The 55,401-nt window shown below is 70.8% G+C and carries 56 protein-coding genes and 1 tRNA gene (2 of these 57 running past the window's edge); 31 read left to right on the top strand and 26 right to left on the bottom strand.

The features are described from left to right. The 4 genes from EIY87_RS18295 to EIY87_RS18310 form a co-directional block, all read right to left on the bottom strand. Positions 1–445, bottom strand: partial view of an FtsW/RodA/SpoVE family cell cycle protein gene (locus EIY87_RS18295; RefSeq protein ID WP_125309463.1) — the start only. Its footprint begins 1,043 nt before the window's first position; 445 of the gene's 1,488 nt are visible here — the first part of the coding sequence; its start codon is at positions 443–445; its stop codon lies off the left edge, out of view. Continuing rightward, on the bottom strand, positions 445–1,842 hold the full coding sequence (locus tag EIY87_RS18300) for a PP2C family protein-serine/threonine phosphatase (protein ID WP_125309465.1): 1,398 nt from the start codon (positions 1,840–1,842) through the stop codon (positions 445–447). The genes EIY87_RS18295 and EIY87_RS18300 overlap by 1 nt, the downstream gene beginning before the upstream one ends. Next, positions 1,839–2,300, bottom strand: coding sequence for an FHA domain-containing protein FhaB/FipA (locus EIY87_RS18305; RefSeq protein WP_003079002.1), 462 nt, complete (start codon positions 2,298–2,300; stop codon positions 1,839–1,841). The genes EIY87_RS18300 and EIY87_RS18305 overlap by 4 nt, the downstream gene beginning before the upstream one ends. 100 nt (positions 2,301–2,400) lie before the next feature. Then, the gene (locus tag EIY87_RS18310) at positions 2,401–3,618 is read right to left on the bottom strand and encodes an FhaA domain-containing protein (RefSeq protein ID WP_125309467.1); all 1,218 of its coding nucleotides are present in this window, start codon (positions 3,616–3,618) and stop codon (positions 2,401–2,403) included. Positions 3,619–3,748: 130 nt separating this feature from the next. On the opposite strand from EIY87_RS18310, the gene EIY87_RS18315 reads away from it, so the two are divergent. After that, a tRNA-Leu gene (locus tag EIY87_RS18315) sits at positions 3,749–3,831 on the top strand. 154 nt (positions 3,832–3,985) lie between these two features. On the opposite strand, the gene EIY87_RS18320 is transcribed toward EIY87_RS18315, so the two are convergent. From EIY87_RS18320 to EIY87_RS18335, 4 genes are all read right to left on the bottom strand, one after another. Continuing rightward, positions 3,986–4,717 carry a S1 family peptidase gene (locus tag EIY87_RS18320; RefSeq protein ID WP_125309469.1) on the bottom strand — a complete coding sequence of 244 codons (732 nt, stop codon included), beginning with the start codon at positions 4,715–4,717 and terminating at the stop codon, positions 3,986–3,988. A 107-nt stretch (positions 4,718–4,824) separates the two neighbouring features. After that, complete coding sequence (locus tag EIY87_RS18325) at positions 4,825–5,544, bottom strand: S1 family peptidase (RefSeq protein WP_125309949.1); 720 nt, start codon at positions 5,542–5,544, stop codon at positions 4,825–4,827. A gap of 49 nt (positions 5,545–5,593) precedes the next feature. Further along, positions 5,594–6,346, bottom strand: coding sequence for a S1 family peptidase (locus EIY87_RS18330; protein ID WP_125309471.1), 753 nt, complete (start codon positions 6,344–6,346; stop codon positions 5,594–5,596). Positions 6,347–6,403: 57 nt separating this feature from the next. Then, on the bottom strand, positions 6,404–6,778 hold the full coding sequence (locus EIY87_RS18335) for an FKBP-type peptidyl-prolyl cis-trans isomerase (RefSeq protein WP_125309473.1): 375 nt from the start codon (positions 6,776–6,778) through the stop codon (positions 6,404–6,406). Positions 6,779–6,918: 140 nt separating this feature from the next. Between EIY87_RS18335 and EIY87_RS18340 the strand changes: the two genes are divergently transcribed. The 4 genes from EIY87_RS18340 to EIY87_RS18355 all read left to right on the top strand — a co-directional run bounded on the left by EIY87_RS18340 (position 6,919) and on the right by EIY87_RS18355 (position 12,621). After that, positions 6,919–10,137, top strand: coding sequence for a penicillin acylase family protein (locus EIY87_RS18340; protein ID WP_191984145.1), 3,219 nt, complete (start codon positions 6,919–6,921; stop codon positions 10,135–10,137). 67 nt (positions 10,138–10,204) lie between these two features. Beyond that, the gene (locus EIY87_RS18345) at positions 10,205–11,245 is read left to right on the top strand and encodes a trans-sulfuration enzyme family protein (protein ID WP_125309475.1); all 1,041 of its coding nucleotides are present in this window, start codon (positions 10,205–10,207) and stop codon (positions 11,243–11,245) included. A gap of 60 nt (positions 11,246–11,305) precedes the next feature. Continuing rightward, the gene (locus EIY87_RS18350; RefSeq protein ID WP_225439923.1) at positions 11,306–12,043 is read left to right on the top strand and encodes a hypothetical protein; all 738 of its coding nucleotides are present in this window, start codon (positions 11,306–11,308) and stop codon (positions 12,041–12,043) included. Beyond that, positions 12,040–12,621 carry a class F sortase gene (locus EIY87_RS18355; RefSeq protein ID WP_125309477.1) on the top strand — a complete coding sequence of 194 codons (582 nt, stop codon included), beginning with the start codon at positions 12,040–12,042 and terminating at the stop codon, positions 12,619–12,621. Before EIY87_RS18350 ends, EIY87_RS18355 begins: the two co-directional genes overlap by 4 nt. On the opposite strand, the gene EIY87_RS18360 is transcribed toward EIY87_RS18355, so the two are convergent. Together EIY87_RS18360 and EIY87_RS18365 are read right to left on the bottom strand one after the other, a co-directional pair. Then, positions 12,607–13,647 carry a patatin-like phospholipase family protein gene (locus EIY87_RS18360; RefSeq protein ID WP_125309479.1) on the bottom strand — a complete coding sequence of 347 codons (1,041 nt, stop codon included), beginning with the start codon at positions 13,645–13,647 and terminating at the stop codon, positions 12,607–12,609. The two genes, EIY87_RS18355 and EIY87_RS18360, sit on opposite strands and share 15 nt — an antisense overlap. Before the next feature lie 10 nt (positions 13,648–13,657). Continuing rightward, complete coding sequence (locus EIY87_RS18365) at positions 13,658–14,404, bottom strand: FadR/GntR family transcriptional regulator (RefSeq protein ID WP_125309481.1); 747 nt, start codon at positions 14,402–14,404, stop codon at positions 13,658–13,660. A gap of 67 nt (positions 14,405–14,471) precedes the next feature. Here EIY87_RS18365 and EIY87_RS18370 point away from each other — a divergent pair, with 67 nt between their 5' ends. From EIY87_RS18370 to EIY87_RS18405, 8 genes are read left to right on the top strand one after another with little or no spacing between them, the layout of a single operon-like run. Continuing rightward, positions 14,472–15,962, top strand: coding sequence for an ABC transporter substrate-binding protein (locus tag EIY87_RS18370; RefSeq protein ID WP_191984146.1), 1,491 nt, complete (start codon positions 14,472–14,474; stop codon positions 15,960–15,962). Continuing rightward, complete coding sequence (locus EIY87_RS18375) at positions 15,959–16,903, top strand: ABC transporter permease (RefSeq protein WP_125309483.1); 945 nt, start codon at positions 15,959–15,961, stop codon at positions 16,901–16,903. The genes EIY87_RS18370 and EIY87_RS18375 overlap by 4 nt, the downstream gene beginning before the upstream one ends. After that, positions 16,903–17,709 carry an ABC transporter permease gene (locus tag EIY87_RS18380; RefSeq protein ID WP_191984147.1) on the top strand — a complete coding sequence of 269 codons (807 nt, stop codon included), beginning with the start codon at positions 16,903–16,905 and terminating at the stop codon, positions 17,707–17,709. Before EIY87_RS18375 ends, EIY87_RS18380 begins: the two co-directional genes overlap by 1 nt. After that, the gene (locus EIY87_RS18385) at positions 17,706–18,437 is read left to right on the top strand and encodes an ABC transporter ATP-binding protein (protein ID WP_125309486.1); all 732 of its coding nucleotides are present in this window, start codon (positions 17,706–17,708) and stop codon (positions 18,435–18,437) included. The genes EIY87_RS18380 and EIY87_RS18385 overlap by 4 nt, the downstream gene beginning before the upstream one ends. Further along, complete coding sequence (locus EIY87_RS18390) at positions 18,434–19,207, top strand: ABC transporter ATP-binding protein (protein WP_125309488.1); 774 nt, start codon at positions 18,434–18,436, stop codon at positions 19,205–19,207. Before EIY87_RS18385 ends, EIY87_RS18390 begins: the two co-directional genes overlap by 4 nt. Beyond that, positions 19,200–20,612, top strand: a complete 1,413-nt coding sequence (locus tag EIY87_RS18395) for an aldehyde dehydrogenase family protein (protein ID WP_125309491.1) — start codon at positions 19,200–19,202, stop codon at positions 20,610–20,612. Before EIY87_RS18390 ends, EIY87_RS18395 begins: the two co-directional genes overlap by 8 nt. After that, positions 20,609–21,364, top strand: a complete 756-nt coding sequence (locus EIY87_RS18400; protein WP_125309494.1) for an SDR family NAD(P)-dependent oxidoreductase — start codon at positions 20,609–20,611, stop codon at positions 21,362–21,364. Before EIY87_RS18395 ends, EIY87_RS18400 begins: the two co-directional genes overlap by 4 nt. A gap of 9 nt (positions 21,365–21,373) precedes the next feature. Then, positions 21,374–22,756 carry an amidase gene (locus EIY87_RS18405; protein ID WP_125309496.1) on the top strand — a complete coding sequence of 461 codons (1,383 nt, stop codon included), beginning with the start codon at positions 21,374–21,376 and terminating at the stop codon, positions 22,754–22,756. Between the two features lie 152 nt (positions 22,757–22,908). On the opposite strand, the gene EIY87_RS18410 is transcribed toward EIY87_RS18405, so the two are convergent. Together EIY87_RS18410 and EIY87_RS18415 are read right to left on the bottom strand one after the other, a co-directional pair. Then, positions 22,909–23,766, bottom strand: a complete 858-nt coding sequence (locus tag EIY87_RS18410; protein WP_125309498.1) for an HpcH/HpaI aldolase/citrate lyase family protein — start codon at positions 23,764–23,766, stop codon at positions 22,909–22,911. Then, positions 23,763–24,833, bottom strand: a complete 1,071-nt coding sequence (locus tag EIY87_RS18415) for an HpcH/HpaI aldolase/citrate lyase family protein (RefSeq protein WP_125309501.1) — start codon at positions 24,831–24,833, stop codon at positions 23,763–23,765. The genes EIY87_RS18410 and EIY87_RS18415 overlap by 4 nt, the downstream gene beginning before the upstream one ends. Before the next feature lie 421 nt (positions 24,834–25,254). Here EIY87_RS18415 and EIY87_RS18420 point away from each other — a divergent pair, with 421 nt between their 5' ends. From EIY87_RS18420 to EIY87_RS18430, 3 genes are read left to right on the top strand one after another with little or no spacing between them, the layout of a single operon-like run. Beyond that, on the top strand, positions 25,255–25,905 hold the full coding sequence (locus tag EIY87_RS18420; RefSeq protein ID WP_125309503.1) for a hypothetical protein: 651 nt from the start codon (positions 25,255–25,257) through the stop codon (positions 25,903–25,905). A gap of 10 nt (positions 25,906–25,915) precedes the next feature. Next, entirely contained in the window at positions 25,916–26,566 is a 651-nt protein-coding gene (locus EIY87_RS18425; RefSeq protein ID WP_125309505.1) for an SDR family oxidoreductase, read from the top strand. Next, entirely contained in the window at positions 26,563–27,513 is a 951-nt protein-coding gene (locus EIY87_RS18430) for a ribose-phosphate diphosphokinase (protein WP_125309508.1), read from the top strand. Before EIY87_RS18425 ends, EIY87_RS18430 begins: the two co-directional genes overlap by 4 nt. On the opposite strand, the gene EIY87_RS18435 is transcribed toward EIY87_RS18430, so the two are convergent. Next, on the bottom strand, positions 27,510–28,805 hold the full coding sequence (locus EIY87_RS18435; protein WP_125309510.1) for a D-arabinono-1,4-lactone oxidase: 1,296 nt from the start codon (positions 28,803–28,805) through the stop codon (positions 27,510–27,512). The two genes, EIY87_RS18430 and EIY87_RS18435, sit on opposite strands and share 4 nt — an antisense overlap. 85 nt (positions 28,806–28,890) lie before the next feature. Between EIY87_RS18435 and EIY87_RS18440 the strand changes: the two genes are divergently transcribed. Further along, positions 28,891–30,075 (top strand): amino acid deaminase/aldolase, encoded by a 1,185-nt coding sequence (locus tag EIY87_RS18440; RefSeq protein ID WP_125309512.1) that lies wholly within the window; start codon positions 28,891–28,893, stop codon positions 30,073–30,075. A 297-nt stretch (positions 30,076–30,372) separates the two neighbouring features. Here the strand turns inward: EIY87_RS18440 and EIY87_RS18445 are convergent, their stop codons facing one another. Further along, positions 30,373–31,020: a TetR/AcrR family transcriptional regulator gene (locus EIY87_RS18445; protein WP_125309514.1), complete on the bottom strand. Its 648-nt coding sequence runs from the start codon at positions 31,018–31,020 to the stop codon at positions 30,373–30,375. A gap of 130 nt (positions 31,021–31,150) precedes the next feature. Here EIY87_RS18445 and EIY87_RS18450 point away from each other — a divergent pair, with 130 nt between their 5' ends. Then, entirely contained in the window at positions 31,151–32,467 is a 1,317-nt protein-coding gene (locus tag EIY87_RS18450; RefSeq protein WP_125309517.1) for a GH1 family beta-glucosidase, read from the top strand. Next, on the top strand, positions 32,460–33,719 hold the full coding sequence (locus EIY87_RS18455) for an MFS transporter (RefSeq protein WP_125309519.1): 1,260 nt from the start codon (positions 32,460–32,462) through the stop codon (positions 33,717–33,719). Before EIY87_RS18450 ends, EIY87_RS18455 begins: the two co-directional genes overlap by 8 nt. 426 nt (positions 33,720–34,145) lie before the next feature. Here EIY87_RS18455 and EIY87_RS18460 read toward each other — a convergent pair whose 3' ends face one another. Both EIY87_RS18460 and EIY87_RS18465 read right to left on the bottom strand, forming a co-directional pair. Further along, entirely contained in the window at positions 34,146–34,559 is a 414-nt protein-coding gene (locus EIY87_RS18460) for a hypothetical protein (RefSeq protein ID WP_125309522.1), read from the bottom strand. Between the two features lie 12 nt (positions 34,560–34,571). Then, on the bottom strand, positions 34,572–34,916 hold the full coding sequence (locus tag EIY87_RS18465; protein ID WP_003069007.1) for a hypothetical protein: 345 nt from the start codon (positions 34,914–34,916) through the stop codon (positions 34,572–34,574). 318 nt (positions 34,917–35,234) lie between these two features. On the opposite strand from EIY87_RS18465, the gene EIY87_RS18470 reads away from it, so the two are divergent. Further along, positions 35,235–36,620, top strand: a complete 1,386-nt coding sequence (locus tag EIY87_RS18470; RefSeq protein ID WP_125309525.1) for a helix-turn-helix transcriptional regulator — start codon at positions 35,235–35,237, stop codon at positions 36,618–36,620. 31 nt (positions 36,621–36,651) lie between these two features. After that, entirely contained in the window at positions 36,652–37,539 is an 888-nt protein-coding gene (locus tag EIY87_RS18475; protein WP_125309527.1) for a phosphotransferase family protein, read from the top strand. Between the two features lie 211 nt (positions 37,540–37,750). On the opposite strand, the gene EIY87_RS18480 is transcribed toward EIY87_RS18475, so the two are convergent. The 4 genes from EIY87_RS18480 to EIY87_RS18495 all read right to left on the bottom strand — a co-directional run bounded on the left by EIY87_RS18480 (position 37,751) and on the right by EIY87_RS18495 (position 40,656). Next, positions 37,751–38,779, bottom strand: a complete 1,029-nt coding sequence (locus EIY87_RS18480; protein WP_125309530.1) for a copper resistance D family protein — start codon at positions 38,777–38,779, stop codon at positions 37,751–37,753. Next, a complete protein-coding gene (locus EIY87_RS18485) occupies positions 38,779–39,330 on the bottom strand; it encodes a copper resistance CopC family protein (RefSeq protein ID WP_191984148.1) in 552 nt (183 codons plus the stop codon). Before EIY87_RS18485 ends, EIY87_RS18480 begins: the two co-directional genes overlap by 1 nt. Further along, positions 39,331–40,089, bottom strand: a complete 759-nt coding sequence (locus tag EIY87_RS18490) for a YcnI family copper-binding membrane protein (RefSeq protein WP_125309533.1) — start codon at positions 40,087–40,089, stop codon at positions 39,331–39,333. Positions 40,090–40,161: 72 nt separating this feature from the next. Next, positions 40,162–40,656: a hypothetical protein gene (locus EIY87_RS18495; protein ID WP_125309958.1), complete on the bottom strand. Its 495-nt coding sequence runs from the start codon at positions 40,654–40,656 to the stop codon at positions 40,162–40,164. Positions 40,657–40,960: 304 nt separating this feature from the next. Here EIY87_RS18495 and EIY87_RS18500 point away from each other — a divergent pair, with 304 nt between their 5' ends. The 4 genes from EIY87_RS18500 to EIY87_RS18515 are packed head-to-tail and all read left to right on the top strand — an operon-like array spanning position 40,961 to position 44,508. Then, a complete protein-coding gene (locus tag EIY87_RS18500) occupies positions 40,961–41,608 on the top strand; it encodes an ABC transporter permease (protein WP_125309535.1) in 648 nt (215 codons plus the stop codon). Beyond that, positions 41,601–42,767, top strand: coding sequence for an ABC transporter ATP-binding protein (locus EIY87_RS18505; protein ID WP_125309537.1), 1,167 nt, complete (start codon positions 41,601–41,603; stop codon positions 42,765–42,767). The genes EIY87_RS18500 and EIY87_RS18505 overlap by 8 nt, the downstream gene beginning before the upstream one ends. Continuing rightward, a complete protein-coding gene (locus tag EIY87_RS18510; RefSeq protein ID WP_125309539.1) occupies positions 42,764–43,543 on the top strand; it encodes an ABC transporter permease in 780 nt (259 codons plus the stop codon). The genes EIY87_RS18505 and EIY87_RS18510 overlap by 4 nt, the downstream gene beginning before the upstream one ends. Continuing rightward, positions 43,540–44,508, top strand: coding sequence for a glycine betaine ABC transporter substrate-binding protein (locus EIY87_RS18515; protein ID WP_125309541.1), 969 nt, complete (start codon positions 43,540–43,542; stop codon positions 44,506–44,508). The genes EIY87_RS18510 and EIY87_RS18515 overlap by 4 nt, the downstream gene beginning before the upstream one ends. 72 nt (positions 44,509–44,580) lie before the next feature. Here EIY87_RS18515 and EIY87_RS18520 read toward each other — a convergent pair whose 3' ends face one another. After that, positions 44,581–45,042, bottom strand: a complete 462-nt coding sequence (locus EIY87_RS18520; RefSeq protein ID WP_125309543.1) for a DUF6474 family protein — start codon at positions 45,040–45,042, stop codon at positions 44,581–44,583. A 91-nt stretch (positions 45,043–45,133) separates the two neighbouring features. Between EIY87_RS18520 and EIY87_RS18525 the strand changes: the two genes are divergently transcribed. The 3 genes from EIY87_RS18525 (at position 45,134) to EIY87_RS18535 (ending at position 48,277) form a co-directional block, all read left to right on the top strand. Further along, on the top strand, positions 45,134–46,774 hold the full coding sequence (locus EIY87_RS18525; RefSeq protein ID WP_191984149.1) for a TM0106 family RecB-like putative nuclease: 1,641 nt from the start codon (positions 45,134–45,136) through the stop codon (positions 46,772–46,774). 84 nt (positions 46,775–46,858) lie between these two features. Next, complete coding sequence (locus EIY87_RS18530) at positions 46,859–47,488, top strand: PadR family transcriptional regulator (protein WP_125309547.1); 630 nt, start codon at positions 46,859–46,861, stop codon at positions 47,486–47,488. A gap of 132 nt (positions 47,489–47,620) precedes the next feature. Next, a complete protein-coding gene (locus tag EIY87_RS18535) occupies positions 47,621–48,277 on the top strand; it encodes a class I SAM-dependent methyltransferase (RefSeq protein ID WP_125309549.1) in 657 nt (218 codons plus the stop codon). 61 nt (positions 48,278–48,338) lie between these two features. Here the strand turns inward: EIY87_RS18535 and EIY87_RS18540 are convergent, their stop codons facing one another. Beyond that, complete coding sequence (locus EIY87_RS18540) at positions 48,339–49,097, bottom strand: SDR family NAD(P)-dependent oxidoreductase (RefSeq protein WP_125309551.1); 759 nt, start codon at positions 49,095–49,097, stop codon at positions 48,339–48,341. Between the two features lie 143 nt (positions 49,098–49,240). On the opposite strand from EIY87_RS18540, the gene EIY87_RS18545 reads away from it, so the two are divergent. From EIY87_RS18545 to EIY87_RS18555, 3 genes are all read left to right on the top strand, one after another. After that, entirely contained in the window at positions 49,241–50,545 is a 1,305-nt protein-coding gene (locus EIY87_RS18545) for a UDP-glucose dehydrogenase family protein (RefSeq protein ID WP_125309553.1), read from the top strand. Between the two features lie 133 nt (positions 50,546–50,678). After that, positions 50,679–51,071, top strand: a complete 393-nt coding sequence (locus EIY87_RS18550; RefSeq protein ID WP_318531893.1) for a VOC family protein — start codon at positions 50,679–50,681, stop codon at positions 51,069–51,071. Between the two features lie 28 nt (positions 51,072–51,099). Then, positions 51,100–52,866: a gamma-glutamyltransferase family protein gene (locus EIY87_RS18555; protein WP_125309557.1), complete on the top strand. Its 1,767-nt coding sequence runs from the start codon at positions 51,100–51,102 to the stop codon at positions 52,864–52,866. Here EIY87_RS18555 and EIY87_RS18560 read toward each other — a convergent pair. The 4 genes from EIY87_RS18560 to EIY87_RS18575 form a co-directional block, all read right to left on the bottom strand. Further along, entirely contained in the window at positions 52,863–53,135 is a 273-nt protein-coding gene (locus EIY87_RS18560; RefSeq protein WP_225439924.1) for a hypothetical protein, read from the bottom strand. The genes EIY87_RS18555 and EIY87_RS18560 overlap by 4 nt on opposite strands. Positions 53,136–53,268: 133 nt before the next feature. Beyond that, entirely contained in the window at positions 53,269–54,156 is an 888-nt protein-coding gene (locus tag EIY87_RS18565) for a VOC family protein (protein WP_125309559.1), read from the bottom strand. Then, positions 54,149–54,673 (bottom strand): RNA polymerase sigma factor, encoded by a 525-nt coding sequence (locus EIY87_RS18570; protein WP_086858133.1) that lies wholly within the window; start codon positions 54,671–54,673, stop codon positions 54,149–54,151. Before EIY87_RS18570 ends, EIY87_RS18565 begins: the two co-directional genes overlap by 8 nt. Before the next feature lie 53 nt (positions 54,674–54,726). Then, on the bottom strand, positions 54,727–55,401 hold the final stretch of the coding sequence (locus EIY87_RS18575) for an MFS transporter (protein ID WP_125309561.1). The gene runs 750 nt beyond the window's last position; the window shows 675 of its 1,425 coding nt (coding positions 751–1,425); the start codon falls outside the window, past its right edge; its stop codon occupies positions 54,727–54,729.

A 55,401-nucleotide genomic window follows, 5' to 3' on the forward strand; every position in this document is an offset into this window, starting at 1 on the left:
TGACCACGATCAGCACGACGACGAAGAACACCAGCGAGATCACCGTGAACAGGACCTGCGCGGTGACGGCGGGCGTGTAGTCCTTGCCGTTCTGCACGGCGCGTTCGGCCAGCGCCAGGTCGATCCGGTGGATCATCACCAGGCCGATGCCGTTCAGCAGCGCGACGCAGGGGAGCAGCACCGGGTCCGCGTACGGCGCCCACTTGCGGACGGCGAGGTGCGCCCCGGTCAGCACGCCGAGGTAGGCGAGGCCGAGCCAGAGGATCGACGTCGTGAGTTCCTGCTCCTGGTTCGCTTCCACCAGCACGAGGGCGATCGTGACGATGAACGTCGCGAACCCCAGCAGGACGAGTTCGGTGTTGCGGCGGGTCGGGACTTCGCGGGGCGGGTTCGTCTGGAACTGGGCGGCGAGCGGTTCGGCGGAACGCGCGACGGGCTGGCCCATCAGTTACCGCCTCCCGTCGTCGGTGCCGTCGAACTCGGCGTCGAGCAGTCCCTCCCCGCTGGCTGGTTCGCCGACGATGGAGCAGTGGAACCGGCCGGGGCCGACGGGATCGTCGTCGGCGTGACCGGGTTGGTCGGCGTCGGCGAGGTCTGACCGCCCGTCGGCGCGCAGTTGTTCAGGCGCTTGTGCAGCTGCAGGAAGTCGTCGATGTACTTCCGGGCGTCGTCGAGGCTGTCCTTCTTGACGCCGTTCTGCACGGCGAGCCGTGCGTCCTCCTGGAGCTGGGTGACGCGCAGCTTGTCCGTGCACACCTGGTTGGGCGGGCAGGAGCCCTGCTCGTAGGTGTGCAGGTCGATGCCGAGGATGCTGCCGGGGACGCCGCGGTAGATGACGACTTCCTCGTCCGCACCTTCGCCGACATAGTACTGACTCAGCACGAAGTACCGGGTGGCGATGGCGGCCGCGGCGAGCACCACGAGGACCACCAGCGCCCCGGCCAGCCAGCGGAACCGCTTCCGCCGCTTGGCCTTCGGGTCTTCGGTCGGCTGCGGCAGTTCCGGGCGCTGCTGCGGTGGCGGCTGGGTCAGGGCCCTGGCCCGCGCCGCGGGCGAATCGCCCTGGTGCAGCTCGTCGCTGCCGTCCCCGGCGGCGCCGCCCACGATGGGCGCGTCCTCGCCGAAGTCGACGTCGACCACGTCGGCGATGATCACCGTGACGTTGTCGGTGCCGCCGCCCTTGAGCGCCAGCTCGATCATCCGGTCCGCGCACTGCTGCGGGTCCGGGATCTGCACGGCCTCGGTCAGCGTCTCGTCGCTGACCATGCCGGACAGGCCGTCCGAGCAGATCAGGTACCGGTCGCCGGCGCGGGCCTCGCGCACGGTCAGGCTCGGCTCCACCTCGTGCCCGGTCAGCGCCTTGAGCAGCAGCGACCGCTGCGGGTGCACCGCCGCCTCTTCCGGCGTGATGCGGCCCTGCTCGAGGAGCTCGTTGACGAAGCTGTCGTCCCGCGTGATCTGCGCGAACTGGCCGCCGCGCAGCAGGTACGCGCGCGAGTCGCCGACGTGCACCAAGCCCAGGCGCGAGCCCGCGAACAGCACCGCGGTGAGCGTCGTGCCCATGCCGTCGAGATCGGGGTCCTGCGAGACGAGCTCGGCGATGGCGGCGTTGCCGTTGGCCACCGCCTCCCGCAGCTGGGCGAGGAGGTCGTCGCGCGGTTCGTCGTCGTCGAGCGGGGCGAGCGAGGCGATGACGACCTTGCTGGCCACCTCACCCGCCGCGTGGCCACCCATACCGTCGGCGAGCGCGAGCAGGCGAGGGCCGGCGTACACGGAGTCCTGGTTGCTCGAACGCACCAGGCCCCGGTCGCTGCGGGCTGCGTAGCGGAGGACGAGAGTCATGGGCGAAGCTCGATCACCGTCTTGCCGATCCGGATGGGGACTCCGAGCGGGACCCGGAGGGGTGCAGTGACCTTAGCCCGGTCGAGGTAGGTCCCGTTCGTCGAGCCCAGATCTTCCACGTACCAGTCCTCACCGCGCTGGGCGATCCGGGCGTGCCGGGTCGACGCGTAGTCGTCGTCGAGCACCAGCGTGGAGTCGTCGGCCCGGCCGATCAGGATCGGCCGGCCGTCCAGCGCGATGCGTGTCCCCGCCAGTGCGCCGTGGGTGACCAGCAGCTGCTGCGGGGACTTGCTGTTGCGCGGCTTCTTCTCTTTCTTGCGCCCGAACGTCGGCACCTGGACGCGCATGCCCGATGCCGCGTAGAGGTCCGAACGGACGACTCTGAGCGCGGCGAACACGAAGAGCCAGAGCAGCACGAGGAAGCCCACCCTGGTGAGTTGTACGACCAGCTCTGGCACTTGGTGTGTCCGCTCCCGACTCGTCCGTGCAGCCGCGACGCGGGTACGCCGCGGTCCCCCCGCACGTCAATTCTGCGGGAACAGTATTCCGTGCCCCGAGTCAGCCCTGTGTACGGAACACGAGGGACGAATGCCCCACCCGGATGACGTCGCCGTCGGCGAGCTGCCAGGTCTGGACCGGGGTCCCGTTCACGGTCGTGCCGTTGGTCGAACCGATGTCGGCGAGCGTCGCGCTCTGGCCGTCCCAGGTGATCTCCAGGTGCCGGCGCGAAACACCGGTGTCCGGGAGGCGGAAGTCCGCGTCCTGGCCGCGGCCCACGACGTTCCCGCCCTGCTTCAGCGAGTACGTGCGGTTCGAGCCGTCGTCGAGCTGCAGGCTCGCGGCGAGCTGGCGCCCGGCCGCGGGCGGGGCGTACCCACCCTGCTGCTGGCCGTACGGGTCACCGGCCGGCTGGCCGTACGCCTGCTGCTGGCCGTACTGGTCGTAGCCCGCCTGCTGCTGGCCGCCGTACTGGTCGTACCCGGCCTGCTGCTGGCCGCCGTACTGGTCGTAGCCACCCTGCTGGTAGCCGCCCTGGTCGTAGCCACCCTGCTGGGGCTGGGCGTAGCCGCCCTGGTCGTAACCGCCCTGCTGGTAGCCACCTTGGTCGTAGCCGCCCTGCTGGGGCTGGGCGTAGCCGCCCTGGTCGTAACCGCCCTGCTGGTAGCCGCCCTGGTCGTAGCCACCCTGCTGGTAGCCACCTTGGTCGTAACCACCCTGCTGCTGGCCGTAACCCTGGTCGTACCCGGGCTGCTGGCCACCCTGCTGTCCGTAGCCGTACTGGCCCTGCTGGCCGTACGGGTCACCCTGGTCGTATTGGCCGTAGCCGGGGGGCTGGCTCATTGCTGGGTCTCCTGCGTTGCTGGGTCGTGCCGACCGCGGTGAACCGGCGCCTGAGGGGCGGGCGTCGGGATCGACGGACGAACGGGTCTTGAACTGTCCAGTATGCAGCGCCTCGTTGCGCTCGAGTGATACGACGACGTCACCATAGGTGTCCAGGCCTTCGGCGGCGAGGTGTTCCGCCACCGCCTTGGCCAGCACCTGGGTGACCCGCTGCTCGTCACCGGCCATGCGCTCGTGGTCAGCCGTCCCCAAGGACACGATGTAGTGATTCGGGGCGAGCTGCCGACCGCCTGCCAGCTCACGAACGTTCTCCTCACTCTCCCGTTCCAGGGCGATCGCCACTTCCTGCGTGACGACGTTGCCACCGAACATGCGCGCGAAAGTGTTCCCCACCAGGTTCTCGAGTCGCCTGTCGAATCTCTCGGCGCGGCCCACCGGGGAAAACCTCCTCACGCTCGTGCTTCCGCATCGATCCTATCCGGGTGAGCGAGCCTCTACACGGCCCCCGGTGAAACCCGTTCAAACGACCTGCTAGTCTTCTCCTCGCTGCCGCAAGGAAGCACTCGGGCGAGTGGCGGAATGGCAGACGCGCACGGTTCAGGTCCGTGTGTCCGAAAGGACGTGAGGGTTCAACTCCCTCCTCGCCCACGCTGTTCAAGGGGCCGGCCGCTAGCGCGACCGGCCCCTTTTCCCGTTGGCCTGGTCTTTCCCGGGGGCCGAGCCCCCGGACCCCCACGGTGCCGTGGGCACCTTTCGTGGTCCGTGGGGTATGTCACGGGGGTTGTGTTCGCCCTGGGCGAAGTTACGCCGTGTGGGTGGTGATCCAGTCCGCGATCACGTCCGCCCGGCTCGTCGTTTCGATCCCCGCGTGCGGGCAGCCGGGTCCGGTCGCCTCCACCGCGACCAGCTTGCCGTCCGCGAAGTACGGGGCTCCCGAGTCGTACGTGCACGCGCTCGTCGTGATCTCCGGGGCCGCGCCGCGGACGCCCAGCGTCGTCGGGTCGACCTTCGCCACCGCGACCGTGCCCTGCTGCAGGCGCTGGGCCGGGACCGGGTTCGTGCCCGTCAGGCTGCCCCAGCCGGCCAGGGTGAGCTGCCGGCCGACCTTCGGGACCGTGCGGTTCACCGCCAGCGGGGGCACCGTCGTCACCGGGGTGTCCAGGCGGATCAGGGCGACGTCGTTCTCCTTGGCCTGGAGGACCTCGGTCGCCTTGCGGGCCACGCCCGATTCGGTGGCTTCGTCGACCAGTCCGAGCGTCACCGTCGTCGGGTACGGGACCTTGCCCGAGACGCGGTTGCGGTGGGCGTCGTGGAAGCAGTGCCCGGTCGTCAGCACCCAGCCGGGCGCGACCAGGGCGCCGGTGCAATAACTCGAGTACGTCGAGCCGTCCGGGCGCGGGATCTTCGTCATCGAGAGCTTCGCGACGAACCCGAACTGACCCGGTGGGACGTCGGAGCCGTGGGCGACGGCCCAGGCCGTCGGCGCGGAGGTGATGGTCAGGACGGCGGCGGCGAGCAGGGCGCGCAGGCGCATTCTTCCCCTTCGTCGAGCGGGTGGTCGACGTTCGAGGCTATTGGCGCCGCGGCGTGCTGGGAATTCCCTGGCCGGGCGTCACTCGGGGGTGACGCCCGGCCGGCCGGTCACCCGGTGTGCGAAGCGATCCAGTCCGCGACGACGTCCGCGCGCGAAGTGGTCTCGAGCTGGTTGTGCGGGCAGTCCGGCCCGGTCGACTCGACGGACACGAGCTGCCCGCCGGACCCGCCGGCGACGAAGTAGGGCGCGCCCGAGTCGTAGACGCAGGCACTGGTGGTCGTCGTCGGCGCGACGCCCTGCACACCGAGTGTCGAGGCGGCGACCTGGCCGACCTTCACCGTCCCCTGCTGCAGCTTCGTCGACGGCGCCGGGTTTGTGGCGGTGAGGCTGCCCCAGCCGGCGAGCGTCAGCAGCTGCCCGACCGACGGCGTGACGCGGTTGACGGTGAGCGGCGTGATGCCGGTGACGTCCGCGTCCAGGGTCGCGATCGCGATGTCGTTGGCGCTCGCCTGGTAGACCGTGACGACGTTGCGCGTCACGCCCGGCGTGCTCTGGTTGACCGTGCCGAGCAGCACCGACGTCGGATAGGGGACCGGCCCGGAGACGCGGTTGCGGTTGGCGTCGTGGAAGCAGTGGCCCGCGGTGATGATCCACTTCTTGGCGATCAGCGCGCCGGAACACGCGCTGTTGTACTTCGTGCCGTCGGGCCGCGGGATGTTCGTCATGGTGAGCTTCGCGGCGAACTGGTACGTCCCGGCCGGGACGTCGGAGCCGTTGGCCACGGCCGCCGCCTGTCCCGCGGTGGCGAGACCGGCGGTCGAAGGCAGGTGATCACTTTCGAGGGTAGTGACGCCACACCGCGCCGAAATACGCTGTTCAGCCCAAGTGCGAGGCGATCCAGTCCGCGACGACGTCCACGCGAGCGGTCGACTCGGCCTGGTCGTGCGGGCAGTCGGGGCCGTCGCTCTCCACCGAGACGATGCGGCCACCCTTGCCGGCCGGGACGAAGTACGGCGCGCCCGAGTCGTAGGTGCACGCGCTCGTCGTCGACGTCGGGGCGACACCCTTGACGCCGGCGTACTGCGGGTCGACGGTGGCGACCTTCATTAAGCCCTGCTGGAGCTTCGTGCCCGGCGTCGGGTCGACGGCGGTGAGGCTGCCCCAGCCCGCCAGCACGACCTTCTGGTCCACCACCGGCGCCTTGCGGCTGAGCGTCAGCGGTTCGATGCCGTAGACGGCCTTGTCGAGTTCCGCGATCGCGATGTCGTTGCTCGGCGACTGGTACACCGTCACGACGTTGCGGGTGATGCCCGGCTGGTCCACGGTCGTGGTGCCCAGCAGCACGGACGTCGGGTACGGCACCGGGCCGGAGACCGGGTTGCGGGCCGCGTCGTGGAAGCAGTGGCCGGCGGTGATGATCCACTTCTTGGCGATCAGCGACCCCGAGCAGGCGCTGTTGTACTTGGTGCCGTCGGGCTTCGGGATGTCCGTCATGGTCAGTTTCGCGGCGAACTTGAACGTCCCCGGCGGGACGTCGGCGCCGTTGGCCACGGCCGAAGCCGGCGTGGCGGTGACGACCGCCGCGGTGAGCGCGAAGAAGGCTGCGGAAAGGAGCGCGCGGGTGCGCATCGGATCCCCCCAGTGCGGGTCGGCGGTGGCGGGCTCTTCCCGCCACCGCCGGACAACCTAGTTCACGCCGACCAGGTCGACGACGAAGATCAGGGTTTCGCCGGGCTTGATCACGCCGCCCGCGCCGCGGTCGCCGTAGGCCAGGTGCGGCGGGATGACGAGCTTGCGGCGGCCACCGATCTTCATGCCCGCGACGCCCTTGTCCCAGCCGGAGATGACCTGGCCGGCGCCGAGGCCGAAGCGCAGCGGCTCGCCGCGGTCCCACGAAGCGTCGAACTGCTCGCCCGACGAGTGCGAGACGCCGACGTAGTGCACGGTGACGGTCTTGCCCGGCGTGGCTTCGGCGCCGTCACCGACCGTGATGTCGGTGATCTCGAGGTCGGCCGGCGCGGGGCCGTCCGGGCGGTCGATTTGGGGCTTTTCCAAGGTCATGGGCCTCACCGTACCCACGCGTGAGGGGCTGCGCCGATCGGCCTACGCCCAAGGAGGGAAAAACGCGAAAACTCTTCACACTTGTCCTACTGCTCGGTAGCGTGCGCTTCGTCACTCTTCTGAGCTGAGGGGAGCCCGGCATGCGACGAGGCATCCGAGCCTTGACCTTCACGGCGTTGGGGGCCCTCGTGGCCGGGCTGACCCAAGTCGCCGTCACCGCGCCGGCCGCGCAGGCGGCCGGGTCGCCCGACGACTACTGCGGCGGGCAGTGCAGCGACATCCTGCCGCCCGGCGAGAACGGCAACGCCACCCTCGCGGACATCCTCGCGCACAAGGTGTTCGGCACCCGCCCGGCGCACGCCTCCGACCAGCTCGGGAAGTACGCCTCGCTGGCCAACGGCTACAAGACGCTGACCACGAGCGCGATCAACCAGTACTTCAACGACTCGTCGTTCGGCGTCGCCGCCGACCAGGTCGCGAGCACGACCAAGCCGCGCTCGGACGTGACGATCGTGCGGGACAAGGCACTCGGCGTCCCGCACATCACCGGCACCACGCGCTCGGGCACCGAGTTCGGCGCGGGGTACGCCGCCGCGCAGGACCGGCTGTGGCTGATGGACGTCCTGCGCCACGCCGCGCGCGGGCAGGTCACCCCGTTCGCCGGCGGCGCGGAAGCCAACCGCGAGCTGGAGCAGCAGTTCTTCGCGAACGCGCCGTACACCGAAGCCGAGCTGCAGCAGCAGATCGACCGCGTCGCGAACAGCGGCCCGCGCGGCGCGCAGGGGCTCGCCGACGCGCAGGCCTACGTCGACGGGATCAACAAGTACATCAGCGACTCCTACAACGGCCGGTACTTCCCGGGCGAGTACGTGCTGACCGGGCACGTCGACTCGATCACCAACGCCGGGTCGATCGACCCGTTCAAGCTGACCGACCTGGTCGCGCTCGCCTCACTGGTCGGCGCCGAGTTCGGCGCGGGCGGCGGCGGTGAGGTGCAGAACGCCATCGCGAAGCTGGCGATGCAGGAGAAGTACGGCGTCGTGCAGGGCGAGAAGGTGTGGCAGAGCCTGCGCTCGGAGGACGACCCCGAAGCCGTCAAGACGCTGCACGACGGCCAGACCTTCCCGTACGGCAAGACGCCGGCCAACGCGGTCGGGCGGGCCATGCCGGACAAGGGGTCGGTGACCGGGCAGCAGCTGGTGTTCGACCAGACCGGTTCGGCTTCGACCGCGACACCGTCCACTGTGGACGTCGCCGCGCCCGCCGACCAGGAGCCCGCCCGCGGGATGTTCGAGGACGGCGTGCTGCCGGGGAACATGCTGAGCGAGAAGCACGGTATGTCCAACGCGCTGCTCGTTTCCGGCGCGAAGACCGCCAGCGGCCACCCGGTCGCCGTGTTCGGCCCGCAGACCGGGTACTTCGCCCCGCAGCTGCTGCTGTTGCAGGAACTGCAGGGCCCGGGCATCAGCTCGCGCGGCGCCGCCTTCGCCGGCCTGAGCATGTACACGCTGCTGGGCCGCGGCCAGGACTACTCGTGGAGCGCGACGACCTCGGCGCAGGACATCATCGACACCTACGCGCTGACGCTGTGCGACCCGAGCGGCAAGGCGCCGACGAAGGACTCGAACTACTACACCTGGCAGGGCCAGTGCATCCCGATGGACACCGTCGAGGTGAAGAACGCCTGGAAGCCGACCGTGGCCGACGGGACCGCGGCGGGTTCGTACACCCTGCGCAGCTACCGGACGAAGTACGGGCCGGTGCAGAGCCGGGCGACCGTCGGCGGCAAGCCGGTGGCGTACGCGGCGCTGCGCTCGTCCTACTTCCACGAGGTCGACTCGCTGATCGGCTTCCAGGAGCTGAACGACCCGGGCTTCGTGAAGTCCGCGGCGGACTTCCAGAAGGCCGCGGCCGACATCAACTACACGTTCAACTGGTTCTACGCCGACTCCAAGGACATCGCCTACTTCAACTCGGGCAGCAACCCCTCGCGGCAGTCCGATGTGGACCCGAACATGCCGGTGTGGGGCGACCAGGGCCACGACTGGAACGGCTGGAACCCGGCGGGCAACGTCGCGACCTACACGCCGGCGTCGCAGCACCCGCAGTCGATCAACCAGGACTACTACGTCAGCTGGAACAACGCACAGGCCAACGGTTACGCGGCCGCCGGCGCGGACAAGTCCGCCGTGCACCGCGTCGACCTGCTCGACTCGCGCGTCAAGCAGCTGATCTCCAGCGGCACCAAGGTCACCCGGGTCAACCTGACCCAGGCGATGGCGGACGCCGCGCTCGCTGACCTGCGTGCCGAGCGCGTCCTGCCGCTGCTGCTGCAGGTGCTCGACAAGACGCCGACCACCGGCGCGGCCGCGGACGCCGAGGCGAAGCTCAAGACGTGGCTCGCGAACGGCCACCTGCGCAAGGAGACTTCGCCGGGCAGCAAGGCGTACGCGGACGCCGACGCGATCCGCATCTTCGACGCCTGGTGGCCGCTGCTCGTCCAGGCCGAGTTCAAGCCGGGCATGGGCGACGACGCCTACAACGCGATGACGAGTGTGCTGGGCATCAACGAAAGCCCGTCCGGCTGGCAGAACGGCAACGGGCAGCACACCGGCCAGCCGCACAAGGGCTCGTCGTTCCAGTTCGGCTGGTGGGGTTACGTCAGCAAGGACCTCCGGCAGGTGCTCGGCCAGCCGGTGGCCGGCCCGCTCGGCCAGACGTTCTGCGGTGGCGGCAACGTCACGACGTGCCGCCAGGCGCTCGTCGACTCGCTGACCACGGCCGCCGGCCAGGCCGCGAACACCGTCTACCCCGGTGACGCGACCTGCTCCGCGGGCGACCAGTGGTGCGCCGACACGATCGTGCACAACCCGCTGGGCGGCATCACGCAGGACAAGATCAGCTGGCAGAACCGCCCGACGTTCCAGCAGGTCGTCGAGTACGCCGCGCACCGGGGCGACAACATCGCCAACCTCGCGCCGGGGAAGACGGTCAGCGCCACCAGCGCCGAGACCGGCTTCTACAACTCGCCGGCGTCGAACGCGATCGACGGCGACGCCTCGACCCGCTGGGCCAGCGACTGGAGCGACGACCAGGCGATCACCGTCGACCTGGGCTCGGTCCAGCAGGTCAGCCGGGTGCTGCTGAGCTGGGAGAAGGCGTACGGCAAGAGCTACAAGATCCAGACTTCGCCGGATGCGGTGAACTGGACGGACGCGGCCGTGGTCACCGACGGCGACGGCGGGCAGGACAACGTCTCGTTCGCCCCGACATCAGCGCGGTTCGTGAAGATGCAGGGCGTCCAGCGCGGCACGAAGTACGGCTACTCGCTGTACGAGTTCGAGGTGTACGCCCACTGAGACCAGGCCGGGCCGTTCGCGGACGCGCGGGCGGCCCGGCCTACCCACCGCGGGTTACCGTGATCGCATGGACGACTGGACGCCCCGCACCAAGGCCATCGCGGCCGGCCGCCCGCACGGCCCCGGCGAGCCGCTCAACACCCCGCTCGTCGCCACCAGCACGTACCAGGCCGGTGGCGATTTCGTGTACGCGCGCGGGGACGGCACGCCGACCTGGCTGGCGCTCGAAGAAGCCGTCGGCGCACTGGAAGGCGGGTACGCGACGGCGTTCGCGTCCGGGGTCGCCACCCTCTCCGCGGTGCTGGACCTGCTGCCGGTCGGGTCGCGGGTCGTCGTGCCGACGTTCAGCTACGCCGTGACGCGCGGGGTGCTCGCCCACGCGCAGAAGCTCGGCAAGCTCGCCGTCACCGAACTCGAGCCGACCGACACCGACGCCTGGGTCGCCGAGGCCGCCACCGCGGACCTGGTCTGGCTCGAGTCGCCGACCAACCCCACGCTCGACGTGATGGCGATCGAGACCATCGCCGCCGCCGCGCGCGGGCGGGTCGTCGTCGACAACACCTTCGCGACGCCGTTGCAGCAGCGGCCCCTCGAGCTGGGCGCGGACGTCGTCGTGCACAGCGCGACCAAGGCCATCGGCGGGCACAGCGACCTGCTGCTCGGCATCACCGTGGCCAAGGACCCGGCGGTCGCCGAGGAGCTGAAGGGTGCGCGGACCCGCGTCGGGTCGACGCCGGGCGCGCTGGAGGCGTGGCTCGCCCTGCGCGGGCTGCGGACCATGCCGGTGCGGCTGGCCGAGCAGTCGAAGACCGCCGCGCTGCTCGCCGGACGCCTGGCCGGGCACCCCGCGGTCCACCGGGTGCGTTACCCGGGCTTCGGGATGATGGTCGCGTTCGAGCTGGCCGACGCCGAGACGGCCGACGCGTTCTGCGCCGCGGTCCGGCTGATCCGGTCGGCGACCAGCCTCGGCGGCGTCGAAAGCCTGGTCGAACGGCGGGCGTGGCTCGCCGGCGAGGAGCGCGTGCCGCCGGGGCTCATCAGGTTCAGCGTCGGTTTGGAGGATCCCGAGGACCTTTGGCAGGACCTGCGCTTCGCCCTCCCGGAGTAACGCGGACGGGTGGGCCCTCGATAGTCCGGCATCGCAGGTCCTCGCCGTTGGGAGTCCACCGTGGGTAGAACGCTGAGCCGGGTCGCGGGTATCGCCGCGGCGGGCGCGCTGATCACCGCCGCCACCGCACCGGCCGCACTGGCCCAGACGGACACCACGACGCCGGAGACGACCTCGACGACGTCCGAGGCGACGACCACCACGGCGCCCAGCACCAGCGAGACCACCACGACCACGGCACCGTCGACGACGGCGACCACCGCAACCACCACGACGCCGTCGCTCACGGACTCGGTGAAGACCGACGAGCCCGACCCGACCAGCACGACGACGACGGCGAGCGAGCCGCCGAAGGACACCTACCAGGACAACGTCGGGCACGGGTTCGTCGGCCTGGGCGGCGAAGGCGTCCTGGTCATCGCCTGCGCGGCCGGCGCGCCGGGGAACGTCGCGACCCAGTACCTGAGCGTCACCGGTGGTCCGGACCAGGACGAGTCCGACGGCCGCTACTGGAACTACTCGGTCCGCGTGGTCGACGCCCCGGCCGGCACCACGACGGCGAAGTTCAGCTGGACCTGCGCCGGTGTCGAGGGCACCGGCGTGGTCGAGTTCGAGCAGGAAGAACCGCCGGTCACGACCACCAGCACCGCGCCGTCGAGCACCGCGCCGGTCACGACGGCGACGTCCGCGACCTCGGCGCCGACATCGGCCGCGCCGGGCAACAGCGCGCCGAAGGCCCAGGTCAAGGTCACGCCCAAGGGCGGGGTCGAGACGGGCTTCGGCGGCACGGCCTGGTGAGCGCCCGGCGGGCGGGTGCCGCACTCGCCCTCGTGCTGGCGCTCGCCGCGTGCGGCACCCCGGAGCAGCCGAAGGCCGCGCCGGCGCCGGTGCCCTCGTCGGTGCCGGTGACCGTGCCGTTCAAGGGGCTCCGGCCGACGTCGGTGAAGATCCACAAGATCGGCGCGGAGTCCAGCCTGCTCGCGGTGGCGGTCAAGCCCGACGGCTCGATCTCCGTCCCGTCGGTGCACACGCCGATGCAGGCGGCTTGGTACAAGCTCTCGCCGGTGCCCGGGGACGTCGGCCCGGCGATCGTGCTCGGGCACGTCGACGGCGACAAGAAGCCGGGCATCTTCTACAAGCTCAAGGACCTGGTCCCGGGCGACGAGGTGGACGTCGACCGCAGCGACGGCAGGAAGCTGAAGTTCGTCGTCGACCGCGTCACGCAGGTCCCGAAGGACACGTTCCCGCGCGAAGCCGTGTACGGCAACAGTGACAAGCCGGAGCTGCGGCTGATCACCTGCGGTGGCGCGTTCGACCACGCCGAACACAGCTACCAGGACAACATCGTCGTCTACGCGAAGCTAGCCGACGCCTGAGCCGGGGTACGGGAACTGCGGCTTCAGCGTGGTTTCCGGGCACACCCAGCGCCGCATCCCGGCGTCGCACACCGCGTAGCCCCAGTTGATCAGGTGGTCCTGCGTCCGCTCGGGCATCCTGGTGAGCCGCGTCTTCGTCACGGCCAGCGCGCGGGTCAGCTCGACGGGCGCCGGCAGCGCGTCCGGCAGGTCGAAGTGCGCGATGTCGCTGTAGGTCGCCCAGTACGTCCCGGCGAACCGCTTGTCCTGGTAGGACTTCAGCAGCGAGCCGGTGCGCAGCTCGCGGACCTGGTTGTCCATCACGGTCAGCACGCGGAACAGCTGCAGCGGCCAGCTGCGCCGCGGCTTTTCCTCGTGCTTCATCTTCTTCCCCGCGTCGCTGACCAGGACGGTCGCGCGCTGGTTCTCGATCGGGTCCAGGCCGAGGTTGTCGTACACGCCCGCGTCGCTGAGCACGATCTTGCGCTCGGGCTGGTGCGGGTCCGGGATCACGACCGGGGAGAGCAGCGGCGGGAACGCCGACGACGCGGCCACCGCCGTCGCGAGGGGAATCCGCCCGTGCGGGCCGGACTGGCGGAAGAACCACCACAGCGAGCCGTCCTGCAGGCTGGTCGCGGTGAACACGAAGTTCGGCCCGGCCGGGTGCAGGTCGGCCAGGCAGCAGTCGCCGAAGAGGTGTTTCGCGTAGCGGCGCGCCAGCTCTTTGCCCGCGCTGCGCCACGGCATCAGCATGGCCTTCAGCGTCACCGGGACGTCGAGGTTCGTGCGGGCCAGTTTCCGCAGCGGCTGCACGACTTCCTTGCCGAAGTTCTCCGCGACGCCGTCGTCGCCGAAGTACAGCTTGTGCCACGCGTGCGCCAGCACCCCGGCCGCGATCGACCCGCCGGAAACGCTCGACACCGTCGTCAGCTTCGGCAGCCAGCCGAGTTCGTTGAGCCGCCAGAGCGCGCCGGCGTGGAAGAGCATCGCCCGGTAACCACCCCCGGAGAGCGCGAGCCCGACACCGTCCCGTTTCGCCGCGTCCACCCGGCCGAGTCTAGGACCGCAGCAACGGCGCGAGCAGCGGGCGTTGCGGCGCGGGGACGTATTCGGCGTAGTTGTCGTACAACGCCTGTTTGGCCAGGTGTGCCGCGCCGGCGCCGTCGGCGGCCCGGATCGCGTCGAGCACCTCGGCGTGGTGCGCGAGCCAGGTGCGCATCAGCGACGTCCGGTTGCTGGCGTGCTCGAGCTTGTCCTCGATGAGCTCCAGCACGACCCCGCGCACGACTTCTTCGCTGACCACCAGCAAGGGGTTGCGCGAGATGCGCGCGATGACCTCGTGGAACGCGACGTCGGCGCGGCTGAACTCGGCGTACCCGTGCGAAACGCCTTCGCGCATGGACTCCAGTGCTGTGTCGAGGCCGGCCAGGTCGTCGTCGGTGCGCAGCTCCGCCGCGAGCAGGTGGGCCGAGCCGTCGAGGATCATCCGGAACTGCAGGAGTTCCGCGAGCCCGACGTGGTTGGCCCGCGCGAGCCGGTGCATCGAGCGGTGCAACGCGGCGGGGGACGCGGCCAGCACTTCGGGACCACGCGGGTCACCGGGCCGCGAGCGGATCATTTCGGCGGCCTGCAGCACGCGCAGGGCTTCCCGGATCGTCGAGCGGCCGACGCCGAACTGCGTCATCAGCTCGCGTTCGCTCGGCAGCCGTTCGCCCGGCTTGAGCTCGCCGCTGATCACGGCCTGCTCGATCTGCTCGACGACCCGCTCGTACGCGCGGACCGGAGCCACCGGTTCGAACCGCATCCCTTGACCTCGTCGTCCCCGCAATGTCAGGCTACTGGTCTGACCAGTGTACTGAGCTGGAGGCCGAATGAAAGCCCGACTTCACGTGGTGGCAGCGGCGCTGCTGCTCGTGGTGTCCGGCTGCTCGGCCGGCTCGTCCGCCAGCGTTTCCGCAGGTCCGGACACGCTCTCCGTCGGCTTCACGGCGGAGCCGGCGAACTTCGACTTCACGCGCACGGACGGCGCCGCGATCCCGCAGGCGTTGCTCTACAACGTCTACGAAGGCCTGGTGAAGCTCGACTCGCAGGGGCGCGTGGTGCCGCTGCTCGCGAAGTCGTGGACGGTCAGCCAGGATCGCAAGACCTACGACTTCCAGCTGCGACCGGGCGTGAAGTTCAGCAACGGCGCGCCCTTCACCGCCGAAGACGTCAAGTTCTCGCTGCTGCGCGTGAAGACGGACTGGACGATCTCGATCAAGTCCACGATGGACGTCGTCGACCACGTCGACGTCGTGGCCCCGGACCACGCGCGGGTCGTGCTCTCGAAGCCGTCCAACGGCTGGCTGTTCAGCCTCACCAGCCGGCTCGGCGCGATGTTCAGCCCCACCGGCGTCGCGGACCTGGCGAACAAGCCAGTCGGCACCGGGCCGTACGTCGTTTCGGCGCGCAAGCGCGGCGACTCCGTGGTGCTGAAGGCGAATCCCGGGTACTGGGGCCGGAAACCGGCGTACTCGACCGTGGTCCTCAAGTACATCAAGGACCCGACCGCGCTCAACAACGCGTTGTCCAGCAACGGCATCGACGTCATCTCGGCGATCACCGCGCCCGACTCGATCCCGCAGTTCCAGGCCGACGACCGGTTCCAGGTCATCCAGGGCACGTCGAACTCCGAGGTCACGCTGGCCATGAACAACCAGCGCGCGCCGCTGAACGACGTCCGCGTGCGGCAGGCGTTGACGTACGCGATCGACCGGAAGGCGCTGCTCGACACGGCGTGGGCCGGCCGCGGCACGCTCATCGGCAGCATGGTCCCGCCGACCGACCCCTGGTACGAGGACCTCGCGAACGTCTACCCGTTCGATCCCGGGCGCGCCAAGGCGATGCTGACCGAAGCCGGCGCGACGAACCTGAACCTGCGCCTGCGGATCCCGAACCTGCCGTACGCCGTATCGGCCGCGCAGGTCGTCCAGTCGCAGCTGGCCGACGTCGGCGTGCGGACCACGATCGAGCCGCTCGACTTCCCGGCGGTGTGGCTGAAGCAGGTGTTCACCGACCACGACTACGACCTGTCGATCATCCAGCACGTCGAAGCGCGCGACATCACGACGTTCGGGAAACCGAAGTACTACTGGGGTTACGACAGCAAGCGCGTCCAGCAGCTGCTCGCCGCCGCCGACAGCGGGACGCCGGAGCAGCAGGTGGCGGACATGAAGCAGGTGGCGCGGCAGCTGAACACCGACGCGGCCGCGGACTGGCTGTTCCTGTTCCCCAACGTGATCGTGGCGAAGGCCAAGGTCGGCGGGTTCACGCGGAACCAGGTCAGCGAGTCGTTCGACCTCACCGGATTGGCGCCGCGATGACCGCGAAGGTGCTGCGCCGGCTGGCGATCTTCGTGGTCAGCGTCCTGGTCGCGTCGATCATCGTGTTCCTCTTCATGGCCGTGCTGCCGGGCGATCCGGCGCAGGTCGCGCTCGGCGTCAACGCGACGCCGGAGCTGCTCGCCAAGACGCGCGCGGAGTTCGGCATCGACCGGCCGCTCGTGACGCAGTACTTCGACTGGATCGGGGGCGTGCTGCACGGCGACTTCGGCCGTTCGTACGTCACGCGCGACGCGATCGGGCCGCAGCTGCTCGACCGCCTCGGCGTCACGCTCTGGCTCGTCGGCGCGGGGATGCTGGTGGCGCTGGTGATCGCCGTGCCTGCCGGGACGTTCGCCGCGGTGAAGCACCGGAAGGCGTCCGGCGCGGGGGTTTCCGGGCTGTCGCAGATCGGCGTCGCGATCCCCGCGTTCCTCGCCGGGATCATCCTGGTGCAGATCTTCGCCGTGCAGCTGCGGTGGCTGCCGTCCGGCGGGTGGACGCCGCCGAACCAGGACTTCGGCGAGTTCTTCCGCGGGCTCGTGCTTCCCGCGTTGTCGCTGGGCTTGGTGCAGGGCGCGGTGCTCACGCGGTACGTGCGGTCCGCTGTGCTCGACACCCTGGGCCAGGACTACCTGCGCACCGCGCGGTCCAAGGGCCTGCGGCCCGGACAGGCGCTGGTGCGCCACGGCCTGCGCAACGCGTCGGTGCCCGTGGTGACGGTGCTCGGCCTGCAGCTGGCGACGCTGCTGATCGGCGCGGTCGTCGTCGAGCGCGTGTTCGTGCTGCCGGGCCTGGGGTCGATGCTGCTGGACGCCGTCGCCGCCCGCGATCTGCTGACCGTGCAGGGCATCGTGCTGGTGCTCGTGGTCGGCGTGCTGCTGGTCAACTTCGTCGTCGACGTCCTCTACACCGTGCTCGATCCGCGATTGCGGGGTTCGTGATGCGCAATCTCGTGATCGGCGGGGTCCTCGTCGGGCTGGTCGTGCTCGCCGCGCTGCTGTCGTTCGTGTGGACGCCGTTCGACCCGGTGAAGGTCGACGCGGCGAACCGGCTGCTCGGCCCGGGCGCGGCGCACTGGTTCGGCACCGACAAGTTCGGCCGCGACCTGCTGAGCCAGATCATGGTCGGCGCCCGGACGACGTTGTACGTCGGCGTCGTCGCGGTCGGCATCGCCGCCGTGATCGGCACGCCGCTGGGCATCCTCGCCGGGATGTCGCCGCGGTGGCTCGGCGAGTTCGTCATGCGCGTCAACGACCTCGTGCTCGCGTTCCCCGCGCTGCTGCTGGCGATCATGTTCGGCGCGGTGTTCGGGGCGGACACGCTGACCGCGATGGTCGCGATCGGCATCGCCACGATCCCGTCGTTCGCCCGGATCGCGCGGTCCGGGACGCTGCAGGTGATGAGCACCGAGTTCGTCCTCGCGGCGCGGGCCGGCGGCCGGTCGCGGCCGCGGATCGCCGTGCGGCACGTGCTGCCGAACATCTCCGGCCTGCTGATCGTCCAGTCTTCGGTGTCGTTCGCGATCGCGGTGCTCGCCGAAGCGGCGTTGTCGTTCCTCGGCTTCGGCACGCGCCCGCCGACGCCGTCGTGGGGCCGGATGCTGCAGGAGTCCCAGGAACTCCTGACCGTGCACCCGCGGCTGGCGCTGGTGCCGGGCATCGCGATCGCCGTCGCCGTCCTCGGCTTCAACCTTCTCGGCGACGGCCTGCGCGACCGGCTGGACCCCCGATTGGCGGCCCGCGTATGACGCTCTCGGTGCGTGGCCTCAGCGTTTCTTCGCTCGTCCGTGACGTGTCGTTCGAAATCGGGGCGGGCGAGCGGGTCGGCCTGATCGGCGAGTCCGGGTCCGGCAAGTCGCTGACCGCGTTGTCGATCATGGGCCTGCTGCCGGACGAACTCCGCGCGTCGGGGTCGATCCGGCTGGGTGACCGCGAGCTGCTCGGAATGTCCGAAAAGGACTTGTCCCGGCTGCGCGGCGACGAGCTGGCGATGGTGTTCCAGGAGCCGATGACGGCGCTGAACCCGGCCATGCGCGTCGGCCGCCAGGTCACCGAGCCCGGCCGGATCCACGGCCGCCGCCACCGCGCGGAAGACCTCCTCGACGCGGTGGGGCTGGCGGGCACCGCGCGCGCGTACCCGCACCAGCTGTCCGGCGGGCAACGGCAGCGGGTGGTGCTGGCGATGGCGCTGGCCAACGAGCCGTCGCTGCTGATCTGCGACGAGCCGACCACCGCGCTCGACGTCACCGTGCAGTCCCAGATCCTCACCCTGATCAAAGCCGCACTTTCACGTGAAAGTGCGCTCCTGTTCATCAGCCACGACCTCGCGGTGGTGGCGTCGGTGTGCGAACGCGTGCTCGTGATGCTGGACGGCGAGATCGTCGAAGCGGGCTCGACGCGCGAAGTCCTGACGGCGCCGAAGCACGAGTACACGCGAAAGCTCCTGGCCGCTTCGGACCTGGAGGCCCGCCGATGAGCATCGTCGAAGTCCGCGACCTCGAACGCCGCTACGCCCGCCGGGACGTGCACGCCCTGCGCGGTGTCAGCTTCGACGTCGAGGCCGGGCAGCGGTTCGGCATCGTCGGCGAGTCCGGTTCCGGCAAGTCGACGCTGGTCCGGCTGCTGGCCGCGCTCGACAAGCCGACCGCGGGCACGGTGACGTTCCAAGGTCGCCGGATCGACAACCTGCCCGAACACAAGCTCGGCTTCCTGCGGTCGGACCTGCAGATCGTCTTCCAGGACCCGATGGGTTCGCTCGACCCGCGCATGCGCGTGCTGGACATCGTTTCCGAGCCGCTCGGCCGTCGCGAACCCGATCGCGTCGCCGAACTGCTCGCCGCCGTCGGCCTGCCGGTCGACGCCGCGCAGCGCTTCCCGCACCAGTTCTCCGGCGGCCAGCGGCAGCGCATCTCGATCGCCCGCGCGCTGGCGCCGAACCCGAGCGTGCTGCTCGCCGACGAGCCGGTCAGCGCGCTCGACGTCTCCGTGCGCGGCCAGATCCTCGACCTCCTCGCGTCGCTGGTCGAGCAGTTCGCGCTGACGCTGATCTTCGTGTCGCACGACCTCGGCGTGGTCCGGCACGTTTGCGACAGCGTCGCCGTGATGCGCCGAGGCGAGATCGTCGAGCTCGGCGACGTCGACCAGGTCTACGAAGCGCCGCAGCACGAGTACACGCGGGAGTTGCTGGCCGCCGCGCCGAACCTGCGCGCCGAGCTGGCCCGGCTGAGCGGAGGCGACGATGGCTGAGTACCCCGGCGGCCTGCCGGTCGGAGCGGGCTGGGTGTCCACTGTGGATGCCGAAGAAATCGTTTTCCCCTACGACGGGAACGTCATCGGCACCGCGCCGGTCGGCACGCCCGAGCTGGCTCGGCAGGCTGTCGACGAAGCTGTCGCCATCGCGCGCGAAGTGGCTTCGCTGCCTTCGCGGGTCCGGCGTTCGCTGCTCAACGACGTCGCTTCGGCGGTGCGGGATCGGCGCGAGGAGTTCGAGAACCTGCTCGTGCTGGAGACCGGGAAGCCGCTGGTCGACTGCCGCGTCGAGGTCGCGCGCACGATCGTCACCTGGGAAGCCGCCGCCGAAGAGGTGTCACGGCTGCACGGCGAGACCGTGCCGCTGGACCTCCTGCCGTCCGGTGACGGGCTGGTCGGGTTCTGGAAGCGCAAGCCGATCGGCGTCGTCGTCGGCATCGCGGGCTTCAACTACCCGCTGCTGCTGGCGTCGCACAAGATCGCCCCTGCGATCGCCGCGGGCTGCCCGGTGATCGTCAAGCCCGCGCCGCAGACACCGCTGGCCACGCTGTGGCTGGTGCACCTGGTCCGGACGCTCGCGCCGCTGCCCGCCATGGTCCAGCTGGTCACCGGCGACGCCGCCGTGGGCGCCGCGCTGACGACCGACCGCCGGATCGGCGCGGTGTCGTTCACCGGCTCGGCCGCGGTCGGCCACCGCATCGCCCGCGACGCCGCGCCCACGAAGACGTTGCTGGAGCTGGGTTCGAACGCGGCCTTGGTCGTCGCCGAGGACGCCGATCTCGAAGCCGCGGTGGACGCCGTGCTGCGCGGTGGTTTCTACGCTTCCGGCCAGGCGTGCATTTCGGTGCAGCGGGTGCTGGTCGTCGAGTCGGTGGCTTCGGACTTCACCGAACGGCTCCTGGCCCGGCTCGACGAAGTCGTCGTCGGCGATCCGCGGGACGAGAAGACGCGGGTGTCCGCGCTGATCGACCCCGCTTCGACCGAGCGCGTCGCCGCGTGGATCGAGAAGTCCGGCGCCCGCCAGGTCGGCGGCGGTGTCGAGGGAACGTTGCTGCGGCCGACCGTCCTGTTCGACGTCCCCGACGGCGTCGAGGCGTGGGACGAAGAGATCTTCGGCCCGGTCGTCTGCGTGCGCACGGTGTCCGATGTGGACGAAGCTTTCGCCGCGGTCAACGCGTCCCGCTACGGCCTCCACGCCAGCGTCTACAGCAAGTCGCTGAACACGGCGTTCCGCGCGCTGGACGAGCTGGAAGTCGGTGGCGTCGTCGTCAACGAGGTGCCCGGCTTCCGCTCGGACACCATGCCCTACGGCGGGGTGAAGGACTCCGGCATCGGCCGCGAAGGGCCGCGGTTCGCCGTCGAAGAGCTGACCGTGACGCGGATGGCGGTGCTGCGCCCGTGAACTACTCGATGTTGTTCCGCTTGGACGGCCGCCGCGCGCTCGTGCTCGGCGCCGGGGGCATCGGCCGCGAAGCCGCGCGAGCCTTGGCCGCGCACGGTGCCGACGTCGTGTGCGCGGACCGCGACCTCGAAGCCGCGCGCGAGGCCGGCGTCGGCGAGGCGTACGAAATCGACCTGCTCGCACCCGGCGCCGTCGACCGGGCCGCGAGCGACCTCGGCCCGCTCGACGTCGTCGTGCTGACCGCCGCGACGAACGTCCGCAAGCGGCTGCTGGAGTACACGCGGGAGGAGTTCGACCGCGTCATCGCGCTGAACCTCGGCGTGACGTTCGAGGTCGTGCGCGTCTTCGGCGCCGACATGGTCGCGCGCGGGCGGGGGAGCATCATCGGCTTCTCGTCGATCCGCGGCACGACCGTCGAGCCCGGCCAGGGTCCGTACGCGGCCACGAAAGCCGGGCTGGTCCAGCTGTTCCGGACCGCGGCGGCGGAGTTCGGCCCGGCCGGCGTCCGGGTCAACGCGATCGCGCCCGGCGTCGTCGAAACGCCGTTGACCGCGCAGATCAAAGCGAACCCCGAGTGGTACGACGCGTACGCGGCGAAGGGCGCGTTGGGCCGCTGGGCGCGTCCGGACGAGCTGGCCGGCGCGGTCGTGTACCTCGCTTCGGACGCTTCGTCGTTCGTCACCGGCTCCGTGCTCGCCGTGGACGGCGGCTGGACCGCCGTCGACGGCCGCTTCGAACCGCCTGCCTCGTAAGGAGCGCGCATGACCGAGTTGCCCGATCTGACCGCCGTCGAACTCGTCGCGCACTACCGCGCGAAGACGCTCTCGCCGGTCGAGGTGACCGAAGCGGTGCTGAGCCGCATCGAGGCGCGAGAGCCGGAGCTGCACGCGTTGTACGCGTACGACCCTTCAGGCGCGCTCGACGACGCGAAGGCGTCCGAAGCGCGTTGGGCGGCCGACGAGCCGCTCGGCCCGATCGACGGCGTCCCGCTGACGCTCAAGGAGAACATCGCGACCCGCGGCACCCCGGTCCCGCTGGGCACGGCGGCGACTGCGCTGACCCCGGCGGCCGCGGACGCCCCGGCGGCGGCGCGCGTCCGCGAGTCCGGCGGTGTCCTGCTGGCCAAGACCACCATGCCGGACTACGGGATGCTGACGTCCGGGCTGTCGAGCTTCCACGAGACGGCCCGGAACCCGTGGCTGTCGTCGGCGTCGCCGGGCGGCTCGAGCGCGGGCGCGGGCGCGGCGGCCGCGGCGGGCTACGGACCCCTCCACGTCGGCACCGACATCGGCGGCTCGATCCGGCTGCCCGCGGGCTGGTGCGGCCTGACCGGCCTGAAGCCGAGCTTCGGCCGCGTCCCGGTCGACCCGCCGTTCCTCGGCCGGGTGGCGGGCCCGATGACCCGGACGGTCGCCGACACGGCGTTGCTGATGAGCGTCCTGTCGGCGCCCGACGAGCGCGACCACCTGAGCCTGCCCCCGGCGGACCTGGACTGGTCGCTCGAGGCGCCGTCGACGCGCCTGCGCATCGGCCTGCACCTCGACCCCGGCGTCGGCCTCCCGGTCGACCCGGCCACCCGCGACGCCGTCACCGCGGCGGCCCGCGCCTTCGAAGCCGCGGGCGCGGTCGTCGAGCCGGTCGAGCCGTTCCTGACCCGCGAAATGCTCGACGGCCTCGACGTCTTCTGGCGCACCCGCGCCTGGTCGGACATGGCGGCGCTGCCGGAAGAGCGGCGCGCGAAGGTCCTGCCGTACATCGCGGACTGGGCCGCGGGCGGCGCGGAGGTGTCCGGAGTGGACGCGTACCGCGGCTTCGCCCAGATCGACGCGATCAGCGTCGCGGCCCTGCGCGCGACCTCGGCGTTCGACGTGGTGCTCTCGCCGACCTGCCCGGTCGCGGCCCCGCCCGCGGAGTGGGCGTCCCCGACGAACGACCCGGCCCGCCCGTTCGAGCACATCGCGTTCACCGTGCCGTACAACATGTCCGGCCAGCCCGCGGTCTCGGTCAACTGCGGCTACACCGACGACGGCCGCCCGATCGGCGTCCAGCTCAGCGGCCGCCGCTTCGACGACACCGGCGTCCTTCGCGCGGCCGCGGCGTACGAGCGGCTCCGCGGCCCGCAGCGGCCTTGGCCGATCGGGTAGGGAAGAAGTTCCGGTCCTGCGGTGAAGTGGAGGCAGCCCCGGTGACCGGCGCCGAGCAGTTCACCGAGGTGCACGACCGCCACTTCGCCGAGGACGGCTCCGCGGAAACCTTCCTGGTGGCCTATCCGCATCGACGACCTGCCGAAGTGACCTCAGCCCTTGACGGCCTCGGCCAGCGCCAGCACCCGCCGCGCGTTGTCGACGTGGAGGTTCTCGATCATCCGGCCGTCCACGGTCACCACGCCGCGGCCCGCGGCGCGCGCCTCCTCGAAGGCCTCGATGATCCGTCGCGAGCGGTCGATCTCCGCCTCCGAAGGCGCGAAGATCCGGTTGCACGGCTCGACCTGCGCGGGGTGGATCAGCGTCTTCCCGTCGAACCCGTACTGCCGCCCCTGCTCGCACTCGGCTTCGAACCCGGGAAGGTCCTTCACGTCGTTGTAGACGCCGTCGAGGATCACGCGACCGGTCGCCCGCGCCGCCAGCAGGCACAGCGAAAGCCCGCCCAGCAGCGGCCCGCGGCCCGGGACGAACTCCGCGTGCAGCTCCTTGGCCAGGTCGTTCGTGCCCATCACCAGCACGGTCAGCCGCTCGGACGCCGCCGCGATCTCCTCCGCGTGCAGCATCGCGACCGGGGTCTCGACCATCGCCCAGATCTTCGTGTGGTCCGGCGCCCCGCCGAGCTCCAGCGCGCGCTCGATGTTGTGCACCTCGGCCGCCGAGTTCACCTTCGGGACGACCACCGCGGCCGGGCCCGCCGACGCGGCCGCGCGCAGGTCCGCGTCGTGCCACTCGGTGTCCAGCCCGTTGACCCGGATCGTCACCTCGCGCGAACCGTACGAACCCACCGCCGCGCAGACCCGCTCGCGCGCGGCTTCCTTGGCGTCCGGGGAGACGGCGTCCTCGAGGTCGAGGATCAGCGCGTCGGCCGGGATGGTCTTGGCCTTCTCCAGCGCTCTTTCGTTCGCGCCGGGCATGTAGAGGACAGAACGCCTCGGCTTCAACTCCGTCATCCGAGGGCCTCCTTGGTGGCCGCGTCGTACGCCGCGGCGAGTTCGGGGTCGTCCGCCGCGAGGGCGTCGGCCAGTTCGGCGACCACGCGGCACTGCTTCACCGACGCGTCGTCCTGCATCTTCCCGTCGATCATCACCGCGCCCGTGCCGTCGCCCATCTCCGCGATGACGCGCCGCGCCCAGGCCACATCGGACGGCGAAGGCGAAAACACCTTCTTCGCGATGTCGATCTGCACGGGGTGCAGGCTCCACGCGCCGACGCAGCCGAGCAGGAACGCGTTGCGGAACTGGTCTTCGCACGCGACGACGTCGCGGATGTCCCCGAAGGGGCCGTAGTACGGCAGGATCCCGTGCATCGCGCAGGCGTCGACCATCCGCGCCACCGTGTAGTGCCAGAGGTCCTGCTGGTAGGTCGTCCGGCCCGCGGTGAGGTCGTCGCCGGTCGGGTCGGTGCGCACCAGGTAGCCGGGGTGACCGCCGCCGACGCGGGTCGTCTTCATCCGGCGGCTCGCGGCCAGGTCGGCCGGGCCGAGGGAGATGCCCTGCATGCGCGGGCTCGCGCCGGCGATCTCCTCCACATTGGCCACGCCGCTCGCCGTCTCCAGGATCGCGTGCACCAGCAACGGCTTCGTGAGGCCGGCGCGGGCTTCGAGCTGGGCCAGCAGCCGGTCGACGTAGTGGATGTCCTGCGCGCCTTCGACCTTCGGCACCATGATCACGTCGAGCTTGTCGCCGATCTCGGTGACCAGCGTGAGCAGGTCGTCGAGCACCCACGGCGAGTCCAGGCTGTTGACCCGCGTCCACAGCTGCGTCCTGCCGAAGTCGTTCGCCTTCGCGATCGACACCAGCCCGGCGCGCGCGGCCTCCTTGCGGTCGGCGCGGACGGCGTCCTCGAGGTTGCCGAGCAGGACGTCGACCTTCTTCGCGATGTCCGGCACCTTCGCGGCCATCTTCTCGTTGCCGGGGTCGAAGAAGTGGATCATCCGGGACGGCGTCACCGGGATCTCGCGCACCGGGGCGGGCGCGCCCAGGGCGAGCGGGGCGAAGAAGTCCTTCGGGGAGCGCATCGGTCCTCCACGGTGACGACTAAGTGACTGATCGGTAACTTTAGTCGCGGGCGCCCGTCACCGCTGCGGCGTAGCTCACCGCCGGCCGGGTGACGGCGGACAACCGCAGCTCAGCGCCCTGCGTCCACTGTGGATTTTCGCGTGGTTGCGCCGAATGGGCTAGTCGGGCCGGGTGGTGGTGTGCTGCCCCTGGTAGTCGGTCGCGGGCGGACGGTAGTGCCACTCACCTCGCGATCACTCGGTTGGCCGCACCGTTCGACCGAAGTCGGATGACCGCCTACCGACCGGTCATCGACCGCTGAGCGCCGCCGATCGCAGCCACGCGCCTTACCCGGCGACGCCGCGCCGCCGCGCTGTTAGACAAGTGAGGTGCCGGTTTTCCCCGGTCACGAAGCGGTGCAGGTAAGAAGGAGGCGGACTCGTGGCGGCTACACCTCAGAACACCGAGCGCTCGACGGTCGCCGGTGGCGCGAAGCGCAGCCGGTCGATGCCGAGCCGCGTGGTGCCGCCGATCGAGCTCCCCGCGAGCGTCGACGAGCTCGCCCGCGCCGCCGCGGCCCAGCTGGGCTGGAACGGCGTCGTCCTCCCCGAGATCACGATCCTCGGCCGCAAGGTCTGCGTGGTCGCCAAGCTCCGCACCGACGTGCACGCCGAGCGCATCGCGATGGGTGCCGGCCCGGTGGCCGACCGCGCCACCGTCGACACCTGGACCTGGCCGGAGCTGGCCGGAACCGCCCCCGCCCCGGCCGCCGAGATCGTCGGCGTCCTGGCCGTCGCGCGCCACTGGCGCACCGCGATGGCCTCCGCGGTTCCGTTCGCCCGCTACGGCGAGGCCGCGATGGTGCTCCCGTCGCCGGCCGTCCTCACCGAGGACTACGTCGGCAACTGCCTCCCGCGCGCCCGCGCGTACGGCCTCGCCGTCGTGACCGCCGACCCGAACGCGGTCGTCGACCTCGACCTCGAGGGCCGCACCGAGCGCGTCCTGCTCGCCGAGGACCCGGTCTCCCGTCTCGTGAACGAGCTGGTCTACGACCACCTGCTCCGGACCGCGGAGGCGCCCGCTTCGCACTAGGCTCCGCTGCATGCGAGTCGTCATTGCTGGTGGACACGGTCAGATCGCGTTGCGGCTCGAGCGGCTGCTCGCCGCGCGCGGTGACGAAGCGGTCGGGATCGTCCGGAACCCCGCCCACGCGGCGGACCTCGAAGCCGCCGGTGCCCAGGCCGTCGTCCTCGACCTGGAGAACTCCGATGTGGACGCCGTCGCCGACGTCCTGAAGGGTGCCGACGCCGCGGTGTTCTCCGCCGGCGCGGGCCCGGGCAGCGGTACCGCCCGCAAGGACACAGTGGATCGGGGCGCGGCGGCGCTATTCGCCGAAGCGGCCGAGCGCGCCGGGGTCCGGCGGCACATCCAGGTCGGCTCGATCGGGGCCGACAACCCGGAGAACCCCGACGTCACCGAGGAATTCCGGCACTACATGCGTGCCAAGCGCGCGGCGGAAGACGACCTCAAGGCCCGCGACCTCGATTGGACGATCCTGCGGCCGGGCGCGCTCACCGACGACCCGGGCACCGGCCTGGTGCTGCTCGCCGAGCGGACCGACCGCGGCCCGATCCCGCGTGACGACGTCGCCGCGGTGCTCGTCGCCCTGCTCGACGCGCCCGAGACCGCGCGGCGCACCCTGACGCTGATCTCGGGTGAAGACGCCATCAGCGAAGCGATCTCCGCGCTGTGATCACCCAGGCTTCGAGAGAAATCGCCGTCTTCAGCGGCAGCGCGCACCCCGAGCTGGCCGAAGAGATCTGCGCCCACCTCGGCGTCCCGTTGCAGCCGGCCGAAGTCCGGCGGTTCGCGAACGACTGCCTCGAGGTCCAGCTGCAGGCGAACTGTCGCGAACGGGACGTCTTCATCATCCAGCCGCTGGTCAAGCCGGTGCAGGAGCACCTGGTCGAGCTGCTGCTGATGCTGGACGCGGCACGGGGCGCGTCGGCGTCGCGGATCACCGCCGTGATGCCGCACTACTCGTACGCGCGCTCGGACAAGAAGGACGCGCCGCGCATCTCCATCGGCGGCCGCCTGGTCGCCGACCTGCTGGTGACGGCGGGAGCGAGCCGCGTGCTGGCGATGACCCTGCATTCGCCGCAGGTGCACGGCTTCTTCAGCGTCCCGGTCGACCACCTGCACGCGCTGCAGGAGCTGGCGAAGCACTTCCGGCAGTACGACCTCTCGCGGACCACGGTCGTCTCACCCGATCTGGGGAACGCGAAGGAGGCGTCGCACTTCGCGCGGCTCCTCGGCGTCCAGGTCGCGGCCGGCGCGAAGGAGCGCTTCCCGGACGACCGCGTCCAGATCTCCTCGGTCATCGGCGAGATCACCGGCCGCGACGTCATCGTGCTCGACGACGAGATCGCCAAGGGCAGCACGGTGCTGGAGCTGCTCGACAAGCTGGCCGAGCTGAAGCCGCGGTCGATCCGCGTCGCCTGTACGCACGGCCTGTTCGCGGCCAAGGCCATCGAGCGCATCGGCGGCCGGCCGGAGGTGCTGGAGATCGTCTGCACCAACACGGTCCCGGTGCCCGAAGAGGAACGCACCGAGAAGCTGAAGATCCTGTCGATCGCGCCGGCCATGGCCGAGGCGATCCGCCGGATCCACAACGGCGAATCGGTGTCGGCGCTCTTCTAGGCCGAGCCCAGCACCCGGTCCAGGTAGGTGTTCGTGAAGACGCGGTTCGGGTCGGTTTCCTTGCGCACGCGCAGGAAGTCGTCGAAGTGCGGGTAGCGCGAGCGGAGGACGCCGGCGTCGAGGTCGTGCATCTTGCCCCAGTGCGGGCGGCCGCCGACCGCGCCGGCGATCTTCTCGAACGCGCTGAAGTACTCGCGGTACGGCATGCCGACGAACTGGTGGATGGCGATGTAGGCGGAGTCGCGGCCCTGCGCGGTCGACAGCCAGATGTCGTCGGCCGCGGCGACCCGCACCTCGACCGGGAACATCACCGGGTCCTTCAGCGTCGGTACCACGGCGCGTAGCTCGGCGAGCACGTCGAGCACTGATTCACGTGGAACAGCGTATTCCGTTTCGGTGAAGCGGACGTTGCGCGCGGTGACGAAGACGCGGTGGGAGGTGTCGCTGTACTCGCGCGCGGAGAGCATGTTCGACGCGAAGTTGTTCAGCGGCCGCACGAGCCGCGGCATCAGCCGGCCGGTCCGGCAGAGTCCGCCGAACGCGACGTTCTCCATGATCTGGTAGTCGACGAACTCGCGGACCTTGCTCAGCGGCTCGGCCGTCTCGCACCGGTTGTTGCGCTTGACCAGTGCGTTCTTGCCGTAGGGGAACCAGTAGAACTCGAAGTGCTCGTTCTCGTCGGCGAAGTCGTGGAAGCCCTCGAGGACCTGCTCCAGCGGCTCCGGCCGTTCCTGCGCGCGCAGCACGAACGACGGTTCGCACTGGAGCGTGACGGTCGTGATGACACCGAGCGCGCCGAGGCCGACGCGGGCGGCGGCGAAGAGGTCGGGCTTTTCGTCGGCCGAGCAGGTGACGACCGAGCCGTCGGCCAAGACGAGTTCGAGCGCGGCGATCTGGGTGGCGATGCCGCCGAGCTTCGCGCCGGTGCCGTGGGTGCCGGTGGAAATCGCGCCGGCGATGGTCTGCGCGTCGATGTCACCGAGGTTGGTCATGGCCAGCCCGAGCGCGTCGAGGGCGGCGTTGAGCTGCTTGATCGTGGTGCCGGAGCGGACGGTGACGAGCCCGGTTTCGAGGTCGGCCCGTTCGATGCCGGTCCAGTACCGCAGGTCGAGGGCGTCGGAGTCGGCGACGGCGATGGCCGTGAAGGAATGCCCGCTGCCCCACGGGCGCACGGTCCGGCCGGCCGCGGCGACGGTTTCGACGGCCGCCACGATCTCGGCCGCGCTGCGCGGCTGGTGAACGTGCCGCGGCGAGGCGGACGCCGTGCCCGCCCAGTTGGTCCACCGGGTCATCCGCGCGCCCTCCATCGGTCGAGTGCCCGAAACAGTAAGTGAATAGTATTCGCGTTTCAAGCCTTCGTGTCGTACTTTAGACCTCGTGACCAGTGCGACGGTGTACGACTTGGCGACCAAGGACCTCGATCCACCCTTGGCCGTCGTCGACTTGGCGGCCTTCGACGCGAACGCCGACGACCTCCGCCGCCGCGCGGCGGGCAAGCCGATCCGCGTGGTCAGCAAGTCGGTCCGCTGCCGGGCGTTGCTGGAGCGCGTGCTCGCGATGCCGGGCTTCGAAGGCCTGATGTGCTACTCGCTCGCCGAAGCCGTCTGGCACGTCGAGCAGGGCACGACCGAGGACATCGTCGTCGCCTACCCGACGGCCGACCACGAAGCCCTCCGCCGCCTGGCCGCGTCCGAGCCCGCGCGGGCCGCGATCGCGATCATGGTCGACTCGCCGGAGCACCTCGACCTGGTGGACGCCGCCCTCGGGCACGGCCACCCGGAAATCCGCGTGTGCCTGGAGCTGGACGCGTCCTGGCGTCCGGTGCCGGGCGTCCACGTCGGCACGCGCCGCTCGCCGGTGTTCACCCCGAAGCAGGCGTCGACGCTGGCCCGCCAGATCCTCGCCCGCCCGGGTTTCCGCCTGGTGGGCGTGATGGCGTACGAAGGCCAGATCGCCGGCCTCGGCGACGCGGCGGGCGCCCGCCTCAACCGCGCGGTGATCGGCTGGATGCAGCGCAGGTCGGCGGCCGAGCTGAACCGCCGCCGCGGCGACGCGGTCCGCGCGGTCCAGGCGGTGACGTCGCTGGAGTTCGTCAATGGCGGCGGCACGGGCAGCATCGAGTCGACGGGCGCGGACGCGGTCGTCACGGAGATCGCGGCGGGCTCGGGCCTGATCGGCCCGACGCTGTTCGACGGCTACACGAAGTTCAAGCCCCGCCCGGCAGCGTTGTTCGCACTGCCGGTGGTCCGCCGCCCGACCCGCACCATCGCCACCCTGTTTTCGGGCGGTTACATCGCTTCCGGCCCGGCGGGCAATTCGCGCGTTCCGCAGCCGTACCTGCCGACGGGCCTGAAGCTGCTGGGCTTCGAAGGCGCGGGCGAGGTCCAGACCCCGGTGACCGGCCGCGCCGCCCGGACGTTGAAGCTGGGCGACCGCGTCTGGCTGCGCCACGCGAAGGCGGGCGAGCTGGCGGAGCGGTTCACGCACTACCACTTGGTGCAGGGCGACCGGGTGGAGCGCACGGTCCCGACGTACCGCGGCGAGCACCAGAACTTCGGCTGACCCCGGCGTGCGGCGTCCGTGCGGCGGAACACCTGGTTCGCCGCACGATCGCTGTCTTGTCCCGACTCCCGGACGGGTGATCTGCCAGCAACGTCGCGACTGTGCCTCACCCCGGCGTCGACCCCAGCGAGAAGGTGGTCCGGTCGACCTGTACCCCGCACAACCGACCCGCCGCGCGCGGCCCGCCCTTCCCCGGGGGAACCCCCGCTTCCAGTCTATCGGCCCCCACCGACAACCCAGCCGAAACCACGACGTTGTCCACAGCTGTGCATACCTGTGGACAACTTCTGTGGACAACTACGATTGTTCCCCGAACCGGGCCGCCAAGTATCCCTTCACCACGTACTTCGCCTCGGCGACGATCTTCTCGTCCCCCCTCGGCTCCTTCCGGAACGCCAGCTTCAGCAGCGCGTCCGCCACCTCGTTGGCGATGCCGATCGCGAACCGCAGGTCCTCGACCGGCCGATCCACCTGCGTGGCCACCAGGTCCGTCAGCGAATCGACGATCACCGCGTTGTTGTCGCGGGTCTCGTCCAGCAGCTGGCGGTCGATGATGTCGCCGAAGTGGACCTTCGAAAACCCGGGGACCGAGCGGTGCATCTCGAGGTAGATGTCGAGGATCGAGTCGACGACGTCCCACCAGTGTTCCGGGCCGAGCTGCTTGAGGCGCTCGTTCACCGCGCCCACGAACCTCTCCAGGTTGCGGGCGGTAAGCGCTTGCACCACGGCGCGCTTGTCCGGGAAGAACTGGTACAGCGACCCCACGGCGACACCCGCGCGCTTGGCGATCAGGGTGGTCGTCAGCGCGTCGTAACCGAGCTCGTCGATCAACGCCGCGCTCGCGTCGAGCATCTGCTCGACGCGCTTGGCGCTGCGTTGCTGAACCGGCTGGCGGCGCAAGGGGGTGGCTTCTGCCGGCACCTTCGCGGCCTGGATGTCGGACACGGCGCTCCTCCTCGTCTGATCTGGGACTTTATCGTGCCGACGGGGTTCCCCACGGACGAGTGAAGACCTAGTATATGAGAACTTTTCATGTTCACCCGTACGGGTGTCCTGACGAAGGGGTCAGCAGCCGGTGCAGAACCCGAACTTCCCGCCCGACTTCCTCTGGGGCGTTTCGACCTCGGCGTTCCAGATCGAGGGCGCCACCAGCGAAGGTGGGCGCGGACCGTCCATCTGGGACACTTTCACCGCGACCGAGGGCAAGATCGCCCGCGGTGAGACCGCAAACGTAGCCGCCGACCACTACCACCGCTACCCCGAAGACATCGCGCTGATGGCGGAACTCGGGGTCGGCGCGTACCGGATGTCCATCGCCTGGCCCCGAATCCAGCCCGACGGGAAAGGCGCGCCCAACGCCGAAGGGCTCGGCTTCTACGACAAGCTCCTGGACGCCTTGTGCGAGGCGGGGATCGCGCCCGCCGTCACGCTCTACCACTGGGACACCCCGCAGGCGATCGAAGATGACGGTGGCTGGCTCTCCCGGGACACCGCTGAGCGCTTCGCCGAGTACGCCCGCATCCTCGGCGAGCGCTTCGCCGATCGGGTGAAACTGTGGATTCCGCTCAACGAGCCCATGGTCATGTCGATCTACGGCTACGCCATCGGGGAGTACGCGCCTGGGCAGACCCTCCTCCTCGACGCCATCCCGACCGCGCACCACCAGAACCTCGCCCACGGCCTCGCCGTCCAGGCGCTGCGGGCGGCCGGGGCGAGGAACATCGGGACCGCCAACAACCATTCGCCCGTCTGGCCCGCCGACGAGAGCGACCGCGACGCCGCCGAGTGGCTCGACGCGCTCATCAACCGGCTCTACGCGGATCCCGTGCTGCTCGGCAGCTACCCCGAGCAGCTCCACCCGCACTTGCCCGCCGGATTCGACAGCGACCTGCCGACGATCGCGCAGCCGCTCGACTTCTACGGCGTCAACTACTACGAGCCGCAGGGGGTCGCGAAGCCCAGCCCGGGGAACCCGCTGCCGTTCGACCTTCGCCCGATCGAGGGCTACCCGATGACGACGAACGACTCGCCGATCGTCCCGCACGCCCTGCGCGAGCTGCTGCTCGACTTCCACGCGCGCTACCGCGACAAGCTGCCGCCGATCCACATCACGGAGAACGGGTGCAGTTTCGCCGACGAGGTCGCCGAAGACGGCGGGGTGCACGACGCCGAGCGCATCGACTTCCTGCACAGCCACCTGGTCGCGCTGCGCGAGGCGATGGACGCCGGCGTCGACGTCCGCGGCTACTTCTGCTGGTCCCTGCTGGACAATTTCGAGTGGTCCAAGGGCTACGCGCCGCGCTTCGGCCTGGTGCACGTCGACTACGAGACCCTGCGGCGGACGCCGAAGGACTCGTTCCACTGGTACCGGAAGCTGGTGCGCCATGAGTGAAACGACCCGAGCCGTCCCGGAGGCGCTCGCCGAACCCGTCGTGCGGGTGCGGCCTGGCTGGATGAGCCTGCTGTTCTTCGCGAACATCGCGCTCTGGCTGGGGATCTACGCGCCGATCCAGGTGCTGCTGCCGCAGCAGGCCGAGCTGCTCGACCAGGTGAACAAGGAGTTCGTGCTCGGACTGGTGATGGGTGTCGGCGCGATCGTGGCGCTGGTCGTCAACCCGGCGGTCGGGCTGCTGTCGGACCGGACGACTTCGCGGTTCGGCCGCCGCCACCCGTGGACGGTGATCGGGGCCGTGGTCGCCGCCGTCGGGTTGCTGGTGCTGGCGTTCGCGCCGGACGTCGCCCTGATGATCACCGGCTGGTGCCTGGTGCAGGCCGGGCTCAACGGCATGCTCGCCACCCTGATGTCCGCGATCGCCGACCGCGTGCCGGTCGGTCAGCGCGCGCAGGTCGGCGGGCTGGTCGGCATCGCGCAGATGCTCGGCACCGTGCTGGGCGCGGTCGTGGTGGTCGTGATGCTCGGCATCGCCGGGCTGCCGCTGGGGTACGCGGCCTGCGCGGTGATCGTCCTGGTGGGCGCCGCGTTCTTCGTGCTCCGGACGCCGGACGCGCGCCTGCCGGTCGAGTTCCGGCCGTCGTCGAAGGCCGGCGAGGTGCTCCGCAACCTCTGGGTCTCGCCGCGGCGGCACCCGGACTTCGCGTGGGCCTGGTCGTGCCACTTCATGATCAACCTCGGCAACGCGTTCGGGACGCTGTACCTGTTGTTCTTCCTCAAGGACGCGGTGCACTACCCGGACCCGGACACCGGGCTGCTCATCATGATGGCGCTCTACGGCGTCGCGCTCGTGATCGGTGCCGTGCTCGCCGGGCACTTCTCCGACAGGTCCGGACGGCGCAAGCCGTACGTCCTGGCGGCCTCCGGCGTGATGGCGCTGGCCGCCTTGCTGCTCGTGCTGTGGCAGAGCTGGCCGGTGGCGCTCGCCGCGTCCCCACTGCTGGGGGTTGGGTTCGGCGCGTACATGGCGGTCGCGCTGGCGATGCTGACCCAGGTGCTGCCGACGGCGCAGGACCGCGCGAAGGACCTGGGCGTCATCAACATCGCGAACTCGCTGCCGCAGGTGGTGGCTCCGCTGGTGACGCCGCTGGTGCTGTCCTACCTCGGCGGCTACCCGGGCCTGTTCGCGGCTTCGGCCGTCGCGACGCTGCTGGCCGCGGGGCTCGTGCTGCGCGTGAAGGCGGTTCGCTAGGAGCTTTGGAACCGCGGGCCGGTGCCGGTCGGGGGAGGGGAGTGCAACGGCACCGGCCCGCGGAATTCAGGGACCGCCCGGGAGGGCGGATCGCCACGGCCGAACCAGTGGTCCATACCGGGGCTTGATGATCAATCTAGCGGGCGATTACCGCTCCGGCTAGGCCTAACGCGGAATTTTTTCGATTAATCGCGGAACGGTTCGGGATGATGGCCGAGGGCTGGTTCGCGCTGCTCGGGGGTGCGGGCGAAACAGCCCTCGGCCGGGGCGAGTACCGGCGCGGGTCCGATGGGGCGATCGGCCGGCCGCGCTCGCCGGATCAGGGGAGGACGCCACTTTCTCCAGGAAAGATGCGCTTCCTCTCGGGGAGGACGTCACTTTCCCTAGGAAAGATGCGTGTCCTCACGCGGACTTCACTTGACGGGGTCAGGCGGTGACCGCTCGGCGCGGGTTCACGAGCGCGTGGCGACCGGTGGTCTCCGCCGCGGTGGGGGCCGGGTGGGCCGGGACCGGGCTCTTGCGGCGGCCCTGCAGGCGGCGGTCGGACGGCGCCTGCTGCTGCGGGGCCAGCCCGCCGGCCACCAGGTGTTCGTGCGCGACCTGCCAGACCGAGCACGGCGCCTTGCAGCGGTGCCACCGGGTCGAGCAGGTCGGGCAGTCGCCGCGCTCGTCGGGCTCGTGCATCTTCAGCATCGCGCGCCACGCCTCCGTCAAGCGGGGCAGTTCGGAGCGCGCGACCGAGACGAGCGACTGGGCGTCGGCGCGGTTCGCCAGGTCGGTCAGCATGTCGAGGCGCTCCCAGACCGCGTTGCGGAGGACCTGCCCGAGTACCTGATCCATGTCAGCTCACCGTTACCTTTCCGCCATCTTGGCGGCTTCGTTGAGCGCGGCGCGCAGCTGGCCGAGCTGGCCGGACGTCAGCCGCGCGGTCTCGCCGGGGGGCGAGACCAGTACCACCTGGTTGTCTTCGACGAACACCGTCACCGCGCGTTCCCGGCTGATCAGGTCGCCGCACTGCACCCGCCACACGAGCTGACCGCCCTCGTAGTGGCGGACGCTCGCGGTGCGGGGGTCCACCGCGGCGGCCGGGGTGACGGGACGGACGGCGGAGACGGGAGAGACCGTCGCGACCGCCGGCCGCACGGCGCGGGTGGCCGTGCCGGCATGTCCTCCTGCGAACGAGTCCACGAACTCCACGCCCTTCTCCGCTCTGTCGAAAGTCTTCGAAGATGCCTTCTGCAACATCTCTTTGTCACAACGCTGCGGTTTTCGTAGCTCTCCGTGATCGCTGCCGGTGTCCGGGCGGTGACGGAGATCTGACAACTACAGTGAGGTGCAACCGGCTGCGATAGAAGGTCGAAATGGCGTCATAGCGGTGACCGGACTCGGTTCCACGGTAAGCGGTCAACGGACTTCGCCCGGACCGATCAGGGCGCCAGTTCGGCAGTTCACACGGTTCACCAGGTTTGCCTACGCTGTTTCACAGACGCCCGACCGGACAGTGGAGGGGGCGCGATGGACGCCAGTAACGGTGGCAGTGCCGAAGCCCGGCAGAGCCACGCGGTTCCCGCTGACGCGTGGGAGCAGCCCGAGATGAGAGCTGCTCTCGCGACGCGCGAGATCAGCGGCGTCTACCGCCTCTTGCGCAAGCACGGTGTCTCGCAGCGCCAGATCGCCGCGATGACCGGACAGTCCCAGTCCGAGGTGTCCGAGATCCTCAAGGGTCGCCAGGTCATGGCCTACGACGTGCTCACGCGCATCGCCGACGGCCTTGGTGTCCCGCGGGGGTACATGGGCCTCGCCTACGACGAGGCCACGGCGATACGCGTCGTCGGCTCCGCCGACGGCCAGCAGGCTGAGGAGGACGAGTCCGTGAAGCGACGGAGGTTCCTCGCGCACGCCGCCCAGGTCACGATGGGTGCGGCGGTGTTCGGTCCGGAATCGGGCACCTGGTCGGCGGGACCGGCGCGCACGCCGGCGCCCGGCCGCATCGGCATGACCGACGTGCGCCAGGTGGAAGCCGCGACGCGCGCGCTCCGGGCGCTGGACTACCAGTACGGCGGCGGGTTCTGCCGCGACGCCGTCGTGGCGCAGCTGTCCTGGGGACAGCAGATGCTCGAGGCGCACGGCACGGAAATCGTCAAGAACCGCCTGTACGTGGCGCTGGCCGACCTCCACTCGCTGGCCGGCTGGACCTCCTTCGACACCGGCCTGATGGACTCCGCCCGCGGGCACTTCGCGAACGCGCTGGACCTGGCCAAGCAGGGCGAGAACCACCCGCTGGTGGCCAACGTCCTCTACCGCATGGGCCGCGTCTACCTGCACCAGGACGCCCCGAACGACGCGCTGAAGCTGTTCCAGCTCGGCCAGATCGCCGCCCAGGAAAGCGGTTCCGAGCTGGCGGTTTCCGTGCTGTGCGCGAACGAGGCCTGGGCCTACGCGATGATGGGCAACGAAGAGCAGGCCGTGAAGCTGCTCGGCCGGAGCAAGGACGAGTTCGAGCGCGCCAACCTGGCCGAGGCCGAGTCCTGGGTGAAGTTCTTCACCGAGACCGACGTCTACGCCATGGTCGGCACCGTCCACACGGTCCTCGCGCAGAAGAACGCCGAGCACACCAAGTACGCGATCCCGGCGCTGACCAGGGCCGTCGACTCCTACGACGACGAAATGGCCCGCTCCAAGACGTTCATGCTGAGCGCGCTGGCCACCAACCACCTGCTCGACGGCGACCTCGACCACGGCGCCAAGGTCGGCGGCAAGGCCATCGACTGCGCCGAGGGCATCAAGTCCGAGCGGGTCAAGGACCGGATGCGGCCGCTGCAGGAAGAGGCGGAGCGCCGCCGCAACAACGCCGACGCACGTGACCTCGCCGATCGCCTCCACGCTTTCTACGCCGCATAACGCCGGGGGCAGCGGGGACACCGGGGCCGTCTTGGCCGGCCGGTTCACAGCCGGGAAACTGCGCGGCGTGCTGGCGGAGACGTGCGCCCTGCTCGGGGTCGACCCGGCGGGCGCGCGGCTGCTGCGGTTCACCAACAACGCGGTGTACGCGCTGGTCAGCGCCCCGCTCGTGATCCGGATCGTCGGCTCGACCCGGCTGCGGCACCGCGTCGGCACCGTCGTGCGCGTGGCCCGGCACTTCGAACGCCACGGCGTCCCCGCGATCCGGCTCCTCGACGGCGTCGAGCAGCCCCTGGAGGTCGGCGGGCACCTGGTGACCGCGTGGCACCAGGTGCCGAGCATCGGCCGCCCGGCGACCGCCACCGACCTCGCCCGGCTGCTGCGCCAGGTGCACGCGCTGCCCGCGCCCGACGGCCTCGCCGAGTGGGCGCCGTTCGCCGCGGTGCGGGCCCGGGTGTCCGACGCCGAAGAGCTCGGCGACGCCGACCGTGAGTTCCTGCTGGAGCGCTGTGCCGAGCTCGAAGACCGGCTGGCCGGGCTGGACTTCCCGCTGGCCAGGGGCCTGGTCCACGGCGACGCGTACCCCGGCAACGTCATCCCCGGCCCGGACGGCCCGGTGCTCTGCGACTTCGATTCCTCGTGCGTCGGCCCGCCGGAGTGGGACCTGACGCCGCTGGCCGTCGGCCGCGAGCGGTTCGGTGACCCGCCGGTGCACTACCGGACGTTCGCCGCGGCCTACGGCTTCGACGTGACGTCGTGGTCCGGGTTCGCGGTGCTCCGCGGCATCCGCGAGCTGAAGCTGACGACGAGCGTGCTGCCCATCCTGCGCAGCCGGCCGCAGGTCCGGCCGGAGCTGTTCCGCCGGTTGGCCGACCTCCGCAGCGGCCGGACGGACGTGCGCTGGACGCGTTACCGCTGACCGTCATCTGTCACTTCATGTGACCGGGACCACAGTCTGCACGTGCATTCGCCGACTGCAAATGACCGTTCGTCGCTTCGGAAATGGCGTCCGCTCAGGGTAGAAAGTTCGGCCCGACGGGTCGCCCCCAATGGTCTACCCGTCATCCCAATGCGCAACTTGCAGCTACGCGCCGTGACTTCGCGCCGGTTCTACCAGCGGGGAAGGGCTTTCAGGAGGCGACGACGGGCGCCCGCGTCAGCACGACGGCGAACCCGAAGGCCAGCCCCATCACGGTCAGCTCCAGCGTCGCCCACGCGGCGAGCGCGGTCCGCTGGTGCCGGACGATCTGCGGCATCAGCCGCCAGCGGACGTTCGCGCCCAGCAGCGCGATGGCGGCGGTGCACACCGCCTTCAGGATGAGCAGCTGCCCGTACGGCGTCGTGAAGATCGCCGCCCAGAACCCGATGGTCGGGTTGAGCGAGACCTCGACCAGCCCGTTGAACAGGCCGGTCGCCGCGGAGATGACCAGGCAGAGCGTCGCGAGCTTCGAGAACCGCGGCAGCGCGTGCGCCAGCAGCGTCCGGTTCGCCACCAGGAGCACGGCCATCGCGCCGAGGCCGCCGGTCCAGGCGACGGCGCTCATGACGTGCAGCTCCATCGAGATCATCGTGTAGTCGTGGTAGTTCCAGTTCGACGCGTGCCCGGTGACCGGCAGCGGCAGCAGCGCGAACAGGCCCAGCCCGACGCGCACCTCCGCGGGCACCTTCTCGCCGAACCGCAGCGCCAGCGCGCCGATCCCGGCGTGGGCGAGCGCGAGCACGGCGACGATGACGAGCGCCTTCCCGGCGCCGACGTCGGCGATGTACTGCCCGATGTCCGACGGTGAGAGCGTCGACGAGCCCGGCTTGTACTCCGCGGTCTGCAGGATCAGCGCGACGACCGCGGTCGTGGCCCAGACGAGCGCGGCCGCGACGCCGGCCGGGCGGGCCAGCCGCATGATCGGCTCGGTGAGCTTCGGCCGGTCGTAGCCGACGAGCACGGACAGCAGCGCGAGCCCGATGGTCGTGACCGCGGCCAGGTCGAGCAGGACCCGCACGACCGGGATGCCGGCCGAGACCACCGCGTCGGGCTGCACCACGCCGGGAACCGGCGCGGTGGCGGTGAGCGCGACGCCGATGAGGGCGCCGAGCAGGCCCGCCGTGACGACGCACAGCAGCGTCGAATAGCGGACGTTCGTGGTGGTCTCGGCCTGCGTCATCAGTTCTTCTCTTCGACTTTGCCGCCCGAGCGCAGGGCGACGGTCAGCCCGATGGCCAGCAGCACGACGGCGCCGGCGATCCAGACCCAGATCGGCACCCCGGTGGACGACGACTGCTGCGGCGACGCCGAGGACGCGCTGCCCGGCGAGCGGGCCGCGTCGACGGTCGCCGGCGTGCCGGTGCCCGCCGCGGTCAGGGTGAAGGTGAGCTCACCGGTCACCGGGTGGCCGTCCGCGGACAGCACCCGGTAGCCGACGGTGTACTTCCCCGCCGGGCCGAGCGGCCGCAGCGGCGCGCTGATGACGTTGTTCACCACGCTGATCGGCCCCTCGGCCCACTGGCCGCCGCCGGGTCCGGTCACCGCGATCTGGTTGACGTCCGCGCCCTGCACGTACTGGTCGAACGTCAGGCTGATCTTCTGCGGGCCGGCGGCCACGGACGAGCCGTTCGCCGGGTCCGAGGAGATCAGCACGTTGTGCGCCAGCGCCGGGGTGGCCGTGCCGAGCACGGCCACCACCGTCAACGCCAGCGCGACGAGCGCCTTCCGCATTTAGCTGTTGCCTCCCGACTTGGCCGTGGCCTTGCGGGCCCGGATGGTCGCGCCGGCCCCGACGCCGAGGCCGACGGCGCCGACGAGCAGGCCGGCCCCGCCCAGCCAGCGGGCCGTGCTGTCGGACGACGACGCCGCCGCTTCAGTGTGCTCCCCGGTGGTGGACGCCGTGCCCGCGGCCATCCCGTGCTCGTCGCCTTCGGACTTCGCGGCCAGCTTCACGACCGGCGCCGGGTGCTCCGGCTCCTCGCCGCCCGCCGGGGTCGGCTGGTTCCAGTCGACGACCTTGCCGTCGCTGTAGGTCTGGTGCGCCGGGAACTCGACCTGGTCCACGTTGGTGGGCAGCGGGCCGAAGGAGACCGAGAACTCCTGGTAGTCGGTGGCCTTCAGCTCGCTGCCCGGCTGCGCGGTCCACGTCACCGCGGTGACGGCTTCGGTGACCTGCGTGCCGTTGTCCTTGGTGATCGGGGCCGGCAGCTTCGACTTGGTGACCTCGGCGGTCCAGCCGGGGACCGGCTTCGTCCGCACCGAGCCGATGCCGTAGTCCGCCTTGAAGTCGACGACGACCTTGGTGGTCTTGACGGGGTCCTTCTCCTCGCTCGGCACGCGGAAGACGATCGCCGCGTAGCCGCCCTTCGTGGGCTGCGGGCCGTAGACGTTGGCGGTGACGTGGGCGGACGCGACGCCCGCGCCGAGGAGACCGGCGGCACCGACGGTGGCGGCGAGGAAACCGGCGCGCTTGAAGACGTGCTGGGACATGGGTTCACTCCTGATGAACTCAGTAAGGGGCAGCGGACTCGGGGGTCCGCTGTGTCGGGGGTGAGCTGGGTTTCAGGAGTGGGCAGGCGGGCCGCGCCGCCCGTGGATCCGGCGCAGGTCGACGCCGACGAGGTGGTCCGGGCCGCCCTCGCGGGCGGGGACGAGCGCGGGAGCCGCGGCCGGGACCGGCAGCGGGGTGAGCAGCCGCGGCAGGATCGCGCGCAGCACGGCCAGCACCGTGAGCAGCGTCGCGTCCGCGCGGGCGAGCAGGAGCGCGGTGAGCAGGGTCGCGACCGCGTGCGCGGCGATCATCCCGGCGCCGGCGGGATCCGGCGCCGAGTACATGTCGTGGTGCCCGGCGAGCGTGGTGAGCAGCAGGTGCATCACCAGCTGGGCGGTCCCGAGCAGGGTGATCGTGGCCACCGGGCCGCGGGCCTTGCGGGTGAGCGCGGTGGCCGTCCAGCCGAACAGGCCGGTGAGCAGCAGCGTCATCGCCGGGTCGGGCAGGCCGCCGTCGGCGAGCCGGTGTGCGGTAACGGAAAGTACCGCGGCACTCACGGCGAGCAACGCACCCCGGGTGGCGCCGAGCACAGCGGGTCGCCGTGCCGGAACGCTCATGAGCAGCAGCTTAAGGGACCTGCCCCCGGGTGAGCGTGTGATCCCGTGCAGTGAGCACACACCGAGTACACGCCGCACGCCACGCCGTGGTTCAGCTCATTTCTTGCCGATCCGGGCGGGTTGGGCCACGGTGGGCGGAACCGGTAGCCGACGACGGGGGTTTGGACCGGCTGCGCTCTGGGTACTGAGCCGTCGGTCAGCAACTAGCCCGTTCGGGTGAAGGCCGGCGTGAAGGGCGGGAGAGCGGACACGGATGAACCTCTTCGACTACATCTCCGACCGGGCGAGCAAGCTCTGGTTGGAGGCCTACCTGCACACCAGCATGGTCGTGCAGTGCACGATCCTCGCCGCGGTCCTCGGCGTGCTGATCGGGATCGCGGTCTACCGCAGCCCGATCGGTTCGGCGGTGGCCACGGCGCTGGCGAGCACGATCCTGACGGTCCCGTCGTTCGCCCTTCTGGGCCTGCTGATCCCCCTTTCGGGGCTCGGCCCGACGACGGCCGTGATCGCGCTGGTGCTCTACGGCCTCCTGCCGATCGTCCGGAACACCATCGTCGGGCTCGACGGCGTCGACCCGGCCATCACCGACGCCGCGCGCGGGATCGGGATGAGCCGCTTCGGCGTGCTCACCCGGGTCGAGCTGCGGCTGGCGTGGCCGGCGATCCTCACCGGCATGCGGGTGGCGACGCAGATGCTGATGGGCATCGCGGTGATCGCCGCCTATGCGAAGGGCCCCGGCTTCGGCGCCGAGGTCTTCTCCGGGCTCACGAACGCGGGGAGCACGAACTCCCTGAACCAAGCCGTCACGGGCACGGTCGGGGTGGTCATCCTCGCCCTGATCCTCGACGGCGTCTACGTCCTGATCAAGCGCTTCACCGTCTCTAGGGGTGTCCGTGGCTGAGAACGAGGAAGTCTCCGGCGTCGAGATCGAGCTGGAGCACGTGACGAAGCGGTACCCCGGCACCCGCGACGCGGCCGTCGACGACTTCTCCATGGTCGTGCCCGCCGGCAAGATCGTGGTCTTCGTCGGCCCGTCCGGCTGCGGCAAGACCACGACGATGCGGATGATCAACCGGCTGGTCCAGCCGACCTCCGGCAAGATCACCATCGGCGGCGAGGACGCGGGCAAGCTCGACGTCGACACGCTGCGCCGCCGGATCGGCTACGCCATCCAGCAGGCCGGGCTGTTCCCGCACTTCACCGTGGCGCAGAACATCGCGGTGGTGCCCGGCCTGCTCGGCTGGGACAAGAAGAAGGTCAACGACCGGGTCGAGGAGATGATGGACCTGGTCGGGCTCGACCCGGCCGACTTCCGCGACCGCTTCCCGCGCCAGCTCTCCGGCGGGCAGCAGCAGCGCGTCGGCGTCGCGCGGGCGCTCGCCGCCGACCCGCCGGTGCTGCTGATGGACGAGCCGTTCGGCGCGGTCGACCCGATCACCCGCGGCAACCTGCAGGACGAGCTGCTGCGGCTGCAGGACGAGCTCAAGAAGACGATCGTGTTCGTCACGCACGACTTCGACGAGGCCGTGAAGCTCGGCGACAAGATCGCGGTGCTCGGCAACCAGTCGTCGATCATGCAGTACGACACCCCCGAGGCGATCCTGGCCAACCCGGCGAACGACACGGTCGCCGGCTTCGTCGGCGCGGGCGCGTCGCTGAAGCAGCTGACGCTGCTGCGGGTCCGGGACGTCGAGCTGCAGCAGGACGCGCTGACCGCGACCGTGTCCGACGACCCGGCCGAGGTCCGCAAGAAGCTCGAAGGCCAGCGCAAGCACTTCGCGCTGGTGCTGGACGCGCGCCGCCGCCCGACGCGCTGGGTGCACGTCCGCGAGCTGACGGCGGGGGCGTCGCTGGCCACCGCCGGCAAGCCGCTGCGCGACATCGTCAGCCTGCAGTCGACGCTGCAGGACGCGCTCGAGGCGATGCTCGCCGAAGGCGGCTCGGTGCCGGTGACCGGCGCCCGCGGGGAGTACGCGGGCACCATCCAGCTCGACACCGTGATCGCGACGATCCAGCAGCTGCGGGACGAGCACACCAACGGTGAAGAGGTGTCCGCATGACGGCTGCCGTCGACACCGGTTTCAGCACCGAGTCCGGTTCGAAACGCGCGGAACGCGTCCGGCTGCTCGCCCAGCCCGTCGCGGTACTGGTGATCGTCGCCGTCACGCTGATCTTGGTGTTCTCCAGCGGGCTGAGCGCGACCGAGAAGGAGACGCTCAACGCGTCTTCGCTGCTCACGGCGCTGTGGGACCACCTGCTCATGACGATCGTGGTGACCGCGATCGTCGTGCTGGTCGCCGTGCCGCTCGGCGTGGTCGTGACGCGGCCGTGGGCCCGCTTCCTCGCGCCGGTCTTCCTGGCGATCGCCAACATCGGCCAGGCCGCGCCCGCGCTCGGCGTGCTGGTGCTGTGGTTCATCGTCACCGGCGCGGTCGGCGGGCTGTGGGTGGCGGCGCTGCCGCTGGCCTTCTACTCGCTGCTGCCGGTGCTGCGCAACACGATGGTCGGCATCCAGCAGGTCGACGAGTCGCTGATCGACGCCGGCCGCGGCATCGGGATGTCGGCGAGCGCGGTGCTCTGGCGGGTCGAGCTGCCGCTCGCGGTACCGCTGATCCTGGCCGGCCTGCGCACGTCGCTGGTCCTGGCGGTCGGCACGGCGACGTTCGGCATGTTCGTCAACGCCGGCGGGTTCGGCCTGCTCATCGACACCGGCTACAAGCTGAACCTGACGTCGGTGCTGGTCACCGGTTCGGTGCTGGCGGTCGCGCTGGCGCTGCTGGTGGACTGGCTGGGCGCGGTCGCCGAACAGTTCTTCGGACCGAAGGGGCTGCGATGAAACTCCGGCGACTCAAGGCCCTGCTCGGGGTGGCGGTGCTCGGCGCGACGCTCTCGGCGTGCGGCCTGACCGTCAACCAGGCGGTGCCCTACGACATCCGGCCGGGCACGATCCAGCCGATCCCGGCGCTGCAGGGGCTGAAGGTGACGGTGGGGTCGAAGGACTTCACCGAGAACATCATCCTGGCGTACATGGCCGAGATGGCCCTGACCGCGGCGGGCGCCGACGTCGTCGACCTGTCCGACATCAAGGGCTCCAACTCCTCGCGCCAGGCGCTGCTGTCCGGCCAGACCGACGTCACGTGGGAGTACACCGGCACGGGCTGGATCAACTACCAGGGCAACGAGCTCCCGGTGCCCGGCGGGGAAAAGGCCCAGTACGAGGCGACGGCCAAGGCGGACGAGGAGAAGTTCGGCGTCACGTGGCTGAACTACTCGCCGCTCAACGACCAGTACGCCTTCGCCGTCACCGAGGCCTACGGCGCGAAGAACAACCTGAAGACGACGTCCGACCTGGCGGCGTTCGTCAAGCAGAAGCCGGACCAGGCGGTGTTCTGCTTGGAGACGGAGTTCACCAGCCGTCAGGACGGGTTCCCGGCCGCGGTCAAGGCGTATGGCTTCCAGAACCCGACGGTGAAGAACTTCGGCATCGGCACGATCTACTCGGCGGTGGCGAGCGGAACGTGCCCGGTCGGCGAGGTCTTCACGACGGACGGCCGGATCTCGGGGCTCAACCTACGGGTGCTGGAGGACGACAAGAAAGCGTTCCCCCAGTACAACGCGGTGGCGACGCTGCGCACCGAGTTCATCAAGGCCCACCCGGAACTGCGCGGCCCGCTGGAGGCGGTCAGCGCGGCGATCGACAACGAGCAGATGGTCGAGCTGTGCAAGCAGGTCGACGTCGACGGCCAGGACGCGGGCAAGGTGGCCCACGACTGGATGGTCAAGAAGGGCTTCATCAAGTAGCCCGCGCGGGGGCGCCCCCGTTTTCCACGCTACCGGCCGGCACCGACAGTTTCGCGGTGCCGGCCGGTGCCGTCAGAGGCCCAGCCGGTGCAGCAGCTGGCCTTCCAGCCGCTCCAGCTCGCCGGCCACGGCGCGGTGCACGGACTTGCGCCGCGCCGTCGGCATCCGCTCCGCCGCGCGGACCGACGCCGACAGCTGCTCCAGCGTGCCGAGGGAGTCCTTCGCGAACTCCTGGTCCGCGGTCGACGCCTTCTCGGACTTCTGCAGTTCGCGGCAGCCGTCGGCGACGCCGGCGATGCGGGCGTGCAGGGCCGCGCCGCGGCCGGTGTACAAGCCCAGCTTGTCGACCGAGACCCCCAGCTTGCGCGCCTGGTAGCGGTCGTACGCCTCCCGCGCGGCACCCGCCGCGCGCACCGCGAACGGCGCGACCACCGGGATCACCGCCGGGCCGAGCACCTTCGCCACCGCGACCGCGTTCTTCGCCTTCTTGGGGGTGAACCTGGCTTCACCCTCGACCTTGGCCTTGCGCGCCATGGCACCTCCCTGCGACGTGTCGACGTCGAACTTACTGGTAGCCAGGGTGGCGGGCATGTCGGCTCGGCGGTGGGAAACTAGAGTGATCTCCATGCAGGGTGAGGTGGTACTCGACGCGGGCGCGGTCAGCCGCTGCCGTCGCCGCGTGCACCTCGAGCACGACCCGGCGATGCGCGAGGTACCGCTTTCCCCGCCGGACCCGACGGCGCAGCAGCGGATCGACGACGCCACCGCGCACCGCGAAGACATCGTTGCCAGGCTGATGGCCGCGAACCCCGGCCACTGGGTGAAGATCGGCCGTGACCTGCCCGCGCACGAACGCGTCGAGCGCACCGAGCAGGCCTTCGCCGCGCAAGCGCAGTACATCTGGGGCGCGCTGCTGCCGGTGGACCCGGCCGGGCACCGCCGCGGCGGTATCGATCTGCTCGTGCGCACCGGTCGCGGCTACGTCCCGGTGCTCGTCGTGCGCCACCGCATCACCGACCGCGGCGCGGGCGCGGTCGTCACCGAGCTGACCGACCTCGATCCCGGGCACCGCAAGGCGGACGACGCCCGCAAGGTCCGCTCCCAACCGCGTGACCAGCTCCGGCTGGTGCACATCCGCCGCATGCTGCAGACGCTCGGGCAGGCCGACGAGGCTCTCACCACCGGGGGCGTGATCGGCCTCGACGCCGACGTCGTCGTCTGGCACGACCTCGCCGCGGGCACCTGGCCCGGCGGCCGCAGCGCGCTGACCGAGTACCAGGTCCGGTTCGCCGACCGGCTCGCCATCGCCAGCGCGGCCGCGAACGGCGAGGAGCCGCTGGCCGAGCCGTCGCGCGTGCTGGAGTGCCGCCGCTGCCCGTGGTGGCCGACGTGCGAGGTGGTGCTCACCGAGAGCCGGGACGTCAGCCTCGTCGTCCGCGGCGAGGACGCGGTGGAGCTGCGCCGCGCCGGCGTGTCCACTGTGGACAAGCTGGCCGCGCTCGACCCGGCGGGCGAGCCGCCGGCGGTGAACTGGACGGGCGTCACCTTCCCGGACGCGGTCGTGCTCGCCCGCGCCTGGCTGGCCGACCTCACCCTGGTGCGCCGCGTCGAGGCGGTCGACGTGCCGCGCGGCGACGTCGAGGTCGACGTCGACATGGAGAGCTTCGGCGACGCCGGCGCGTACCTCTGGGGCTGCCTGCTGACCGGCGCCGACATCGGCGTGCCGCAGGGCTACCGCGCCTTCGCGACGTGGGACCCGCTGCCGACCGGCGACGAGGCCCGCTCGTTCGCCGAGTTCTGGGCCTGGCTCACCGACGTCCGCGAGCGCACCGAAGCGGCGGGGCTGACCTTCCGCGCCTACTGCTACAACGCGCTCGCCGAGAACCGCTGGCTCTTCGGCTCCGTCGAGCGCTTCGGCGACCACCCAGGCATTCCCTCGAAGAAGGACATCCAGTCCTTTGTGGACTCCGAGGAGTGGGTCGACCTCTTCCGCAGCGTCACCGACCAGTTCCTGTGCTCCCACGGCAAGGGTCTGAAGGTGATCGCGCCGGTGGCCGGGTTCTCGTGGCGTGATCCCGAGGCGGGCGGCGAGGCTTCGATGCGCTGGTACCGCGACGCCGTGGGCATGGACGGCGAGAAGCCGGACGACGAGCAGCGCGAGCGGCTCCTGCGCTACAACGAGGACGACGTCCTCGCGACGCGGGCACTGCGCGAGTGGATCAGCGCGCGGGCCCAGGCCGAGGTCCCGTACATGTTCGACCTCTGAGGTGCTTTGTCGACTAAGACACTTGCCTGCTGACACGTCCTGGTGGATACTCGTCTGCGAGTACTCGTGGACGAGGAGTGGTGGATGAAGCGGCGGAAGGTCGGCAACCTGCTCGGGCTCGCCGTGCTGTCCGTGCTGATCGACGGCCCCAAGCACCCGTACGAGATGGCCACCGTCATCAAGCAGCGCGGCAAGCAGGGCGACATGCCGATCAAGTGGGGCTCGCTCTACACCGTCGTCGCGAACCTGGAGAAGCACGGCTTCATCGAGGCCGTCGAGAGCGTGAAGGACGGCGGGCGGCCCGAGCGGACGGTCTACCGGATCACGCCGGCCGGGCACGAAGAACTCGAGGACTGGGTCCGGGAGCTCGTCGGCACGCTCGACCCGGAGCCGCCGCGGTTCAAGGCCGGGCTGTCGATGCTGGGCGTGCTCGGCCCGGACCAGGCCACGCGGCAGCTGCGGCTCCGGCTCACCGAGCTCGACGAACGCGCGGCGGCGCTGCGGACTTCGCTCCAGCAGCTGCGCGCGCTCATGCCGCGGCTGTTCCTGGTCGAAGTCGAGTACGACCTGGCGATGGTGGAAGCGGAAACGCGCTGGGTGCGCGGCTTCCTCGACGAACTGACCAGCGGCGCCGTGCCCGGCACCGACGCGTGGCGGCGCTGGTACGAGACCGGCGAATTCCCCGACGACCTGGGGGAGTTCGTGGAGAAATAGCACGGACCCCGGGTGGTGCTGGCACACCGCCCGGGGTCCTCGACCCCGAACCGAGCACGCCCGGCCCCGAGGTGGCACGAAAAGGATAACCGGGCGGCTCTTCGGTTCGGCTCAACCGAAGAGGAGAGAGCCATGGAGACGACCCGCAAGCACCGGGTGCCCGAGATGGAGGGCCTGCAGGCCCGTTGGTACGCGAAGAACCGCGGCACGGCGGCCCAGCTCGCGCAGTACCGCAGGCAGGCCGCCGAGGTCACGTCCGGGCTGCCGGACGGCGCTGAGATCCTGGAGGTGGCGCCCGGGCCCGGCTTCTTCGCCGTCGAGCTGGCGAAGCGCGGCTTCCGCGTCACCGGGCTGGACATCAGCCACACGATGGTCGAGATCGCCCGGGAAACCGGCGCCGGCCTGGAGATCGACTTCCGCCAGGGCGACATCACGCACGCGCCCTTCGCGGCCGAGTCGTTCGACTTCGTGGTCTGCCAGGCCGCGTTCAAGAACTTCCGGCAGCCGGTCGCGGCGCTGGACGAGATGCACCGGGTGCTGCGCCCGGGCGGGTTCGCGGTGATCCACGACCTCAACCACGAAGCCACCTCCGCGGACATCGGCCGCGAGGTCGAATCGATGAACCTCGGCGTGGTCAGCGGCTTCACCGTCCGGCAGACGCTGGGCTGGCTGCGCCGCCGCGCGTTCACCCCGGCGCAGTTCGAGGAGCTGGCCGCGCAAAGCGCGTTCGGCGCCTGCTCGATCACGGCCGACGGCATCGGCCTGGAGGTCCGCCTCACCAAGCCGTAGCTTTCACGTGAAAGCGACCACCTGGGGGCGTAGCTTTCACGTGAAAGCTACGCCCTTCGGGTCAGCGGGGGGCCATGCGCAGGGAGCCGTCCATGCGGATGACCTCGCCGTTCAGGTAGTCGTGGTCGATCAGCGAGAGCGCGAGCTGCGCGTACTCGTCCGGCCGCGCGAGGCGCTTCGGGAACGGGATGCCGGCGGCGAGCGTCGCGCGGAACTCCTCGCTGACCGTGGCCAGCATCGGGGTGTCGACGATGCCCGGCGCGATGGTCAGCACGCGGATGCCGTGCGAGGCCAGGTCGCGGGCGGCCGGCAGGGTCATGCCGACGACGCCGCCCTTGGACGACGAGTAGGCGACCTGCCCGATCTGGCCGTCGAACGCGGCGATCGACGCGGTGTTGATGATGACGCCGCGGGCGTCGTGCTCGAGCGGCTCGGTCTTCGCGATCGCCTCGGAGGCGACGGTCAGCACGTTGAACGTGCCGATCAGGTTGATCTGGATGACCTTCGCGTACAGCGCGAGGTCGTGCCGGCCCTTCTTGGACAGGATCCGCGCGGACGGCCCGATGCCGGCGCAGTTCACCACGGTCCGCAGCGGGACGCCGGCCCCCGACGCCGTCGCGACGGCCGCCTCGACCTGCTCGACGTCGGTGACGTCGGCCTCGACGTAGGTGATGCCGTCGACCTGCTCGGCCTTCTCGATCGACTGCGCCAGGTCGAGCGCGAACACCTTCGCGCCCTTGGCGGCGAGCGCCTTCGCCGTGGCTCCGCCGAGGCCCGACGCGCCGCCCGTGACGAGCGCCGCGGTGTCCGTGATCTGCATCTGTGCCGTTCCCTTCGCTGCTCCGGTTCGCGGACTCAGGTTAACGCTCGTTCGCACGCGCGGTTCGTGTCTTCGCTCACCGCTCTCGGGGGCGTCTGTTTCCGTTAGCGTCGTGGTCAACTCCGGCTGTCACCTTCAGCACCATGACGCCAGCTCGGATCGTGGTGGTAGGTACCGGTTACGTCGGCTTGACCACGGGGGCCTGCCTGGCCAGTCTGGGGCATTCCGTCACGTGCGTGGACGTCGATCGCGCGAAGGTGTCCCGGCTCGGCGCGGGCCGCGTCGACATCCTCGAACCCGGGCTCGCCGACCTGGTCACCCGCGGCATCGCCGCCGGGCGCCTCCAGTTCGTCGTCGGCGCGCGGGACGCGGTCCGCGACGCGCAGGCGGTGTTCCTCTGCGTGCCGACGCCGATGGGGGCCGGCGGCTCCGCGGACCTGCGCGCGGTCGAGGCGGTGACCACCGAGATCGGGGACGTCCTGCCCGCCGGGTGCGCGCTGGTCACGAAGTCGACCGTCCCGGTCGGCACGTCGGAGCGGATCCAGGCGATGCTCGGCCGGCCCGACGTGCCGGTGGTGTCCAACCCCGAGTTCCTCCGCGAAGGCACCGCGGTCGCCGACTTCCTCGGGCCGGACCGGATCGTCGTCGGCTCGGCCGACCTCGCCGCCGCGCGCTGGGTCGGCGAGCTGTACGCCGAGCTGGACGCGCCGGTCGTCGTCGCCGACGCCGCCAGCGCCGAACTGGTCAAGTACGCCGCGAACTGCTACCTCGCGCTGAAGCTGTCCTACGTCAACTCGATCGCCGAGCTGTGCGAACGCCTCGGCGCGGACATCACGCTGGTCACCGAGGGCATGGGTTACGACCGGCGGATCGGCCGGACGTTCCTCAAGCCGGGCCCGGGCTGGGGCGGCTCGTGCCTGCCGAAGGACACCAGCGCGCTGGTCAAGGTGGCCGAGTCGGTGAACTACGACTTCAAGATGCTCACCTCGGCCATCGACGAGAACATCGCCCAGCGCGACCGGATCGTCGCGAAGATCGCCGGCGCGGTCGGCGGCACGCTGGCCGGCGCCCGGATCGGCCTGCTCGGCCTGGCGTTCAAGGCGGGCACCAACGACCTGCGCGACTCGCCCGCGCTCGCCGTGGCGTCCGTGCTGGGCGCGCTCGGCGCCGAGCTGACCGCCTACGACCCGGCGATCGACGGCGGCCTCGACGGGATGACCGTCGTCGACGACGCCTACCAGGTCGCGAAGGACGCGGACGTCGTCGTGGTGCTGACCGAGTGGGCCGAGTTCAAGCACCTCGACTGGGCGGCGATGGCCGAGCTCATGGACGGCATCGACGTCGTCGACACGCGCAATCTGCTCGACCCGCGGGTGCTCGTCGAAGCCGGGCTGGCCTGGCAGGGCGTCGGGCGGCCACGAGCGGCGGCGCGGGTCAAGGTGTCGTGAAATACGGTGCCCGGCGCGACCTCCTTGGCTAAGGTGATCAGCACGGCATCGCGTGTCGGTCACCGGCTGGGTGAGGCATGGAGGTGGCGGGAGTGCCCGTGGAGGCATTTCAACCGTGTCAGTTTCCGTTGAGTTGAACCATCTGATCGTCCCGTCCCGGAACAACCGGGAATCCGCCGAATTCCTGGCGAACCTGCTCGGCCTCGAAGTGGGGCAGGAATGGGGTCCGTTCATCCCGGTCGAGACCCGCAACGGGGTCCGGCTGGACTTCGCGACCGTCCCCGAAGAGGACCTTCGCCTGCAGCACTACTGCTTCTTGATCCCCGAAGACGACTTCGACGCCGTGTTCGCGCGGCTGGTCGAAACCGGCGTGACCTACCACGCCGATCCGATGGGGAAGCAGCCCGGCGAAATCAACCACAACCACGGCGGCCGTGGCGTGTACTTCCTCGATCCCGGCGGCAACGGGATGGAGATCATCACGCAGCCGTACGAGCCGGAGCGGCGGCGTCCGACGGCTTGGTAATTCGTTAGCGTTGCGTACTATCGGGGGCATGTTCACGACGCGGCCGGAGCTGGCCGGCACCTTCGGGATGGTGGCATCGACGCACTGGCTGGCTTCGGCCACCGGGATGGCGGTGCTGGAGGACGGCGGCAACGCGTTCGACGCGGCGGTCGCCGCCGGGTTCGTCCTGCAGGTCGCCGAGCCGCACCTCTGCGGGCCGGCGGGCCAGGTGCCCGGCCTCTTCGTGACCGCGGACGACCCGACCCCGCGGGCGCTGGCCGGTCAAGGCCCGTCGCCCGCGGGGGCCACGCCCGAGCACTTCGCGTCGCTGGGTCTGGACCTGATCCCCGGCAGCGGCCTGCTCCCGGCGACCGTCCCGGGCGCGTGGGACGGCTGGCTGCTGCTGCTTCGCGACTACGGCACGAAGTCGCTTCGCACGGTGCTGTCCTACGCGATCGGCTACGCCCGCAACGGTGTTCCGCTGGTGTCGCGCGTCTCGGACACGATCGGCGCGGTCGCGGGCTTGTTCACCGAGCACTGGCCGACGTCGGCCGCGCTGTGGCTGCCGGACGGCAAACCGGCGTCGGGCCTGCAAAAGAACCCGGCCCTGGCGGACACCTGGGAACGGCTGCTGCGGGAAGCCGAAGCCGTCCCGGGCCGCGAAGCGCAGATCGACGCCGGACGTCGTGCCTGGTCACAGGGTTTCGTCGCCGAAGCGATCGAGGAGTTCAGCCGGACCGCGTTCCGCGACGACTCCGGCCGCGACCATGCGGGCCTGCTGACCGGCGACGACCTGGCGTCGTGGTCGGCGACGTACGAGGAACCGGCGTTCGTGGACGTCGACGACTGGCGCCTGGTCAAGATGGGTGGCTGGACGCAGGGGCCGGCACTGCTCCAGCAGGCGTTGCTGCTGCACGGCTTCCGCGACGAGTTGTCCTTTGTGGACGGAGTCGCGTCGGAGCGCACGGTGCACCTGGCGACCGAGGCGGCGAAGCTCGCCTTCGCGGACCGCGAAGCGTGGTACGGCGACACGGACGTCCCGCTGGATGTCTTGCTCTCGCCGTCGTACACGGACTCGCGACGAGCGTTGATCACCGACACGGCGTCGGATTCCCTGCGCCCGGGCGACGCCCGCGGCCCGGCCCGGCTCCCGGCGATCCTGGACTCACTGCGGGGTGTGCGCGTCGAAGGCGGCGCCACGGGCGAGCCGACGGTCGGCCCCCAGGGCCAGACCCGGGGCGACACGGTCCACCTGGACGTCGTCGACGCGGCCGGCAACCTGGTTTCGCTGACGCCGTCGGGTGGCTGGCTGCAGTCGAGCCCGACGATCCCGTCGCTCGGGTTCTGCCTGGACTCGCGCGGGCAGATGTTCTGGCTGGAGCAGGGCCTCCCGAATTCGCTGGCCCCGCGCAAGCGCCCCCGGATCACGCTGTCCCCGTCCCTGGCCCTGCGCGACGGCGTCCCGACGCTGGCGTTCGGCACCCCCGGCGGCGACCAGCAGGACCAGTGGCAGCTGTGCTTCTGGCTCGCCCACGTCTACGGCGGCCTGAACCTCCAGGAGTCGATCGACGCACCGGCCTGGCACACGACGGCGTTCCCCAGCTCGTTCTACCCGCGCTCCTGGAACCCGCGCGAGCTGGTGGTGGAGTCCAGGCTGGGAAAGTCCACTTTGGACGGCTTGCGCGCCCGCGGCCACGAGGTGGTGGACGCGGGCGATTGGGCACTGGGCCGGTTGTCGGCGGTCTCCCGAACGGACGGGTTGTTGCGAGCGTCGGCCAACGCCCGCGGCATGCAGGGCTACGCCGCGGGGCGTTAGGGCGCGAGCGAGGTCCAGCCGCCGCCCTCGGCGAGCAGCGTGCGCACTCCCTCGGCGTGGCCGGCGAACCCGGCGAGATCGTTGTGCAGCAGCGCCATCCGCTCGCCGTCGAGCGGGGTGGTGTCGCCCTGCCACAGCTCGCAGATCCAGCTGGCCGCCAGGTGCATCGACCGCACCAGCCCGGCGACCTCGGTCCCCGCGGCCGTGGAGACGATCTCGTCGCAGGCGTTCACCAGCTCACGCAGCCCGCACAGCCGAGTTATCCACATGCGCTCCGGCTATCCACAGATTTGCGGCGTCACTCTTTCGAGGCCCCCACTCCCGATACGCTGGACAAGGGGCCGGCCCCCGGAGAGGGCGGGGGCTGGGTAAGTGAGCCAGACAGGCGCTCGGCCCGAGGGATCAGCTGCCGGGCTTCTCCCACAGCCAGAACTCGATGCCCTGGTTGTCGACGCAGTCCGCCGTCGTCCCGTACGGGTGGTTCTCCACCTCACCCGCCCGGCCGCCCTGCTCGCGCACCCGCGTCAACGCCGCGGCGAGGTCGTCGACCGCGTACATCAGCTTCCAGCCCACCTGCCGGTCACCGGCCCACAACCCGCCCTCGAGGCCCGGCCCCGAGAAGCCCCAGGCGTCCGGCACCGACCCCGGCGTGAACTGCCAGCCCAGCACCGCGCCGTAGAACGACTTCGCGGGTTCGGCTTCCGGGACCTGGAACGTGAAGTACATGGCCTCACCCGGCTTCGGCGAGGCCGGGGCGGGGGCTGAGACCGCGGCCTGCGAAACCAGCCAGCGCTGCCCGAACGGGTCACGGAACGAGCCACCCCTTCCGTACGGCGAATCGCTCACCGCCCGGATCAGCGTCGCCCCGCGCTCCAGCGCCCGGGCCACCGACACGTCCGGGTCCGGCACCTCCACCCGCACCGACGCCCCACCCTCGCGTGGGGCGACGTGGCCGATCTCGGGGTATTCCTCGGCGAGCATCAGCACCGCGTCGCCGATGGCCAGCTCGGCGTGGCCGACGCGGCCGTCGTCCATCAGGATCGGGTCGCCGCGGCGGACGGCGCCGAACACCTCGACGTAGAAGTCGAGGGCGGCGCGGGCGTCGGACACCGCCAGGTACGGCGTCAGCGAGCGCAGTTCGGCGGTGGTGGCCGGCGCTTCGGAAGTGGTCGTCATCTCGGCTCCGTTCAGGATCGTGCGGCGCAGGTTGTCGCGCAGCTCGGCGGCGAAGTCCGGGTCGGGTTCGACCCGTGCGGAGGGACGGCGGAGCGCGTCGAACGGCTCAGGCATCGCGACCCTCCTTCTCTTCGTAGGCACGCCGGAACGCGGCGCGGGCCCGCACGAGCAACGCCTCGGTCGCGTGCACGCTGCGGCCCAGGTGGCCGGCGACCTCGGGCACCCCGAGGCCGTCGACGTACCGGAGGGTCAGCGCGGCCCGGTGGTGCGGGCCGAGCGAGTCGAGCACCTGTCTCGCGCGCAGGGCGTCGAGCTGCTCGTCCCACGGGTCTTCGACGTCCGGCTCGCTGTCGTGCACGAGCCGCAAGCCGCGTTCCTCGCGTTCTTTGCGCCGCCAGTGGTCGGCGAGCTTGTGCCGGGCGACGCCGATCAGCCACCCGGTGCTCACTGGAGGTGCGTATTCCTTGCGACAGGCGGCGACCGCGCCGAGGAACGTCTCGGACGTCAGCTCCTCGGCGAGCGTGCGGTCGCCGCAGCGGGACAGCAGGTACCCGTAGACCTCCGGCAGCGCGGTCTCGTAGAGGCCGAGCAGCGCGAAGGCCGGGTCCGGTCGTACCCGAGGTTCCGTCACACCTCCATAGTCGTCCGGGGGACGGCTTTTCCGACGGGTGAAATCCGGGATTTCTAAACCCGCGGGTCCGGCAGCCGCCGCCCGGTGATCGCGACGATCGCCGCCAGCAGCGCCACCACCCCGATCACCACCGCGAACGCGTCCCGGCTGCCCAGCGAGCCGGCGAGTGCCGCGTACAGGCTCCCCAGCGTCGCGACGCCCAGCGCCAGCGACGTCTGCTGGTTCGTCGTCATCACGCCGCTGCCCACGCCGGCCAGGTCGGTCGGCACGTGCGACAGGACGATCCGGAACAGCGTCGTCATGGCGAGGGCGTTCCCGACACCGATCGCCACCATCGACGGCGCCAGGTCGAGCACGGTCAGGTTCGGCCACTGCGCCAGCGTCGTGCACAGCAGCGCCACCATCCCGAGCGCCGTGACCGCGCCGCCGACCGGGACGACCCGCTGGCCGTAGCGGGCCACCAGCCGGCTGCTCAGCATCGACACCGTGAAGTACGCGACGGCCAGCGGCGTCAGCGCGACACCGGCGCCGAGCGGCCCGAAGTGCAGGCCTTCCTGCAGCGTCATGGCGTAGACGAACATGAACGAACCGAACGCGGCGAAGAACGGGATCGCCACCATCAGCCCGCGCCGGACGCTCGGCAGCCGCAGCACCGACGGCGGCAGCAGCGGCGTGCCGCCGGTCCGCTCCAGGCGCCGTTCGACGTGGACCAGTGCCGCGGCCGCGAA

Origin of the sequence: Amycolatopsis eburnea (genome assembly GCF_003937945.1) — a bacterium.
Taxonomy (GTDB): Bacteria; Actinomycetota; Actinomycetes; order Mycobacteriales; family Pseudonocardiaceae; genus Amycolatopsis; species Amycolatopsis eburnea.

Excerpts from the sequence above, each read along its gene's own strand:
- EIY87_RS18300 (WP_125309465.1), bottom strand. The coding sequence starts at position 1,842 with ATGACTCTCGTCCTCCGCTACGCAGCCCGCAGCGACCGGGGCCTGGTG.
- EIY87_RS18320 (WP_125309469.1), bottom strand. The coding sequence starts at position 4,717 with ATGCGCCTGCGCGCCCTGCTCGCCGCCGCCGTCCTGACCATCACCTCC.
- EIY87_RS18330 (WP_125309471.1), bottom strand. The coding sequence starts at position 6,346 with ATGCGCACCCGCGCGCTCCTTTCCGCAGCCTTCTTCGCGCTCACCGCG.
- EIY87_RS18335 (WP_125309473.1), bottom strand. The coding sequence starts at position 6,778 with ATGACCTTGGAAAAGCCCCAAATCGACCGCCCGGACGGCCCCGCGCCG.
- EIY87_RS18340 (WP_191984145.1), top strand. The coding sequence starts at position 6,919 with ATGCGACGAGGCATCCGAGCCTTGACCTTCACGGCGTTGGGGGCCCTC.
- EIY87_RS18345 (WP_125309475.1), top strand. The coding sequence starts at position 10,205 with ATGGACGACTGGACGCCCCGCACCAAGGCCATCGCGGCCGGCCGCCCG.
- EIY87_RS18365 (WP_125309481.1), bottom strand. The coding sequence starts at position 14,404 with ATGCGGTTCGAACCGGTGGCTCCGGTCCGCGCGTACGAGCGGGTCGTC.
- EIY87_RS18370 (WP_191984146.1), top strand. The coding sequence starts at position 14,472 with ATGAAAGCCCGACTTCACGTGGTGGCAGCGGCGCTGCTGCTCGTGGTG.
- EIY87_RS18375 (WP_125309483.1), top strand. The coding sequence starts at position 15,959 with ATGACCGCGAAGGTGCTGCGCCGGCTGGCGATCTTCGTGGTCAGCGTC.
- EIY87_RS18380 (WP_191984147.1), top strand. The coding sequence starts at position 16,903 with ATGCGCAATCTCGTGATCGGCGGGGTCCTCGTCGGGCTGGTCGTGCTC.
- EIY87_RS18385 (WP_125309486.1), top strand. The coding sequence starts at position 17,706 with ATGACGCTCTCGGTGCGTGGCCTCAGCGTTTCTTCGCTCGTCCGTGAC.
- EIY87_RS18390 (WP_125309488.1), top strand. The coding sequence starts at position 18,434 with ATGAGCATCGTCGAAGTCCGCGACCTCGAACGCCGCTACGCCCGCCGG.
- EIY87_RS18395 (WP_125309491.1), top strand. The coding sequence starts at position 19,200 with ATGGCTGAGTACCCCGGCGGCCTGCCGGTCGGAGCGGGCTGGGTGTCC.
- EIY87_RS18405 (WP_125309496.1), top strand. The coding sequence starts at position 21,374 with ATGACCGAGTTGCCCGATCTGACCGCCGTCGAACTCGTCGCGCACTAC.
- EIY87_RS18410 (WP_125309498.1), bottom strand. The coding sequence starts at position 23,766 with ATGACGGAGTTGAAGCCGAGGCGTTCTGTCCTCTACATGCCCGGCGCG.
- EIY87_RS18415 (WP_125309501.1), bottom strand. The coding sequence starts at position 24,833 with ATGCGCTCCCCGAAGGACTTCTTCGCCCCGCTCGCCCTGGGCGCGCCC.
- EIY87_RS18425 (WP_125309505.1), top strand. The coding sequence starts at position 25,916 with ATGCGAGTCGTCATTGCTGGTGGACACGGTCAGATCGCGTTGCGGCTC.
- EIY87_RS18435 (WP_125309510.1), bottom strand. The coding sequence starts at position 28,805 with ATGACCCGGTGGACCAACTGGGCGGGCACGGCGTCCGCCTCGCCGCGG.
- EIY87_RS18455 (WP_125309519.1), top strand. The coding sequence starts at position 32,460 with ATGAGTGAAACGACCCGAGCCGTCCCGGAGGCGCTCGCCGAACCCGTC.
- EIY87_RS18460 (WP_125309522.1), bottom strand. The coding sequence starts at position 34,559 with ATGGATCAGGTACTCGGGCAGGTCCTCCGCAACGCGGTCTGGGAGCGC.
- EIY87_RS18470 (WP_125309525.1), top strand. The coding sequence starts at position 35,235 with ATGGACGCCAGTAACGGTGGCAGTGCCGAAGCCCGGCAGAGCCACGCG.
- EIY87_RS18480 (WP_125309530.1), bottom strand. The coding sequence starts at position 38,779 with ATGACGCAGGCCGAGACCACCACGAACGTCCGCTATTCGACGCTGCTG.
- EIY87_RS18485 (WP_191984148.1), bottom strand. The coding sequence starts at position 39,330 with ATGCGGAAGGCGCTCGTCGCGCTGGCGTTGACGGTGGTGGCCGTGCTC.
- EIY87_RS18490 (WP_125309533.1), bottom strand. The coding sequence starts at position 40,089 with ATGTCCCAGCACGTCTTCAAGCGCGCCGGTTTCCTCGCCGCCACCGTC.
- EIY87_RS18500 (WP_125309535.1), top strand. The coding sequence starts at position 40,961 with ATGAACCTCTTCGACTACATCTCCGACCGGGCGAGCAAGCTCTGGTTG.
- EIY87_RS18510 (WP_125309539.1), top strand. The coding sequence starts at position 42,764 with ATGACGGCTGCCGTCGACACCGGTTTCAGCACCGAGTCCGGTTCGAAA.
- EIY87_RS18515 (WP_125309541.1), top strand. The coding sequence starts at position 43,540 with ATGAAACTCCGGCGACTCAAGGCCCTGCTCGGGGTGGCGGTGCTCGGC.
- EIY87_RS18520 (WP_125309543.1), bottom strand. The coding sequence starts at position 45,042 with ATGGCGCGCAAGGCCAAGGTCGAGGGTGAAGCCAGGTTCACCCCCAAG.
- EIY87_RS18525 (WP_191984149.1), top strand. The coding sequence starts at position 45,134 with ATGCAGGGTGAGGTGGTACTCGACGCGGGCGCGGTCAGCCGCTGCCGT.
- EIY87_RS18530 (WP_125309547.1), top strand. The coding sequence starts at position 46,859 with ATGAAGCGGCGGAAGGTCGGCAACCTGCTCGGGCTCGCCGTGCTGTCC.
- EIY87_RS18535 (WP_125309549.1), top strand. The coding sequence starts at position 47,621 with ATGGAGACGACCCGCAAGCACCGGGTGCCCGAGATGGAGGGCCTGCAG.
- EIY87_RS18540 (WP_125309551.1), bottom strand. The coding sequence starts at position 49,097 with ATGCAGATCACGGACACCGCGGCGCTCGTCACGGGCGGCGCGTCGGGC.
- EIY87_RS18545 (WP_125309553.1), top strand. The coding sequence starts at position 49,241 with ATGACGCCAGCTCGGATCGTGGTGGTAGGTACCGGTTACGTCGGCTTG.
- EIY87_RS18555 (WP_125309557.1), top strand. The coding sequence starts at position 51,100 with ATGTTCACGACGCGGCCGGAGCTGGCCGGCACCTTCGGGATGGTGGCA.
- EIY87_RS18560 (WP_225439924.1), bottom strand. The coding sequence starts at position 53,135 with ATGTGGATAACTCGGCTGTGCGGGCTGCGTGAGCTGGTGAACGCCTGC.
- EIY87_RS18565 (WP_125309559.1), bottom strand. The coding sequence starts at position 54,156 with ATGCCTGAGCCGTTCGACGCGCTCCGCCGTCCCTCCGCACGGGTCGAA.